Source organism: Massilia sp. IC2-278 (assembly GCF_020708045.1).
Taxonomy (GTDB): domain Bacteria; phylum Pseudomonadota; class Gammaproteobacteria; order Burkholderiales; family Burkholderiaceae_D; genus Telluria.
Window position 1 is genome coordinate 170,632 of the sequence record NZ_JAJFES010000002.1, and the last position, 57,671, is coordinate 228,302.

Here is a 57,671-nt window from a genome sequence, read left to right on the forward strand (position 1 = left end):
GATCAGCACCGCGATGATCAGGTAGCGCAGGTCGGTCAGCGGAATGCGCGCCGCCATGTTGTGCAGCGCCTCGCCCATCGGCACGCCGTAGTTGATCTCTTCGCGCGCGATGCGGAACTCGCCGCTGAGCGGTTCGGGCAGCTCGTTGCCGACGATTTGCAGCACGTTAGTAAACGAGTGGCCGGCGCGCAGCGCGCGCGCGATGAAGTCGGCGGCATCCGGCAGCTGTTGCTCGATGCGGCGCAAGCGCCGCGTGCGGGCGCGCCGCAGCAGCATCCAGGGCAGGCCGAACGCCAGCAGCGCCAGCACGAAACGCGCCGGCAGCGGCGCCGGCAAGCGCGCGCTCAAGAGCAGGGCCGCCAGCATCGCCGCCAGCGAGCAACCGAGGAAGCGGTCGACTGTCAGCTTGCTGCCGGCCTGCACCAGCAGCGTGTCGAGGCGCTTCAGCAGCGGTATGCCGTGCAGCAGGCGGTCCAGGGCGTCGTTGCCGCTGAAGCGGCGCTGCTTCAGGATCGAGATCCGCTCGCCCGAGCGTCCGGCGCCGCCCGACATCACCTGCAGGCGGCGCGCCACACGCTGCGCCGCCTTGCCGTGGTTACTCGACCACCACAGCCAGACGCCTTCGATCAGCAGGATGACGGCGGCGAACAGGAACACGGTGAAACTGTAGAAAAGGACATCCATCGTGCGGCTCCACTGCAGGCGCGGCCTGCCGGTTCATTGGAAGATGCGGTCGGGGTCGAAGGTGTCGTCGGGGATCGCGGCGCCATACATCTTGAGGCGGTCGGCAAAGCGCGGCCGCACGCCGGTGGCGCTGAACTGGCCCTGCACCTTGCCGTCGCGGTCGACCCCGGTCTGCTCGAAGCGGAAGATCTCCTGCATCGAGATGATGTCGCCTTCCATGCCGGTGATTTCCTGGATGCTGACCAGCTTGCGGCAGCCGTCGATCAGGCGCGAGGCCTGTACCACCACGGTCACGGCCGAGCAGATCTGCTGGCGGATCGCGCGCGGCGTCAGGTTCACGCCGGCCATGCCGACCATGTTCTCGAGCCGCGCCAGGGCGTCGCGCGGGGTGTTCGAGTGGATCGTGGCGAGCGAGCCTTCGTGGCCGGTGTTCATCGCCTGCAGCATGTCGAGCGCCTCCGGGCCGCGCACCTCGCCCAGGATGATGCGGTCGGGGCGCATGCGCAGCGAATTCTTCACCAGCGCGCGCTGGGTGACTTCGCCCTTGCCTTCGATATTCGGCGGCCGCGTTTCCAGGCGCACCACGTGCGGCTGGCGCAGCTGCAGCTCGGCGGCATCCTCGATGGTGACGATGCGCTCGCTGGCCGGGATGAAGCCGGACAGCAGGTTCAGCAAGGTGGTCTTGCCGCTGCCGGTGCCGCCCGAGATCAGGATGTTGATCTTGGCGATGCCCAGGCCCTGCAGCACCTGGATCATCGGCGGCGTCACGCTTTTGTAGTCGAGCAGGTTCTGCACCGTCAGCGGCGCGGCGCCGAAGCGGCGGATCGACAGCAGCGGGCCATCCACCGCCAGCGGCGGAATGATCGCATTCACGCGCGAACCGTCCGGCAGGCGCGCGTCGACCATCGGGCTCGACTCGTCGACGCGGCGGCCGACGCGCGAGACGATCTTCTCGATGATCTTCATCAGGTGCGCGTTGTCGTGGAAGGCAATGTCGGTGAGTTCCAGCTTGCCGCGCCGCTCTACGTAGACGCGGCTGGCGGTATTGACCAGGATGTCGGACACGGTCGGGTCGTTCAGCAGCGGCTCGAGCGGGCCGAAGCCGAGCATTTCATGCTGGATGTCGAGCACCAGGTTGTGGCGCTCGTGCTGGTTGAGGACGATGCGTTCTTCCTCGATGATGCGCTGGATCAGCAAGGCCAGTTCATGCTTGAACTGCTCGACCGTCAGGCGCTTCAGGCGCTCCAGGTCGATCCGGTCGAGGATCATCTGGTGCATCGACTTCTTCAGTTCCTGGTAGGCGCCGTTCGTGGCGTCGGCGGAATGGGCTCCGGGACGGCGTTCGTCATCGGATACGGACAGGCGTTCGCGCAGCGACATGGCTACTCCTTTCAGTAATCGTTTTCGCCGCGGCCGAACAGGCGGCCGAGCAGGCCGCGGCTTTCGGGCGCGCGGCGCGCGGTGACCAGTTCGACCAGGTCGGCCAGGCTGCGCGCCGCCGCGCTGGCGCGCGACAGTTCCAGCACCGGCACACCCTGGTTCACCGAGTCGGTGACGGCGATGTAATCGTTGGGGACGGTGTGCACGACTTCGCAGCCGAGCGCGGCGTGCAGGTCGGGCAGGCGCAGCCGCCCGCCCTTTTCGTAACGGTTGACGATCAGGCGGATACCTTCGATCGGGTAGCCGAGCGAGCGGAAGATGTCGAGCAGGCGGCGGGCATCGCGGATGTCGGGCAGCGCCAGTTGCAGCACCGGGTAGATGGTGTCGGTGCTGTCGAGCGCGCGCAGCGACACGGCGTCGATCTGGCGGCCGACGTCGAGCACGATGTAGTCGTAATGCTGGCGCGCCACGCGCAGGATGGCATCGATGTGTTCCGGCTTGGCTTCCTTGGTTTGCGCCGGATCGTCGGCTGCAGCCAGCACGCCGAAGCCGGGCGTCACGTGTACCAGGCAGGACTCCAGGAAAGGCCCGTCGATGCGCGCGATCTGTTCGCAGACGTCGGACAGGGTCATGGTCGGCTTCTGGTCCGACACGTAGAGCGCGGCATCGCCGAACTGGCCGTGCAGGTCGATCAACAGCACCTTTTTCTCGGCCAGCGTCGCCAGCGCATACCCGAAGTTGGTGGAGATGAAGGTGGCGCCGCTGCCGCCCTTGCAGGCGATGAAGGCCAGCACCTTGCCTTCGCGGAGCTGGGCGACGCCGGCGGCGGCGGCAATGCGGTCCATGGCTTCATGGAAGGCGCGGTGCGCCAGCGGCAGCTGCAGCACTTCGCGCACGCCGGCGCGCATGGCGCGGATCAGGAGCTGGGTATGGTGTTCGCCGGTGAGCAGCATGAACTGCGCTTCCGGATACTGGCGCGCCAGGCGTTCGAGCAGGTCGGCGTCGTCGGGCGCCCCGGCGCCGGCATCGACGATCACCAGTCCGGGCGCTTCGGCCAGGGGGCGGTCGAGCGCTTCGCGCATCGAGACGCGGCTGTTGGCGACGTTCAGCGGCGGCACGCGCGCCGCACCCTGCGAGGCGATGTCGGCATACAGCAGGCTGTCGCGGCTGATCAATAGGGCTTTCATGACGATCCTCGTTGAGGCTCAAATGGCAAGTGGAAATCGGGAGGCGAACGCGCCAGCCGGCGCCCGGCACGCCGCCATGGCGTCTCGGGCGCCGGCCTGCGCGTCCGCAGCGCACAAGCGCGCATGACCATACTCACTGCCCGCTGCCCATGATCCTGATGACCGGCGCCGGCTCTGGCTCCGGCTGGGCGAACGAACGCTGGTAGCGGGCCTGCGCGGCGCGCGCCGCCGGCCCGTCGATGCCGTGTGCCGGATTGGCATTGGCGGCGTTTTGCGGCGCGATGGTCTGCGCCGCCAGATTGGCGCGTACCGAGGCGCCAAAGTTCTTGGTGAAGCGCGGAGCGGTCGAGCAGCCCTGGGTCAGCAGCAGCAACGCCACGCACGCGATGGTCTTGCAGGTAGCCATGGCTGCCTCCTATTTGAGTTCGAAACCGTCGACGCTCTGGGCCGGACGGGCGATGGCATTGCTCGGCGCCGGCGGGCCCTCGAGCCTGCCCCCGAGCATTAGCGCGGCGCGCGAAGGGGCATCCACGCGGTCGGTCGGCAGCGCGTAAGCCGTTTCCGTCAGGGGCTTGACCAGGCGCGCCGTGATCACGAACACGAGTTCGGTGCGGTCCTGCTGGAAGTCGGTGCTGCGAAACAGCGCGCCCAGCACCGGTACCTGGCCGAGCAGCGGCAGGCCTTTCAGGTTGGTCACCAGGTTGTTCTTGATCAGGCCGCCGATGGCGAAGCTCTGGCCGTCGTACAGCTGGACGGTGGTGCTGGCGCGCCGGGTCGTCACCACCGGCAGGATGGCGCCGCCGGACAGGCCGACGGCGCTGATGCCGATGCCCTCGCGCGACAGTTCCGAGACCTCGGGCGTCACGCGCAGGTTGATGCGGCCGCCGCTGAGCACCGTTGGCGTGAAGCGCAGGCCGACGCCGAATTCCTTTTCCTCGAGCGTGACCCTGTCGCGGTCCTGGGACACCGGGATGTAGAACTTGCCGCCCGCGAGGAAGCTGCCTTCCTGGCCGCTGATCGCCATCACGTTCGGCTCGGCCAGCACGCGCACCAAGCTGTCCTTGGTTTCGGCATCGACGCCGAAGCCGTTGCCGTTGCCTTTGCCGAGGCGCAGGCCTCCATTAATATTACCGCTCAGGAAATTCGATGCCAGGGCGGCTGCCCAGCTGCCGGACGTCGTGCGCCAGTTGACGCCGGCCTCGAGACGTTCGAGCAGGGTCTTCGAGACCTCGGCCACCTTGACTTCGAGCTGCACCTGCTGCGGCGCGCTCACGCTCAGCAAATTCACCACGCGCAGGTTGGCGGCATTCGATCCGCCGTTGGCGGCGGCATTCTGCTGGTCCGGCGCCAGCTCCTTCGGCACCGCATTCATCGCACGCAGCGGCTTGCGCACATAGGCCAGCGCCAGCTCGGCGGCGCGCGCCACGGCGCCGGCGTCCGACACGGTTCCGCTCAGGACCAGGGAATCGGCGGCGGCCAGCACCCGGATGTCCTTTTCCTCGGGCATGACCGCGGCCAGCGTGGCCTGCAAGGCGCTCGGGTCCATTGCCACGGTGATGTCGAGCACGCTGCACAGGCCGCTCCTGCCCTGCACGATCATGTTGGTGGTGCCGACGTCGATGCCGGCGATGTACATGGTGTCGGGCGCCACCAGCATCGCCTGCACCACCGACGGGTTGCCGACGCTGCGGTTCTGCACCGGTTCCTGCAGGCGCATCAGGGTCGACTTGCCCATCTGGAGCGCAACCTGGGCCGGACGCGCGGCCTCGCCGCTGCAGCGCGGACCGAGTTCGCTGCGCGCGCCGGCGGCCGGCGCAGTATCGGCCTGGGCCGCGGGGCGCGCCGCCTGCGCCGTGCCGGCCAGCGCCAGCGCCAGGCCGCCGAGCAGCAGGCAGCGGGCATGGCGGGTTTTCGTGGGACTCGTGTTCATGGTTTCACCTGGCACACGTTAGGGTTCAGAAGCACTCTTGCAAGGAATGCAGGCCATTGATGACAGCAACGCAGTTGCGGCGCGCAGGAGGCGTGGCGACGCGGTGCACGGCCGGTTTTTGCGGACGCGGCGCGGCGGCGGGCTTCGCCGGCACGGGTTTCGGCGGCGTGGCGCCCGGCAGCAGCGTCAGCTTGGTGGCGCCGCCGGTCTGGGCCGACTGCGGATCGACCTGGTTGCGCAGCGCCAGCGACAGGGTGCCGACGCTGCGCGCCAGGTCGAGCGTCTCGGCCTGCTCGGGCGACACTTCGAGCGTGACGGCGTTCACCACGCGCGGCTTGGTTTCGTCGCGGTTGACTTCCTGGGCCACGGCCAGCACCAGAATCCGCTCGAGCACGATCTTCGAGATGTCCTGCTCGCGGTTCTCGCCGGGCTGCGGGTCCTTGCGGGTGCTGACGATGATGTCGACGTAGTTGCCCGGCAGGGTGAAGCCGGCCACGCCGATCACGTCGTTCACGCGCACCGTGATGGCGCGCTTGCCTTCGGTGATCAGGGCCGACAGGCCGCCCAGGGTGCCGGCCGGGGCCAGCTTGGCTTCGCTGACCGGTTCGCCCGCCAGCACGCTGCTCCTGAGCACCCGGCCGGCCAGCTTTTGCGGATCGGCATAGGCGCCTTTCGGCACGCTGTCGGACGGCCAGTCGGCCAGCTTCAGCATCTCGGGCGTGAGGCGCTGGCCGAGGCTGATGTCGGTGGCGGCCACCACGATATGGCCGGAATTGGACCCCGGCTGCATCAGCAGCCAGCGCGAGGCCAGGATCACGGCCGTCAGGCCGAACAGGATGGCAACCGCCATCACGGCAAGGGCACGCTTGTTTTTCATGATGCGATTCCTGCGGCAGGGGTCGGGACGCTGGCGCAGACGCTGTTCCACGCCTGCTCCAGGGCGGCAATGCTCAGGCACGGCTCAGCGCCGGCCAGGCTGGCGAAATCGGACAGGCGGCCGAGCAGTTCCTGCGGGTAGCAGGCCAGCAGCGGCGTGCCGCTCTGGCGGTGCAGGCGCGTCACCAGGTGCTCGAGCACGTTCTCGGGGCAGTCCAGGCCGCGCAGGCGGCACTGGCGCCGTACCAGCGCGCGGTAGCCGGCGTCCGGCAACGCGCCCAGTCCGATGCGGTAGCCGACCCGGCGCAGCATGGCCGGATCGAACACGCTCGACGGCGCCAGGTTGGTGACGAATACCAGCAGCGCATCGAAAGGCAGGGACTCGGCCTGTCCGCCCAGGCGCAGCGGGCCGCCGTCGAGCGGTCCCAGCCAGCGGTTCAGCAACTCGGAAGCGGGCAGGCGCTGGCGCCCGAGGTCGTCGATGACGAGGATGCCGTTGTTCGCCTGCAGCTGGGGCGGCGCCTGCAGCACGCCATGTTCGCTATCGAAACGCAGTTCGAAGTCGGCGGCGTCGAAGTCGGCGCCGACGTGCACCAGCGGACGCTGGCAAATCACCCAGCGCGCGTCGCAGCTGCGCCGCTCTTCCAGCTGGCGCGCCAGCGGCAGCGGCGCCGGGTGGCAGGCCGGATCGTACAGGCGCACGATGCGTCCGCCGATCAGCACCGCGTGCGGCACCGCGACCGCCCCGGGCAGCAGGCGCGCCAGCTTGCGCGCCAGGGTCGTCTTGCCGCTGCCGCTGGGTCCGTGCAGCAGCAGTGCGCGCTGCGACTGCAGGGCAGCGCCGAGCAGGTCGCGCTGGGCCGCATCGAGGGCGTCGCCGGCCAGCAGCGCGGCCAGGTCGGCGGCGCGCGGACGGCTGGCGCCGGGCTGGCGCAGCGACTGGCGCTCGATTAGCGCGCGCCAGGCCGCCAGCGTCACCGGCGCCGGGCCGACATAGCGGCACTCGGCCAGGGCCGCGAGCGCGGCGCGCTGGCCGATCGGGGTCAGCTGGTACTGGACATCGATGTCCGATTCACCGCACCAGGCCACTTCGGCCTGCTGTTCGGTCATCAGCCCGGCCAGCACTTCGCGCAGTACGCTGACAGACAGGCGCAGCCTGCCGGCAAGCAGCGGCAGCGGCGCGCGTCCGGTTGCGTGCAGGGTCTTCAGCGCCAGCGCCGCCACGAGGCGTGCATCGAGCCCGGTGTCGCTGACCGACTTGGCCTGGCGCGGCAGGATTGCCGCCACCTCCAGCTCGCCCGGCGGCGCGGCCGGCGCCATGCGCTCGGCGGCGGTCCCTGGGCTCCACGACAAGGTTTCGATCATCGCTTTCTCCTCGTACAGCAGCAAAATATTTCCTGACGTCATCAATTCTAGCGAGCCGGTCCCTGGCGCCCTTGAGATGTAGCAAGCTATGGCGCTCAGCCGTGGTAACGCTGTGCCAGCAGCCAGAGCGCGCTCAGCGCGATTGCCAATCCATAGGGCATGGAGCCGGCGCTCTGGGCAGGCGCGCCGTCCGCAGCAGAACCAGGCCCGGGGCCAGGATCGACGCGCAGCCAGGCCAGCAGCGGCAAGGGCAGCAGCGCCAGCACCAGCTTGCGCAGCGCGCTCCAGGCCAGCTGCCAGCGTCCGGTGGCAAGAATGATCAGGAGCGCCATGACCCCGCCCGCACACCAGGCCAGGATGCAGGCATGGAGGGTCTGGCCCGGACCGAAGAACAGGCCGACGGTGGCCATCAGCTTGACGTCGCCGGCAGCCATGCCGCGCAACATATAAAGGGGGATGAACAGGGCGAAGCCGACTGCGGCGCCGCCCAGCGCGGCGGCGGCGGACCCGGCGGGGGTGGCGCCGGAAAGGTGCAGGCCGAAGACGCCGCACCAGGCGGCGAGCAACAGGAGATTCGGGATCTTGCGGATCGCCAGGTCGGTCACCGCGGCGCCGACGGCAAGGACAAGCAGCATCAGGTCAAGCCAGGTTTGCACGGGCATGATTGCGCTCCTCAAAAAAAAAAGCCCTCCGGACCGGAGTCCGGAGGGCAAGACCTAGTGAATTACGGAGCCAGTGCAGCGACCAGCTTGTCTTTCACGGTGGTAAAGGTCGTTTCGATCTGCTCACCCAGCAGCGTAGCCGCACCGGCCATCGCGACGCCGATCAGGGCAGCGATCAGGCCATACTCGATGGCAGTCACACCGTCTTCATCAGCAACGAAAGCTTGGATAGCGGTAAAGATCGTTTTCATGACAAACTCCATATGGTGGTTTATAAGAACAACCCTGAAACGGAGTACTTCCCTGACTCGGCTGACACTGCGTTGTCGTTTCCGTTTCAGTGAGTTCATCATATGTTTTAGTGCCGTACGGCAACTTGAGTGTGCTCAAATTTTCCCATGGGAATCATTTACTTGAGGAAATGTTTGAGCTGTCGCAAACGAGAAATGGTGTGCAGCCATTTCGCCAAAAGAATAGGCGAAATTATTGCTGTAAATGCAAAAAACGTTTATGCTGTTCCACTTGCTCTTTGGAAATTTAACCTTCTGTAGAGAAGTGGCAGGGCGCCGTGTTGCGGCGAGTGGGTAGATTACATTTCTGAGAATGACATGGATTCCCTTCTGAAACACATGGTGGACATGACTGGCCACCGCGACCACACGATGCTCGATATCTCGGTGATCGCGGCAGTCCAGGAACTGGCCGCCGCCGCGCAGACGCGGGTGTTATCCCTCTATAACGTTGCCGGCCAGCTCCATGTGCGGGTCCGTGCCAGCATCGAAGCCGGCGCCGGCGCCCGGGTCCACGATGCGCTCGACAGCGCCGTGCCGGGAGCGCCGCTGGCCAGCTATCCCGAACTCGCGGCCTGCCTGGCTGCTCGCGAAACCAGCGCCGAAGCCGTGGCGCCCGATGGCACCCGCACCCTGTGGCTGCCGATCTGGTTCGGCGACAAGGCCGATACCTGCCTCGAGATCGTGCGCGCGGCGCCCTTCCCGGCCCAGACCATCCATACGGTGGCCGGCATCGTCGGCGTCTACCGGAATTTCCAGAACCTGCTCGACTACAGCGAACGCGATTCGCTCACCGGCCTCCTGAACCGCAAGACCTTCGAGGACCAGCTGGCGCGCATGCTGCAATGCCCCTGCGAACCCGAGCCGCCACAGCCCGGCCAGCCCGAGCGGCGCCAGCATCGCGAAGAGGAAAAGCAGTGGCTGGCCGTGGTCGACGTCGACCATTTCAAGCTCGTCAACGACACCTTCGGCCACCTGTATGGCGACGAGGTGCTGATCCTGATCGCGAACCAGCTGCAGGCTTCGTTCCGTGCGCAGGACCGGGTATTCCGTTTCGGCGGCGAGGAATTCGTGGTGCTGCTGCGCGCCACCACGCTGGAGAATGCGCGCCGCATCATCGACCGCTTCCGCGCGAATGTCGAAGCCTACGACTTCCCGCAGGTGGGGCGGGTCACGGTGAGCGTCGGTTTCGTCAGCATCAGCCCCTTCGATTCGCCGGTGGTCACGCTCGGCCATGCCGACCAGGCCCTGTATTTCGCCAAGACCCACGGCCGCAACCAGGCCTGCCACTACAACGAGCTGGTCGAGCAAGGCCTGCTGCAGACCGTGGCCTCGAACGATACGGCCGAATTCTTCTAAGCGACCAGCAGGAAGCGGTTCGGATCGACCTGCCACTTGTCCGGCGACTCGTGGCGCAGGATCTTGTCGCCGCCGCCGAAGCCGAACGGGCGCGACAAGTCCAGCAGCTCGGGCCGGATATAGGTCTGGCTTTTCGTGTTGAAGAACACGTTCACCTTCGGCGTGAGCAGGTTGCTTTCGTGCGGCTCGACCACCACGCCCAGGCGTCCCGACTCCAGCATGACCATGGTGCCGACCGGGTAGATGCCCACGCAGCGCATGAATTCCTGGGTCAGCGCCGGGTTGAAGTGGAACTTGCTCCACTCGTAGATCTTGCGCAGCGCATCCGCCGCCGGCATGCCCTTGTGGTAGCTGCGGTCCGAGGTGATCGCATCGTAGACGTCGACGATCGCCGCCATCTGCGCCAGTTCGCTGATCTCGCCCTCTTTCTGCAGGTCGGGGTAGCCGCTGCCGTCGCGCCGCTCGTGGTGGTGCAGCGTGATGTCGAGCGGGATCGCACCGATTTCCGGGTTCCGGCACAGGATGTCGTAGCCGTCGCGCGGATGCCGCTTGATGATCGCGAATTCCTCGTCGGTGAGGCGGCCCGGCTTGTTCAGGATCGCGTCCGGCACCAGCGCCTTGCCGGTATCGTGCAGCAGGCCGCCGATGCCGGCCTGGTAAATCGTTTCCTCGTCCATGCCGCGTGAACGGCAGAACGCCACCAGCAGCGTGCACACGCTGACCGAATGCAGGAAGGTGTAGTCGTCCTTGGTCTTGATGCGCAGGAGACCGAGCAGCGCGCCGGAATTGCGCAGGATCGATTCGGTGATGTTCTGCACCACCGGACTCACGTTGTCGAGTTCCACCGCCTTGCCCAGGCGCGCGTCCTGCATCACGGTGCGCACCAGGCCCACCGCCTGGCGCCGGATGTTCACCGCGCGCTGCATCTCGTCGGCCAGGGAAGCGCGCGCCGGTTTGACGGGCCGGGCCGCGATCTCGACCACTTCCTGTTCGGTCCGGTCCCGGACTTCGGCCAGGGTCGGGGCGTCCGCCACGTCCAGCCCTTTGGCGCAATCGATCACCAGGCTGCGGATGCCGGCCTTGATGATCTTGCGGATCTCGTCTTCGCTAGTGAGCACGAAACGGGCGCGCACGAAGGGGTGCTCCATCCAGCCGCAATCCAGGTCGTGGATGGCCATACCGATGCGCAGCTGGGAGGAATCGATTTTCTTGAGCATTGCTGGACAGGCGATGTGTTAATCTCCGCCACCGCGGCGGACCGCAAAGTATAGCGCCCCGCCTTCCCCGATCGCCTTCCTGTCGATAAAGTAAAGCAACTAGTGTTGCAAACAGGCACAAATAGTTTTCATGGAATTACGGCAACTTCGCTATTTTGTGGCCATCGTCGACCATGGCTCGCTCTCGCGCGCCGCACTGGTGCTGCACGTGGCGCAGCCGGCGCTGACCCAGCAGCTGCGCCAGCTGGAAGAAGAGCTCGGCGCCCAGCTGCTGCACCGCTCGGCGCACGGCGTGCTCAGCACCGATGCCGGCAAGATCTTCTATGAACATGCCCAGGCGATCCTGAAACAGGTGGCCGACGCCCGCTCCGCCGTTACCCAGTCGGCCACGCGTCCCTCGGGCAGCGTCACGCTCGGCCTGCCGCACAGCATTTCCGGCGCCCTCGCCCTGCCCCTGCTCACCGCCGCGCGCGCCACCTATCCCGAGATCACCCTGCAGCTGACCGAGGAAATCACCGGCAACCTGATCGAGCAGCTGAAATCCGGACGCCTGAACCTGGCCGTGCTGTTCGACGACGGTCAGCTTGGCAGCTTCGAAGCGACGCCGCTGGTCGAGGAAGACCTGGTCTACATCTGCCGCGCCGGCTCCGCCTGGGTGCCGCCAGGCCCCGCGATCACGCTCGGCGCGGCGCTGGCCAGCACTCTGATCCTGCCGGCGCGCCAGCACGGCGTGCGCCCGCTGATCGAGCAGACGGCCGCCGGCGCCGGGCTGGCCCTGGCCAACATCATCGAGATCAATTCGATCGCGATCCTGAAATCCGCCCTGCTGGCCGACATGGGCGCGACCCTGCTGCCGCTGGCGCCGCTGCGCGCCGAGATCGACAGCGGCGCCCTGGTGGCCGTGCCGGTGCACAGCCCGCCGATCCGGCGCGGCGTGACCCTTTGCGCCTCGCGCAACATCCCGCTGACGAATGCCGCGGCGGCCATCGGCCGCCTGGTGCGCGAGGTCACAGCGACCCTATGCGCGAACGGGCAATGGCCGGGCGCCCGGCTGCGCGCCTGAATATCCAGGCCATCAGTTTTTCTTATACCCCCATCCCGATTCCGTATTTCCCCCTTCGCTGACGCAGGCCCTACACTCCACGCCGACCGATAAGTCGCTTACCGCGATAACGACCTGCCGCAATGCCCGCCTACCCGGCGCGCTCCAACGGCAGGCACACACCACGACAAGCTGGAGACACACATGCCCGACACCGCCGCGCCGCGCGAGCCTGCGCACGACTATTCCTCGCGCCTCACCACCGTTACCCTCGACACGGTCAGTCTCGACGACAAGTACACCGCCAAGACCGGCAACATCTTCCTGTCCGGTATCCAGGCCCTGGTGCGCCTGCCGATGATGCAGCGCGAGCGCGATGCCGCCGCCGGCCTGGACACGGCCGGTTTCGTCTCCGGCTACCGCGGCTCGCCCCTGGGCGGCCTCGACGAAACCCTGTGGAAGGCGAAGCCGCACCTGGAAGCCAACCACGTGCAGTTCGTGCCGGGCGTGAACGAAGACCTGGCCGCGACCGCCGTCTGGGGCACGCAAACCGTCGACCTGATCGGCCCGAGCAAGTACGACGGCGTGTTCGCCATGTGGTACGGCAAGGGCCCGGGCGTCGACCGCTGCGGCGACGTCTTCAAGCACATGAACCACGCCGGCACATCGAAACATGGCGGCGTGCTGCTGGTGGCCGGCGACGACCACGGCGCCTACTCCTCGACCCTGCCGCACCAGTCGGACCACATCTTCTCGGCCTGCATGATCCCGGTGCTCTACCCTTGCAACGTGCAGGAATACCTGGACCTGGGCGTGCACGGCTGGGCGATGTCGCGCTTCTCGGGCTGCGCGGTGGCCTTCAAGGCCCTGGCCGACACGGTCGAATCGAGCGCCTCGGTCGACGCCAACCCGCACCGCGTGCAGGTGAAGCTGCCACAGGACTTCGTGATGCCCGAAGGCGGCCTGAATACGAAGTTGTCGTCGGTCCCGCTGGGCCAGCAGGCGCGCAACCAGGAAGCGCTGATGCAGGACTACAAGATCTATGCAGCCCTGGCCTACGCCCGCGAAAACAAGCTGAATCACACCACCATCGACAGCCCGAACGCCAAGCTCGGCATCATCGCCTCGGGTAAATCCTACCTGGACGTGCTGGAAGCGCTGGAAGAACTCGGCATCGACGAAGTCATGGCCGCGAAAGTCGGCCTGCGCCTGTTCAAGGTCGCGATGATCTGGCCGCTGGAGCCGGAAGGCGTGCGCGAATTCGCGCAGGGGCTGGAAGAAATCCTGGTGGTGGAAGAGAAGCGCCAGGTGGTCGAGTACCAGTTGAAGGAACAGCTGTACAACTGGCGCGACGACGTCCGCCCGCACATCATCGGCAAGTTCGACGACAAGGGCGAATGGGTTGCGCCGCGCGGCGACTGGCTGCTGCCGCCGAAAGCCGACTTCTCGGTGGCCCAGGTGGCGCGCGTGATCGCCGGCCGCATCGCGCGCCTGGTGCAGGACGACACCACGCGCGATTTGATCCGCGCGCGCCTGGCCTTCCTTGATGCGAAAGACGCCGTGCTGCAAAAGGCGATCACCACGCCCTTCCGCCCGGCCTTCTACTGCTCCGGCTGCCCGCACAACACCTCGACCAAGGTGCCCGACGGTTCCTTCGCGCTGGCCGGCATCGGCTGCCACGTGATGGCCACCTCGATCTACCCCGAGATGAACAAGCTGACCACCCACATGGGCGGCGAAGGCGCGCCCTGGATCGGCCAGGCCGCGTTCTCGAAAGTGCCGCACGTGTTCCAGAACCTGGGCGACGGCACCTACTTCCACTCGGGCTACCTGGCGGTGCGCGCCGCGGTGTCGGCCAAGGTGAACATCACCTACAAGATCCTGTACAACGATGCGGTGGCGATGACCGGCGGCCAGCCGGTCGACGGCCAGACCTCGGTGCCGATGATCGCCCAGCAGATGGCGGCCGAAGGCGTGAAGCGCATCGCCCTGGTCACCGAAGACTTGTCGCGCTACGCCGACCGCTCCACGCTGCCGGGCATCGTCACCCTGCACGACCGCAAGGAGATGGACGACATCCAGCGAGAATTGCGCGACTTGCCGGGCGTGTCGGTCATCATCTACGACCAGACCTGCGCCGCCGAGAAGCGCCGCCGCAGGAAGAAAGGCGAGTTCCCCGACCTGCCCAAGCGCATGGTCATCAACGAAGCCGTTTGCGAAGGCTGCGGCGACTGCGGCATCCAGTCGAACTGCGTCTCGATCCTGCCGAAGGAAACGGACTTTGGCCGCAAGCGCCAGATCGACCAGTCGTCCTGCAACAAGGATTATTCCTGTGCCAAGGGCTTCTGCCCGAGCTTCGTCACCGTCGAAGGCGGCACGCTGAAGAAGAACAAGGCTGGTGTCAGCAAGGGCGATGACGATGGCTGGGGCGCGCTGCCCGAGCCTGTGCTGCCGAGCGTCGAGCACCCGTACAACATCCTGATCAACGGCATCGGCGGCACCGGCGTGATCACCGTCGGCGCCCTGATGGGCATGGCCGCGCACCTGGAAGCGAAAGGCGCCTCGGTGCTGGACATGACCGGCATGAGCCAGAAGAACGGTTCGGTCACCTCGCACGTGAAGATCGCCGCTACCCCGGAACGCCTGCGCGCCCAGCGCATCGCCACCGGTGAAGCCGACCTGGTGCTGGGCTGCGACATGCTCACCACCGGCGCCGCCGATGCGATCTCGAAGATGCGCCCCGGTCGCACGCTGGCCATCGTCAATCTGCACGAGCAGCCGACCGGCACCTTTGCCCAGAACGCCGACTGGCAGTTCCCGGCCGAGGACGTGCGCGGCCTGATCGTGGAAGCGGTCGGGGGCGCATCCGGCGCCGATTTCGTCGATGCGACCAAACTGGCGACCGCGCTGATGGGCGACTCGATCGCCACCAACCTGTTCCTGATGGGTTACGCCTGGCAAAAGGGCCGCATTCCGCTGACCGAAGCATCCCTGATGCGCGCGATCGAGCTGAATGGCGTGGCGGTGGCCTCGAACAAGAAGAGCTTCCTGTGGGGCCGCCGCGCCGCGGTCGACTTCAAGCGCGTCGAGCGCACCGCGACGCCGACCCAGGCGGTGCTGGTGCAGATGCCGCAGAGCCTGGACAACGTCATCAAGAAGCGCGTCGACTTCCTGACCGCTTACCAGGATGCGGCCTACGCTGGCGTGTACCTGGACCTGGTCGAGCGCGTGCGCGCGGCCGAAACGGCGGTCAGCATGGGCAACCGGCTGTCGATGGCCGTGGCCAAGTACTATTTCAAACTGATGGCTTACAAGGACGAGTATGAAGTGGCGCGCCTGTACACCGATGGCCGCTTCCTGGAAAGCGTGAAGTCGCAGTTCGAAGGCGACGTGAAGCTGAAGTTCAACCTGGCGCCGCCGATGTTCGCGAAGAAGAACGCCAAGGGCGAGCTGGTGAAGCAGGAGTTCGGGTCGTGGATGTTCGGCGCGTTCAAGCTGCTGGCCAAGCTGAAAGGCCTGCGTGGCGGTGCGTTCGACGTGTTCGGCTACACGGCCGAGCGCAAGATGGAGCGTGCCCTCATCGCGGAATACCGCCAGATGATCGAAGCGCTGCTGGCTTCCTTGACTGCCGCCTCGCATGCCGATGCGGTGGAACTGGCCAGCCTGCCGGAACAGATCCGCGGCTTCGGTCATGTGAAGGAAGAGGCGGTCGAGACTTTCCGTTTGCGCAAGGCTGAGCTGCTCAGCGGCAACGTCAAAAAACGCGCCGCGTAAATATTGATGTCGTACCGCGTGGACACAGGTGCCTTGCGTGGCCCGGTCCACCCTACGGAACCCCGCTTTTCGTAGGGTGGACTCCCGAGTCCACGCGGTATGGCACTGTTGATCATTCGCGCCATCTCCCATATCGCCGAACGCATCAAATCCCCACACCCCGAACTTGACGTTAACGTTAACGTCATATACCGTACAAATCGACCCTGTCCGCTTCCGATTCCAGAAGGAACACCATGAACGACATCACCCCCGCCGCCAAGCTCGACCTGCCTGAACAGCCAAAACTGGCCAACAAGGTGCGCTTCGTTACCGCCGCTTCCCTGTTCGACGGCCATGACGCCTCGATCAACATCATGCGCCGCATCCTGCAGTCGAACGGCGTCGAAGTCATCCACCTCGGCCATAACCGCTCGGTCGACGACGTCGTCACCGCGGCCCTGGCCGAGGACGTGCAAGGCATCGCCATCTCCAGCTACCAGGGCGGCCACGTCGAGTACTTCAAGTACATGATCGACCTGCTGAAACAACGCGGCGGCGCCCACATCAAGGTCTTCGGCGGCGGCGGCGGCGTGATCGTCCCGTCCGAGATCGCCGAACTGCACGCCTATGGCGTGACGCGCATCTTCAGCCCGGAAGACGGCCAGCGCATGGGCCTGGTCGGCATGATCCGCTCGATGATCGAAGCCTGCGACATCGACCTTTCGCCCTACGCGCCGACCAGCATCGACGCGCTCCAGCAGGGCGACATCGCCGCACGCCACCGCCCGCTGGCCCAGCTGATCACCGCGCTGGAAAACGGCAAGGCCGACCCGGAACTGCGCAAGCAGATCGTCGAAGCCGCCGACAACATGAAAGTGCCGGCGCTGGGCATCACCGGCACCGGCGGCGCCGGCAAGTCCTCGCTGACCGATGAACTGATCCGCCGCATCCGCCTCGACCAGAACGACCGCCTGAACATCGCGGTGATCTCGATCGATCCGTCGCGCCGCAAGTCCGGCGGCGCCCTGCTCGGCGACCGCATCCGCATGAACGCCATCAATCCGTGGAACGGGCAAGCGCGCGTCTTCATGCGCTCGCTGGCCACGCGCGAAGCGGGTTCGGAAATCTCGCACGCGCTGCCGGACGTGATCGCGGCCTGCAAGGTCGCCGGCTTCGATTTGGTGATCGTCGAAACGTCGGGCATTGGACAGGGCGACGCCGCCATCGTGCCGCACGTCGACGCCTCAATGTACGTGATGACCCCGGAATTCGGCGCCGCCTCGCAGCTGGAGAAAATCGACATGCTCGATTTCGCCGACTTCATCGCCATCAACAAGTTCGACCGCAAGGGCGCCCAGGACGCGCTGCGCGACGTGGCGAAGCAATACCAGCGCAACCGCGAACTGTGGATGCAAAGCCCGGACCAGATGCCGGTGTTCGGCACCCAGGCGTCGCGCTTCAATGACGACGGCGTGACCGCCCTGTATCACGGCCTGCTGCCGAAGCTGGCGGAACTCGGCCTGAAGATCGAAGCCTCGAAACTGGCGGCGCCCGAGCAGAAGCATTCGAGCGGCAAGAACGTGATCGTGCCGCCGGCCCGCGCACGCTACCTGGCCGAGATCGCGGACACCGTGCGCGGCTACCATAAGAATACGGCCAAACAGGTGAAGCTGGCACGCGAGCGCCAGCAACTGCGCGAAACCAAGCGCATGCTGGCCGCCGCGAATCGCGAAGTGGTCCTGGACGACCTGATCACCGAGCGTGAGAACGCGATGGACGGCAACGCGAAAAAGCTGCTGGACATGTGGCCCGACATGCAGGCCGCCTATGCCGGCGACGACTACGTGGTCAAAATCCGCGACAAGGAAATCCGCACCAAACTGGTGCAGAAAACCCTGTCTGGCACCACCATCCGCAAGGTCGCGCTGCCGCGTTTCGAAGACCACGGCGAAGTGCTGCGCTTCCTGATGCTGGAAAACGTGCCAGGCTCCTTCCCCTTCACGGCCGGCGTGTTCGCCTTCAAGCGCGAGGGCGAAGACCCGACCCGCATGTTCGCCGGTGAAGGCGATGCCTTCCGCACCAACAAGCGCTTCAAGCTGGTCTCGACCGGCATGGACGCGAAGCGCCTGTCGACCGCCTTCGATTCGGTGACGCTGTACGGCGCCGACCCGGCGCTGCGCCCCGACATCTACGGTAAGGTCGGCAACTCGGGCGTCTCGATCGCCACCCTGGACGACATGAAGGTGCTGTACGACGGCTTCGACCTGTGCAGCCCGAGCACCTCAGTCTCGATGACCATCAACGGCCCGGCCCCGACCATCCTGGCGATGTTCATGAACACCGCCATCGACCAGCAGATCGACAAGTTCGTGCTTGACAACGGCCGCCAGCCGACTCAGGACGAAGCCGCGAAGATCAAGGAATGGGTGCTGGCGAATGTACGCGGCACCGTGCAGGCCGACATCCTGAAGGAAGACCAGGGCCAGAACACCTGCATCTTCAGTACCGAGTTCTCGCTGAAAGTGATGGGCGACATCCAGGAATATTTCGTGCACCACCAGGTGCGCAACTTCTACTCGGTGTCGATCTCGGGCTACCACATCGCCGAAGCCGGCGCGAACCCGATCTCGCAGCTGGCGTTCACGCTGTCGAACGGCTTCACCTTTGTCGAAGCCTACCTGGCGCGCGGCATGCACATCGACGACTTCGCCCCGAACCTGTCCTTCTTCTTCTCGAACGGCATGGACCCGGAATACACGGTGCTGGGCCGCGTGGCGCGCCGCATCTGGGCCGTATCGATGCGCGACAAGTACGGCGCCAACGACCGCTCGCAAAAGCTGAAGTACCACATCCAGACCTCGGGCCGCTCGCTGCACGCGCAGGAGATCGACTTCAACGACATCCGCACCACGCTGCAGGCGCTGATCGCGATCTACGACAACTGCAACTCGCTGCACACCAACGCCTACGACGAAGCGATCACCACACCGACCGACGAATCCGTGCGGCGCGCACTGGCGATCCAACTGATCATCAACCGCGAATGGGGCCTGGCGAAGAACGAGAACCCGAACCAGGGTTCCTTCATCATGGACGAACTGACCGACCTGGTCGAAGAAGCCGTGCTGCAGGAATTCGAGCGCATCGCCGAACGCGGCGGCGTGCTGGGTGCGATGGAAACCGGCTACCAGCGCGGCAAGATCCAGGAAGAGTCGATGCTGTACGAGCACAAGAAGCACGACGGCTCGCTGCCGATCATCGGCGTGAATACCTTCCGCAATCCGAAGGGCGCGGAAGCCCCGGCGACGATCGAGCTGGCGCGTTCCACCGACGACGAGAAGCAGTCGCAGCTCACGCGCCTGGACGCCTTCCACGCCCGCAATGCGAACGCGGCGCCGGCCGCCCTGGCCGCCCTGCAGCAGGCCGCGATCGACAACCAGAACGTGTTCGAGAAACTGATGGACGCCGTACGCGTCTGCTCGCTGGGCCAGATCACCACCGCGCTGTTCGAGGTGGGTGGGCAGTACCGCCGCAACATGTAAGCCGCGGCGTTGGCGCTCAGTCCCCGTGCAAGGTCCCTGCGACCGGCACGGGGATTTTTTTCGCCTGCCGGGGCGGCGCGGCGATGCTGCGCACCATCAGCTGCGGGATGCCGGGCAGCTTCAGGCCCAGCCCGAACAGCAGGTCGCGCCACAGGCCGTTGCCCTCGGCCTGGAAACAGGGTGTCAGCGCCTTGCTGAACAGCTGGTAGTTACGCACCGCGCACAGGCGCTCGTCCGAATACAGCGCGCCGCCGTCGATCGCGCCCTGCGCGCCGACCGCGGTGGCCAGCGCCAGCGCATCCTGCACCGCCAGCGTACTCCCGAGGCCCAGCTGTGGACTCATGGCGTGCGCCGCATCGCCGACCACGCACACCGGCCCGCTGGCCAGGCGTTTGGCGCGCGCGTGGCGGTAGGTGGCGAGCGCAAACTGGTCGTGACCCACGATCTGCTCGACCACCGGGCTGGACTCGGGCCACAGGTCCAGCAGTTCAGCCTTCCAGTCCTCGATGGACTGCGCCTGCCAGGCCGCATAGCCGGCGCAGGGCAGGCTCCAGAACAGCGACAGGCGCAGCTTGTCCTTGATGCGCGCAGTCGGCATCAGCCCATACATCCTGCGCGTGCCGCCGTAGCGCTGCTCCAGCAGTGCCTGGCCGGCCCAATCGGCGACGTCGAACATGGCCCACAATGCGCCCCATTCATAGACCGTGGACGCCACCGCCAGCCCGACCTGGACCGGCAGCGTGGACGCCGCGCCGTCGGCGATCACCACCAGGTCGAAGCGCCGGTCTTCATGCGGCGTGACGAGCGCCGCCTGCGCGCCGTGCATCACTACCCGCTCGACCGGGCTGGCATAGCGCAGCTGCACACCAAGGCCCAGCGCCGCATCGAGCAGCAGCTGGGCCAGGGCCGTGCGGCTCACACCGCGCGCCTCGCCCTGTCCGTAGTCGATATCGACGATGCGCCAGTTGCGCTGGCAGGTGCCGATCAGGCGCGTGACCGGCACGCTGGCCGCATGGAAGGCGGCGCCGACGCCGAGTGCGTCCAGCGCCGCGATGCCCTGGGGCTGGATCAGGATGCCCGCGCCCAGCGGCGCCAGCGCGCGGTGCTTCTCGAACACCGTCACCGCATGGCCGGCACGTGCCAGGGCAATGGCCGTAGCCAGCCCCGCGGTTCCGGCGCCGATGACTCCCACCTCCAGCGAGTTTCCATTTGGCATCATCAGGCCATTCTAGTAGATGTTCTAGAATGGCTCTACCGTTAATGGAGGGAGATTCGCATGCCGATCAAACCCGAACAACTCGCCGCACTGATGCGCGAAGTCGAGCAGGAAGACCCGATCGATTTCGCCGACCTGCCTTTTGCCGAGGAAGACCTGCGCGAGCTGGTGGCCGCTCACCTGTGCGAAATGGCCGCGTCGATGGAAAACTTCAGCACCGAAGACCGCCTGATGACCCTGTTAGCGGTGTCGGCCAAGCTGGTGCTGGAAAACATGGTCCTGCACATACAGCTGCTGCGCCGCCATGGCTTGCCGGTGGGAGAAAACGTCGAAGCCCTGCTCGGCCGCCTGCGCAAGGGCAACGCCGGCTAGGGTTATGCAGCCCTCAAATGCTTCCGCCCTGCAAATAAATATTCCTCCAATTATTCCTCTAGGAAATAACGTTCTCAGAAGAAATCGCGTGCATGCAACAGCAATAAAAATGTGGGCAGGATTGTGCGGGATACATCCCATTCCTTGAGGTATTATTGTTAGTGAGGAAACTCGTCGCCCGCCTTTCGGACGGCACCTGCACAACCCCTGAGGAACCCATGTCCCGTAAAGTCTCCAAGATCACCCTGACCACCGCCGCCCTGACGAGCGCCCTTCTGCTCGGCGCCCTGGGTGGCTGCAGCCGCGACGAATCCACCGCAACCCTGCTGGCCGAGGCCAAGCAGTACCAGCAGAAAGGCGACAACAAGGCCGCCCTGATCCAGTTGAAGAATGCGGTGTCGAAGAGTCCCGAAGATGCCGAAGCGCGCCTGCAGCTGGGCACCCTGTATGTCGAGACTGCCGATCCGGTCTCGGCCGAGAAGGAATTGCGCAAGGCGGCCAGCCTGGGCGCTCCGGCCGAGCGCGTACTGCCGCAGCTGGCGCGCGCCCTGCAGTCGCAGGGCAAGTTCAAGGAAACGCTGGACGAACTGAAGCCGGAACTGGTGGCCAAGTCGGCCCCGCTGCTGGCCCTGCGCGGCGACGCCCTGCTGGCCCAGAACCAGCAGGACGAGGCGAAGAAATCGTACGAAGCGGCGCTGGCCCTGCAGGCGAACAATGGCGCGGCGCTGACCGGCATGGCGCGCCATGCCCTGGTCAACCGCGACGCTGAAGCGGCCGAGCGCTATGCGACCGAAGCGATCACCAAGGACGCGAACAATGCCGACGTCTGGATGTTCCGCGGCGGCATGCTGCGCGCCACCGGCAAGGGCGACGAAGCCGTCAAGGCCTTCGACAAGGTACTGGCCCTGCGCCCGAACGACCGCAACGCGAACGTCGAAAAAGCCTATATCCGCATCGAGCAGGGCAAATACGCCGAAGCGCGCGCCGAGATCGAAGCCGGCCGCAAGGCCGCGCCGAACAGCCTGGCCGTGGTCCATGCCCAGGCCCTGGTCGACTACACCGAAGGCAAGTACCCGGCCGCGCGCGAATCGCTGCAAAAGATCATGAAGAGCGCGCCGGAACACCTGCCGAGCATCCTGCTGGCCGGCGCCGTCGAACTCAACCTGGGCGCCAACGGGGCGGCCGAAAGCCACCTGCGCAAATACCTGGCGGCCGACCCGAACAACCTGTATGCGCGCAAGCTGCTGGCCCAGGCCCTGCTCAAGGGCGCGCAGCCGGGCGACGCCGTCGCCGCGCTGGCCCCGGCCATCGACAGCACCAACGACCCGCAATTGCTGGCCCTGGCCGGCGAGTCCTACATGCAGGCGCGCGACTTCGGCAAGGCCACCGCCCTGTTCGAAAAGGCCGCCAAGCTGGCGCCCGACGCCGCCGTGGTCCACACCTCGCTCGGCCTGTCGCGCCTGAACCAGGGCGACAGCGCCCAGGCCATCAACGAGCTGCAGCGCGCCGCCGAACTCGATCCGAAGTCGCCGCGCGCCCTGACCGCCCTGGTCCAGGCCGAACTCAACCTGAAGCACTACGACAAGGCCCTGGCCGCGGCCGAGAAGCTGGAGCAGGCCCAGCCCGACAATCCGCAGACCCAGAACCTGAAGGCCTCGGTGCAGCTGGCCAAGGGCGACGTGGCCGCCGCGCGCGCCGCCTTTGAAAAGGCGCTGCAGCTGCAGCCGACCTTCTTCCCGGCCGCCGCCAACCTGGCCCAGCTCGACCTGCGCGAGAACAAGCCCGACGCCGCCCGCAAGCGCTTCGAAACCATCCTCGAAAAGGACAAGAAGAACTTCGGCGCGATGGCCGCACTGGCCGACCTGGCCATGCTGCAGCAAAAGCCGGACGAAGCCACCACCTGGCTGGAAAAGGCGCAAGCCGAGAACCCGGATGCGATTCCCGCCGTGCTGAAGCTGGGCGCGCACTACCTGGGTACCAAGCAGGAGAAAAAGGCCCTGACCCTGGCGCGCAAGTTCCAGGCCTCGAACCCGTCCAGCGCCGACATGCTCGACCTGCTCGGCCAGGCCCAGCTGGCCAACGACGACGCCCAGGGCGCACTCGACAGCTACAGCAAGCTGGCCGGCATGATGCCGAAGTCGGCCCTCGCGCAGATGCGCCTGGCCGGCGCCCAGGCGCGCCTGAAGAACGACGCCGCGGCCGCCGACGCGCTGAAAAAAGCCGTCGCACTGCAGCCCGATCTGCTGCAGGCGCGCGTGGCCCAGGTGGAACTGGCCATGCGCCGCGGCCGCCAGGACGAAGCGCTGGCGATGACGCGCGAACTGCAGCAGAAGACCCCGGGTTCGCCGGTCGGCTTCCTGCTCGAAGGCGACCTGCAGCAGACCCTGAAGAAGCCGGAACTGGCCGTGGCCGCCTACGACAAGGCGCTGGCGATCACCAAGTCGGGCGCGATCATGCTGCGCAGCGCGGAGACCCTGCGCCGGGCCGGCAAGACCAAGGAAGCGCAGGCGCGCATCGCGGCCTGGGCCAAGCAGAATCCGAACGACGCCTCGGTGCAGATGTACCTGGCCGAGTCGCACATGGCCGAGAAGCAGTTCAAGCCGGCCATCGCCATCCTCGAGGCCCTGGTCAAGCGTGAGCCGGACAACGGCGCGGCCCTGAACAACCTGGCCTGGGCCTACCAGCAGGACAAGGACCCGCGCGCCCTGGCCACGGCCGAGCAGGCCTACAAGGCGGCGTCGAACAACGCCGCCGTGATGGATACGCTGGGCTGGATGCTCGTGGAACAGGGCAATGTCGAACGCGGCCTGCCGCTGCTGCAAAAGGCGGTGGCGGGTGCGCCGGGCGCGCCGGAACTGCGTTATCACCTGGCGGTCGGCCTGCATAAATCGGGCGACAAGAAATCCGCGCGCAAGGAACTGGAAACCCTGCTGGCCCTGAATCGCCCCTTCCCGCAGCTCGAAGACGCGCGCGCGTTGCTGAAAACGCTATAACGTTCTACTATCTGACCATACTAAAAAAGCCACACAGGCAATTCGATAAATGGATGGATAGGGGTGCGTCGCGCCAGGTGTTCCGGACCACGGAAAGCCTGGCGCGTACGTCGAAAACGGGGTGCCGCCGCATGCTGGCGGCGCCGCAAAACGAGGTGTCCGGCGATGACGAATAACCAAGATGTGAAGGAAAACGGAGATATATCCGTGGAAATTCTATCGAACGCTCATGTTTTTGAGGATCGCGATAATATAGCGAGCTCGGAATTAGAGGATGTTATCGTGAACCAAGATTCATATGGAATCCGGCTTACCGATACGGCGAAAGGACGCAATTCGGCCAGCATGCTGGTCAACAAGATGTATGCCTGGCGTGGCTATGCGGGAACGCACCAGTTTTCGGACGACCCCAACCGCATCACCCTCACCGCCACCGACAAGGGCGACGTGGTGGGGACCCTGACGCTGGGGATCGATTCGCCGATCGGCCTCATGGCGGACCAGATTTTCAAGGAAGAACTCGACGCCTACCGCGCGAATGGCGCCAAGCTGTGTGAATTCACCAAGCTCGCATTCGACCCCACGGTACGCTCGAAAACCTCGCTGGCCAACCTGTTTCACCTGGCGGTGATCTACGCCCGCGATATCCACGATTGCACGGATATCGTCATCGAAGTCAATCCGCGGCATCGCCGCTTTTATGAGCACATGCTCGGTTTTCAACGCGTGGGCGACGTCAAGACCAATCCGCGCGTGAATGCGCCGGCTTACCTCCTGCGTATCAGCCTCGATTATGTGACGGAGCAGATCAAGAGTCTCGGCGGCACCTGGTCGACCACCACCAACGAGCGTTCCTTCTATCCGTATTTCTTTTCGCCGCGCGAAGAACAGGGCATTATCAACCGCCTGCGCCGCATCGACGAACAGCAGGTCGCGTAATTCCATCGGCGGGCGCCCGGCGCCCTCCTTTCTGCTTCATTTCCGCTCCATTCCCCGCCTTTCCTTTTCCGCAGATGACGACTCCTTTCCCCTACGAGCAGGCTTTTTCCCGAAACATTGGCTGGGTAACGAAGGAGGAGCAGGCAAGCTTGCGGCAAAAGCGGGTCGCCATTGCCGGCGGCGGCGGGGTCGGCGGCGTGCATGCCATGACCCTGGCGCGCCTGGGCGTCACCAAATTCCACATTGCCGACTTCGACAGTTTCGACGTGCCGAACTTCAACCGCCAGGTCGGCGCCATGGTCTCGACCCTGGGCCACCCGAAAGCCGACGTGATCCGCCGCATGCTGCTCGACGTCAATCCCGACTGCGAAGTCACGGTCTTCGGCGAAGGCATCAATGCCGGCAACCTGGAAGCCTTCCTGCAGGGCGTCGACATGTACGTCGACGCCCTGGATTTCTTCGCCTTCGAGATCCGCCAGCAGACCTTCGCCCTGTGCGCCCGGCTCGGCATCCCGGCCAGCACGGTGGCGCCGCTGGGCATGGGCGCGGCCCTGCTGAACTTCCTGCCGGGCCAGATGACCTTCGAGGAATACTTCCAGTGGGGCGATTTGCCGGAAACCGACAAGGCCGTGCACTTCGTGGTCGGCCTGGCGCCGGCCGGCCTGCACCGCCCCTACTTGGTGGTGCCGGAAGCGGTGAACTTCGTCGAGCGGCGCGGCCCCTCGACCATCATGGCCTGCCAATTGTGCGCCGGCGTGATGGGCACCGAAGCGTTGAAGATTCTGCTCGGCCGCGGCAAGGTCCTGGCCGCGCCCTGGGGCGTGCAGTTCGACGCCTACCGCAACAAGCTGGTGCGCACCTGGCGCCCGGGCGGCAACAAGAATCCGCTGCACCGCCTGATGATCGCGGTGGGCAAGAAGCAGCTGGCCAAGGACCTGGCCGCCGCAGGAGTAACGCGATGAACATGCAGGCGATCGAACAGATCCTCGACCTGGCGCGCTGGGCGCCCAGCGGCGACAACATGCAGACCTGGCGCTTCGAGATCGCCGCGCCGGACCACCTGGTGGTGCACGCCTACGACACGCGCGACCACTGCGTCTACGACCTCGACGGCCACCCGAGCCAGATCGCCTTCGGCACCTTGCTGGAGACGATCGCCATCGCCGCCAGCGGCCACGGCCTGCGCGCCGACATCGCGCGCCGCCCGGCCGGGCGCGAGACCCATCCGGTGTTCGACGTGCGCCTGGTGGCCGATGCGGCCGTCGCGCCCAGCCCCCTGATCGGCGCGATCCGGGAACGCACGGTGCAGCGCCGCCCGATGAAGACCACGCCGCTCACGGCCGAGCACAAGCGCCAGCTGGAAGCAGTGGTGGCGCCCCACTACACCCTGGGCTGGCTGGAAAGCCGCGACCAGAAGTGGAAGGCGGCCAAGCTCATGTACAACAACGCCCGGCTGCGCCTGACGATGCCGGAGGCGTTCGAAACCCACCGCAGCATCATCGACTGGGAAAACCGCATCGAAAGCCCGGACAAGGTGCCGGCGAATGCCCTGGGCGTGGATGCCATGACCCTGCACCTGATGAAATGGGCGATGGTCAGCTGGCGCCGCATGAAGTCGGTGAACACCCTGATGGGCACCTGGGCGCCGCGCCTGCAGATGGACCTGGCGCCGGGCATGGCCTGCGCCGGCCACTTCGTGCTGCGCGCCGCCGGCAAGCCGGCCTCGATCGACGACTACGTGGCGGCCGGCCGCGCGCTGCAGCGCTTCTGGCTGACCATGACCACGCTCGGCCTGTACATGCAGCCGGAAATGACGCCGCTGATCTTTTCCAAGTATGCGCGCGAGAATACCCGCTTTACCCAGGAGGCGCGCCTGGAAAACGCCGCGCGCGCGCTGCAGCGCCAGACCGAGGCGCTGATTTTTACGGGTGCCGGGCATCCGGTCTACATGGGGCGTCTCGGCTACGGGCCGCGTCCGGCGGCGCGTTCGGTGCGCAAGCCGGTGGCGGAGCTGATGAAACCCGTGTAGATAAACAATGCATAAAAAACGGCAACCATCAGGTTGCCGTTTTTTATACACCCGCTGCGGAAGCCGCGCTGGGACAAGCACAACAAAAAGAGCGGGACCAGCCCGCTCTTTTCGCAGTTTCAGGAAATTCCCGAAGACTTAGGCCTTCTTGGCGCGCTTGCGAGCAGCGACGCCGGCGCCCAGCATGGCGATGCCGAACAGGGCCAGCGAACCTGGCTCTGGCACTTCAGCCAGTTTGAACTGACCGTTGTTGCCGACGAAGAAGTACTGGCCAGGAGCATTGGCGTAGCTACCGCCGCCGCAGCCGGCGCCGCTGAAGCCGGCGAATTGGCAAGCGACTTCGCTGACCAGGGTGCCGTCAGGATTCGAGACGGTGTTGGCGTTGGTGAACGCGAACGACATGATCGATTCCATGGCCAGGTCGTCGCCGTTGCCGCGGAAGAAGTAACCTTCGGCCAGCGAGCCTGCCGCTGCGCGTGCCAGCACGGTCACTTGACCGTTGTTGGTTGGGTCGCCGCTTGCATCGACCAGGCCGCCGCCGCCAGCCAGCACATTGAATTCGGCAATCAGGTTGCCCAGGTTGGCGCCGTACACGCCTTCGGTGCCGGCGTATTGGCCGTTGACTTCGTTCTGGTACATGCGGATGGTGCCGCCGGTGAACGAGAACGCGCCGCTGAAGTTACCGGTACCGGTCGCTTCGAAGGTCGCGGTGATGTTGCCGCCCTGGTAGCCGACTGGGAACAGCTTGCCTTTACCGTCAGCCTGCACGATGTTGAACACGGCGTGTTCGGTGAACGAGAAGCTATTGCCGCCGGTTGGGTTGATCTGGATGAAGGCATTGCCGTTCACATCCAGGTATTCGTTAACGCGTTGGCCAGCTTCGTAGCCGCCGCCGTTCGGGTTGAACACCCAGTTGTTCAGGACAGGACCAGCGTGGGCGGCCGAGGCCATGGACATTGCAACAGCTGCAGCGCAGGTCAGTTTCTTCAGAAATTTCATGATCGGTAATCCTCGATGTGGTTGATCGGTTTTGGCAAACACACTCAACTATTAGCAAGGCCCGTGCCAGGAATTCACATTCTTTTTAAATCAATAACTTAGCAGTATTCGTTAAAGTTTCGCCAACTCATCTGTAAAGTATATCGACATACATTTCTTATTGGAAAATGTCAAGAAGAATGTTTAATGTCTTTTATGCAATCTGTTGTTGAGCTGGTCGATGATCTCGCTGGTGGCGCCCACGATCTGCGGGGCTTCGAAGCCGGCGCGCGTCAGCTCTTTATAGAATGAACGGGCCAGGATGCGCGCCACCTGTTCCGGGTTGCGGTAAGCCGTCAGTGCCGGCCCTTCGGCCTCCTGCGCCAGGGCTTCGCGGGCGAAACGCGAAGCCAGCAAGTGTTGCAATTGCGCTACCTGGATCGACTTGCCGATGAACAGGCAGACCACCTCGAACAGAACCAGGTCCGTTTCCGTGAAGCCCTTGCCGGCCACGTTGGCCACGCCGACCGTGCGGCCGTCGATGCGGATCGGCGCCGACATCATGCTGCGCCCCGGGTCGCCGGGGCGGCGCGCCAGCAGCGCATAGGCCGACTTGCCGATATCCTCGACCAGCAAGGCCTGGCCGCTGGCCAGCACCTGGCCGCAGATCGCCTCGCCGCGTCCGATGCTCGCTTCCAGCGCGGCGGCCGGCAGGCGGTCGCCGGGTGCGCCGGCATGGGCATGCACGCGCAGGCGCCCGTCTTCTTCCGTGGAGCCGCCACTGAGCAGCATGATCGAGCAGCTGTCGGCGTCCAGCAGGCGTGCGCATTCGCGCGCCTGTCCTTGCAGGCTGTCTTCCAGGCTGCCCTCGAATACGAACTCGCGCAGCGCGTGCAGGCGCGCCAGACCCTGGCTTCCTTCCATTGCCACCTCTCCTCGACTGGGCATTGCCCGTCCATTGTTGTCCCGGCGGCCCTGCCTGCGCTTCCTTACTGCGCCGGCTCGGCCTTCGGAGACAGGAATGCCTTGTGAAACAAATGCCGCGACAGCATCAGCGGCGGCATGCGCAGCCAGTTGCCGCGGATGTACAGCGCGGCGCGGGCGGCGGCGTCGAACGCGTCGGCGCAGCTCGGGTGCGGCGGCTGCAGGGCGCGCAGGAACAGCGCGTCCATCAGCGCCAGCAGCGCCGGGTTCGGCGCGGCGCCGCGCATCTCCTCCAGCACGCCGGCCGGCACCGGGGTACCCAGCAGGCGCGTGCAGTAACGCAGGGCATAGCATAGCGGACGCGCCAGTTCCAGCTCGCGCGCACGGGCCGGCAATGCCGCCCAGAAACCCGGGTCGGCGCCGAAATGGCAGAGCAGGCGGTGCAGGTCGAACAGATCGCGCAGGCCGTGGTGGTATTCGCCCTCGGAAAACAGGTGCACCGCGCTGTGCAGCACCATGTCGCAGGGCGCGAGAGTGTAGTAGCCGTCGCGGCCGGGAATCGCCCGGGCGCCGGCGCGCAGGCGGGCCGGGTCCGGGCGCACTGCCGCCGTCTCGGGCAGGATCGCGTGGTGCACGTCGATCACGCTGGCGCGGCGCATGTGCTGCAGCGGCGGCAGCTCGTGCATCCATTCGCGGTAGTAGCGCTGGTCGTATGCGTCATGGTGGCTGCCGGCCCAGCCGTGCAGCATCAGCGCGCTCTCGACCTCGGGCAGGCGCTCCTTCGGCACCAGCAGGTCGATGTCGGAAAACAGGCGGCCGGCACTGGCCGGCAGGCCGGCGGCGGCGTAGGCCGTGCCCTTGAGCAGGATCAGCGGCAAGCCGGTCTCGCCCAGCGCAAGCCGGATCTTGGCCAGTTCGAGGTCGACCGCCTGCAGGTGGCGCCGCCAGACCGTGCGCGCCCAGCCCAGGCGGCGCTGCACACGCGCCGGCAGGGCCGCCAGCACGCCGTGCTCTTCGGCCAGCAGGCCCAGGGTGGCTGCCAGGTTCGAAGCCAGGGCCTGGCGCAGCAGCAGGTCCCAGTCGCGCTCGCCGAAGCGGTCCATGGCGCCCGGCTCGCGCAGGGCGCGCAGCAGCAAGGGCAAATGCGTCGGCTGCATCATGCACGCTCCGCGAGCAGGCGCTCGAACACGGCGATGGCGTCGTCCAGCACGCCGTAGCGGAAGTCGAAGGTGCTCGCCTCGCCGACCAGGCGCGCCACGGTGTGGAAACCGGCCTCGCTCAGCAGGCTGTAGTTGAAGGCATTCTCGGCCAGGCGCATGTGCGCGCGCGCCTGCGGCACCGGCGTCAGCTCGGCGGCGGCGCCGGCCTGCCATTTGGGGAACACGATCCAGGCCGGCGCCGCCGTCTCGCCGGCGCGCGCCACGCTGTCGCTGGAGGCGCGCATATGGGCCACGGTGCCCTTCACGGTGTCGGCCACCGGGCGCGTGAAAGCGGCGTCCGGCGCATAGGTGCGGACGATGCCGATCGAGGCGTTCTTCAGGCTCACCGGGCGCGGCAGCGGGTCGATTTTGCCGTCGTCCAGGCGCACCAGGGTCAGTTCGTCGGACAGCAGGCGCCAGCCGCGGTTGACCAGGGCCGCGCACAGGGTGCTCTTGCCGGAACCGGGCGGCGCCGGCAGGATCGCCGCCAGGCCACCCTTTTCGATCACGGCGGCGTGGATCACCAGCCAGGAATTGGCCTGGCTCGACACGCACCAGTTCATGGCCCATTCGAACATCGGAAAAGCCTGGGCCAGCGGCAGCGGCTGGAAAGGCGCCATGCCGTCGTAATGGAAGTGCACCTGCGGGCGCACGAAGCGGCGCAGGCCCTGCGAGCCGCTCAGGCGCACGTGGAAATCGGCCAGCGTGCCCTCTTCCAGCACCGGATAATCGGCGTACATCGCGCCCAGGCTGTCGGCCAGCGGCGCCAGCGCGCTGTGCACGCAGGTGACGAAGGGTCCGGTCTGCAGGCGCAGGCCCGGGCCACGCAGGCGCGCGCGCAGTTCGCGCCCGCCGAGGCCGGCCACGGTCAGCACGGCTGCGTCCCTGGCAGAGGAGCTACCAGATCGAGCGCGGCCAGGTCGGCCAGCAGTTCGTCGAGCTCGGCGAGCCATTCGGGGTCGGGATCGATGCCGGCGCCGGCGTCCTGCGCCAGGCCGGCAGCGCTGCGCGGCGTGTCGCGTAGCGCGCCCAGCAGATCGAGGACGTCCTGGCCGAGCAGGTGGGTGTCGCCGGTCAGGTCGTTGAAGAGCACGCATTCGCCGTCGTGGCAGCGGTGCACCAGGCGCTGCCCGGGGGCCAGGCGCCAGATCGGCGGACTACTCATGCGTAACGAAGCGGATCGGACTAGCGGAAAGTGGTTTGCAAATAGGCGGCCAGCTGCAGGCCGCTCCACGGCCTGGCGCTGCCGCTCGGCTTGTACGATCCCTTCAGGCTGTACTCGTCCCAGATGGCCACGACCTGGTCTTCCGGCAGCACGCTCGGAATCCCGGCCCGTTCCGAGGCGCGGGCGTTGAGCAGGGCGGTGACGATCTGCAGCGCGACGAAGGAGCGGTCGATGGCGCGCACTTCCTTGGTCTGCTGGACGATTTGCAGCAGGGTGAAATTCTTCAGGTGGACGTAGGCGCCGCGCGGTTGCAGCACTTCGACGAAGCGGGTGTCCGGGCGGGTGCCGCAACGCGACTTCCAGGATTTTGAATTGTCGCGCCAGTAGGTGAACGAGCGGTTGTAGCTACAGGAATTCTGCGGATTATGGCTGGCCGTCTTGATCGACATGAAGCCCGACGGCGACGCGCAGACCCCGCCATAGTTGCCGTAGGTGGCCATGCCGGGCTGGCTGTGCAAGGTCAGGATGACGCCGGCTGCACCGGCGCCGGCACGCGTGAAGCGGCGCCGCGATGCGCCGCGCGCATCGAGTTGCGGCACCTGGGGCGCTGCTTGTGCTTCCTGCGCCGCGTTTGCCGGGGCGCTACGGCCTTCTTGATCTTCCATATCGACTTTCCCTGAGCGACTTTCCTGAGCGACGTTTTTTATAAGCGACGTTTTCCGGATGAATAGCAGTATGCCACTACCCTGCCGGGCCTTTGCTTTTTATTACTAAAGCAAACCCCGTACCAGCCCGAATAAATTGACTAATTGCAACAACGAATCAAGCACTTAGCGGGGCTGGCGGGGTACAGGTCCATATTGCAACGACGCCCAGGAGGCGTCGTTGTAAGAAAACCCGACAGTCAGCAGGGTTCAGGCAGGATCAGAAGAAGCTTTCCGGGACCACCAGGATGTCGCCCGGACGCATCGGCATATTGGCCGAAATGTCGCCTTCCTTGATCAGGTCGTCCAGACGCACGTTCAGCTTTTCCTGCTTGCCGTCGATCGTGCGGATGATGATGGCCTTGTTGCCAGATGCGAATTCGGTGACGCCGCCGACGGCGATCAGCACATCCATCAGCGACATGTCGCGGCGGTAGGCCAGGGCTTGCGGCTTGGCCGCCTGGCCGATCACGCGGATCTGTTCGCCGTAGTTGCCGACGAAGCCGGTCACGACCACGGTTACGACCGGCTGCTGGATGAATTTGGCCAGCGCGGTCTCGATGTCGCGCGCCAGCGCGGTCGAGGTCTTGCCGGCGGCCGGCAGGTCTTCGACCAGCGGGGTGGTGATCTTGCCGTCCGGACGGACCGGCACCGACATCGACACTTCCGGATTGCGCCAGACGATGATGTTGACGGAGTCGCCTGGTCCGATCAGGTAGTCGGCCGGCGCGGCCTGGGCCATTGCGGCGGCCGACGGCGCGGCCGGTTTGGTGGCGCAACCCGCCAGGGCCAGGCCGCAGGCGACCGCCAGGGTCAGTTTCGTCAGGTTCGTCATGATCTTGTTCACGTCAATTCCTTTCCCGGCATGCAGCGACCGGCAACGCCCCGCTGTGTCGAATGCCACAAAAATTGTTATTTAGCCATCAAACCGGCGTATTGTATCGTAATCGTGTTTCCTCAAAGGCATGCACGATTGAAATACTTCTCTTTTTTCACACTTGTTGCATCATGGCCTGGCCAGGAGTTCGGCGACGTACTGGGACGGTATCGCATAGCTGATGCCGCTGGGCGTCGTGATCGCCGTTTCCTTCAAGCCTTTCACGAACACCATATTGATCACCCCCAGCACGGCGCCGCTGTCCGGATCGTAGACCGGGCTGCCGCTGTTGCCCGGGTAGGCGGTGCCGTCGAGCTGGAAGATCTTCAGCCCGCCGCGCTGCAGCTGGGTGATGGCGCGCGCATCCAGGCGCTTCGAACTCATCGACGGCATGACGATCGGCGTCAGGGCCGACAGGTTGGCGCGGTGGGTCACGTGGTTCAGGCCCAGCACCATGCCGAGCGGGAAGCCGGTGAACGCCAGCGCTTGGCCTTCGAGCGCGGTGCGCGAGTCGCCCAGCGCCAGCGCCGGTAGCGGCGCCCCGCCCTCCAGGCGCAGATGCGCCAGGTCGTGCTCGCGGTCGAGCGCCACCAGGCGCGCCGGGCGGAAAGCGATGTCCTGGCCGCTGCCGACGACCACGCCGAGCTGCTCCATCTTGGCGCCGTCGAGCTTGTCGGGCACGACGTGGGCATTCGTGACGATACTCAGGCCGTCGCCGACCGCGAAGCCGGTGCCGGTAAACATCACCGACGGGCTGCGGGTTTTGAGGAAGGTGCCGACTCCGACCACGGATGGCTTGACCTGTGGAATTGTACGGACCAGGCCATCGGCCTGTGCCGCAGGCATCGGCAGCGCCAGCAGGCTGGCCACGCCCAGCAAGGCAGCGCCCAGCCAGGCACGGCGCGACTGCTGCGGCGTTGATGCCCGCAGTTTTTTATTATTTCGATTAGGAATCAATCGTGCAGACCTTTTTGCATTTTAGACATTACAATACATCAGCTTGATGTTGAGCAAAGCGATCCCGTGCCCTTCCCGCAGTACTTCTCACGGTTGACCTAGTGCAACATTTTAGACCCAGCAAAGTTTGCTTGACGACAATAATACCCTGTCAAGCCGGCCTGGGCTCGGGTTTTATGCGTTGCAGCTGAGAATTTGTGTTGTAAGCGGTGCCATCCGGCGCGTTTATTAGCACAATTTTCCGGCACGCAATTGCAATTGCACAAACTACAAGCGATGATGCGGGTTCTTTGTTGATTGTTGTAGCCGGCGCAGCAGCGTCGGCATTCATGGCGAGACTGACGAGATGGCAGAAATAACAGCCCTTATCCTGAATTTCCTCAAGGCCATCGGTAAATACCGCTGGCATGCAGTGACCATTGCCTGGGTGGTGGCGCTGATCGGCTGGGCCATCGTGCTGCGGCTTCCCAACCAGTACGAGACCACGGCCCGGGTCTATGTGGATACCCAGAGCATCCTCAAGCCCCTGCTGTCGGGCATGACCTCGCTCCCGAATATCAACCAGCAGGTCACCTTCATGCGCCAGACCCTGATCAGCCGTCCGAACGTGGAACGGGTGATGCGCATGACCGACCTCGACGTGAAAGCGCGCGACGCCGACGAGAAGGAAAAGATGATCGACAACCTGATGTCGAAGATCACCATCGCCGGCACCGAACGCGACGACATCTATACGATCAGCTACCGCGCTCCCGACCCGAAGCTGGGCAAGGACGTGGTGCAGTCGCTGCTGACCATCTTCATGGAAGGCAGCTACGGCGGCAAGAAGCAGGAATCCGACAAGGCTGTCCAGTTCATCGACGACCAGATCCGCAGCTATGAAGAAAAGCTCGCATCCGCCGAGAACACGCTGAAGGAATTCAAGATCAGGAACATGGGCCTGCTGCCGCGCGAAGGCGCCGATTTCGGCAGCAAGGTGGCCTCGGCCAGCGACGCCCTGAGCCAGGCCAAGCTGGAACTGGCCGAAGCCGAGCAGTCGCGCAACGCGATCCGCCGCCGCATGACGGGCGGCGGCAAGGACGGCGCCGGCCCGGTCGATCCGGAACTGGCCGAGCGCATCGCCACCACCCAGAAGAACCTCGACTCGCTGCGCCTGCAGTACACCGAGCAGCACCCCGACATCATCGCCACCAAGCGCCTGCTCGACCAGCTGCAGGAACGCAAGAAGGAAGAGGCGAAGAAAGGCGGCGTGAACCCGAACCTGGCCGCCAGCCCGATGATGCAGCAGCTGAACGTGACCCTGTCCGACGCCGAGTCGCGCGTGGCCGCCCTGCGCGCCCGCGTCAACGAGTACCAGAACCGCGTGAATACCCTGCGCACCCAGAGCACCACGGCGCCTGAAGTCGAAGCCCAGCTGGCCCAGCTGAACCGCGACTACCAGGTCAACCGCGAAAACCACCAGCGCCTGATCGAGCGCCGCGAACAGGCCCGCCTCTCGGGCGATTTGTCCTCGGCCACCGACATCATGTCGTTCCGCGTGATCGAGCCGCCGCTGGCGCCGGCCGTGCCGACCGGCCCGAACCGTCCGGTGCTGTTCACCGCCGCCTTCCTGGTGGCGCTGGCGGCCGGCCTGGCCGGCGCTTTCCTGATGAGCCAGTTCCGCCCGACCTTCCTGAGCCAGGCGGCGCTGCGCGAAGTGACCGGCATGCCGATCCTCGGCACCATCAACATGCACTGGACCGATGGCCAGAAGGTGCGCCGCAAGAAGCGCCTGTACGGCCTGGGCGCCACCGTGCTGCTGCTGATCGGCCTGTATGGCGCGGGCATTGCGACCATGATGGCCCGCCCGGGCCTGTAAGGAAGAATCTTAGGAGCGAATGTGAGCATTATCGAAAAAGCGGCCAGCCGCATTGACCACACCCGCAACACCCCTGCCCCGGCGCCCGTCGAGACCGACGAACAGGTGCTGGCGCTGAATCCACACACGGCGCCGCACGCCGCGCCGCAGCCGGCCGTGAGCGCAGCAGCGCCGGCGGCTCCGGCCCCCGCGGCCATCCACGCCGTGCCGCTCGAGACCTTTGCGCCGACCCCGGCCGAAAGCGCCGCCGCCGCCCTGGCCTCGGCCACGGCGGCCGCGCCGTCCGCCCATGCGCACGTCCATGCGGCGCCGTTCCCGCAGCAGCCGCAGAACACCGGCCGCGCCTCGGGCAAGCACAGCGCGCGCAAGGTCGATCTCGACCTGGCGCGCATGCGCGACGCCGGCATGGTGACCGCCGCCAGCGGCCGCACCAGCCTGCTGGAAGACTTCCGCGTCATCAAGCGCCCGCTGCTGAAGCGCGCCTTCGGCGAAGCCTCGATGCCGGGCCGCCCGAACAACCTGATCATGGTCACCAGCTCGCTGCCGGGCGAAGGCAAGACCTATTGCGCGATCAACCTGGCGATGAGCATCGCCATGGAACTCGACCACACCGTGCTGCTGGTGGATGCCGACGTGGCCCGTCCTTCGGTGCTGCGCACGCTCGGCCTGCCGGCCCAGCGCGGCCTGATGGACATCCTGATCGACGACAAGCTCGATTTGTCCGACGTCATGCTGCGCACGAACGTCGACACCCTGAGCATCCTGCCGGCCGGCACCAGCACCCCGCGCGCCACCGAACTGCTGGCCAGCTCGACGATGAGCAACATGGTCAACGAGATCGCCAACCGCTATCCGGACCGCGTCGTCATCTTCGATTCGCCGCCGCTGCTGCTGACCAGCGAATCGCGCGTACTGGCCAGCCACATGGGCCAGATCGTGATGGTGGTCGAGGCCCAGACCACGACCCAGCATGCGGTCAAGGAATCGCTGCGCCAGCTCGAAGGCTGCAGCAACGTGAACCTCATCTACAACAAGGCCCGGGATATCCCCGGCATCGAAGAAACGTATGACTATCACTACGGCTAAGCGTTCGCGTATGCAGCGTTCGCTTCGTCTGGCACCGCTTCGACTGGCTCCGCTGGCAGCACTGCTGGCTGCGCTGCCAGCTCACGCCGAATGGAAGGTCACCCCTTCCATCAGCCTGACCGAAAGCTATTCCGACAACGTCAACCAGCGCAGCGACGCCACCAAGCGCTCGTCCTGGATCACCGAGGCCACGCCGGCGATCGCCGTGCAGGCGAACAGCTCGCGCGTGCAGCTGAACGCGAATGCGCGCGCCTACTGGTACGACTACAGCGAAGAAGACGTGCCCGGCGTGCGCAACAGCCAGTACCAGTACGACGCCGACAGCCGCTTCAACGTGGTCGACCAGCTGTTCTACGTCGACGCCGGCGCCGGCGCCAGCTCGCGCAGCATTTCCGCCTTCGGCCCGCTGGCCGAAGACCCGAACGGCAACCGCTATACCAGCGAAAACCAGACCGACGTCAAGACCTGGCGCATCAGCCCCTACCTGACCCACCGCTTCGGTACCTTTGCCAGCGGCATCCTGCGCTACAGCCACGACAGCGTGAAGTCGGATGCGAGCAGCGTCTTCGGCAACAGCACGGCCGACGGCGTGGTCCTCGACATCGCCAGCGGCACCGGTTTTCGCAACGTCGGCTGGAACGTCCACGTCGCGCGCCAGAACGTCGACAACGAGAACTTCGGCGACACCTCCTCGCAGAACGCGACGCTGGGCCTGAGCTACCGCGTCGGCACCAGCCTGAACCTGACCGCCACCGGCGGCTACGACAAGTACGACTACCAGGCCCTGGGCGGCGAAACCCAGGGCGCCAGCTGGTCGGTGGGCTTCGGCTGGGCGCCGTCGCCGCGCACCAACATCCAGATGTCGGTCGGCCGCCACTACCTCGGCAACACCGGCTCGCTGATGGCCCTGCACCGCAGCCGCCACAGCACCTGGAAACTGGGCTACTCCGACGCCGTCACCACCACCCGCTCGCAGTTCTCGCTGCCGGCCGCGATCGATACCGCCTCGATGCTCGACTCGCTGTTCATGGCGACCATCCCGGACCCGGTGCTGCGCCGCCAAGCCGTCGATGCGTATATCCTGGCCGCCGGCCTGCCGTCTTCGCTGGCCGACAACATCAACTACCTGACCAACCGCTACATGCGCCAGAAGCTGCTGCAGGCATCGAGCGCCTTCAACTGGCGCCACAGCAGCGCGGTGCTGTCGGCGTATGCCAGCGAGCGCACCGCCCTGTCGTCGTCGGAAAGCGACAGCGGCCTGCTCGGCAGCCAGCTGCGCGCCCTGAACGACAGCGTGCGCCAGACCGGCCTGACCGGCTCCTACAGCTACCGCCTGAGCGCCCGCTCGACCGCGCTGGCCTCGCTGTCGGCCAGCCATTCGCGCTCGCTCGACACCGACTTGAGCGGCAAACAGAACTCGCTGCGCCTGGGGCTGACCCACCGCTTCGGCCGTTCCGTGCGCGGCAGCCTGGAACTGCGCCGCACCACCGGCGACAGCGACATCACGCGCCGCGACTACACCGAAAACGCCGTCTCGGCCACCGTGACGGTGCAGCTCTAAAACATGGAGTGACACGATGTACGAAAGTTATTACGGACTCTCGGCCAAGCCTTTCCAGCTGCGTCCCGATCCCCATTTCTTCTTCGGCAGCAAAGGCCACAAGCGGGCCATGGCCTACCTGGAATATGGCCTGTCGCAGGGTGAAGGCTTCATCGTCATCACCGGCGAAGTCGGCGCCGGCAAGACCACGCTGGTGCGCAACCTGTTCAACAAGCTGCCCTCGGACCAGATCGTCGCCGCGCACATCGTCAACACCCACCTCGATCCGGACGACACCCTGCGCATGGTGGTCTCGGGCTTCGGCCTGCCGTACGAGGGCGCGAGCAAGACCGACCTGCTGACGCGCCTGGAGCAGTTCCTGCGCGCCGTCGACCGCCAGGGCAAGCGCGCCCTGCTGGTGATCGACGAAGCCCAGAACCTCAAGCCGCAGACGGTCGAGGAACTGCGCATGCTGTCGAACTTCCAGACCGACGACAAGTCGCTGCTGCAGACCTTCCTCCTCGGCCAGCCCGAGTTCCGCGCCACCCTGCACAGCCCGACCATGCAGCAATTGCGCCAGCGCGTGATCGCCAGCTACCACCTGGGCCCGATGGACGCGCAGGAAAGCGTTGCCTACATCGAGCACCGCCTGCACACCGTGGGCTGGAACGGGGACCCGGCCTTCGACGAAGGCGCGCATGCCGCCATCTTCGGCTACACCGGCGGCATCCCGCGCAAAACCAACACCCTGCTCGACCGCGTGCTGCTGATGGGCTACCTGGAAGAGCTGCACGAGTTCAACGCGGACCACATCAATACCGTGATCGGCGACATCGCCGAGGAATTCCAGCTGCCGACGGCCGTTGGCACGCCGGCGCCGGAAGCCATGGGCATGCCCCTGGGCGACGATACGCTCGGCCACCTGCCGGAACGCCGCGCCAGCGCCGAAGTGCTGGACGAGCGCATGATGCGCCTCGAAAAATCGATCGTCTCGGTACTGTCGATCCTGAAGAAAATCGTCGCCAACCCGCAAAACGGGGTGCAGGCGAACCAACACGTGGATACCCCCGAATGAGAATGCAGACTCCCGCAGCCCGGCCGCAGCGCCAGCCGGGCGAGCGCATCCGCAACGCCATGACCTGCGACGTCGAGGATTACTTCCAGGTCTCGGCATTCGCCCCCTACATCAGCCGCGACAGCTGGCCGACGCGCGAATGCCGCGTCGAAGCCAACATCGAGCGCATCCTGGCGCTGTTCGAGCGTCACGACGTGAAAGGCACCTTCTTTACCCTGGGCTGGATCGCCGAGCGCTATCCCGCCATGGTGCGCCGCATCGTCGACGCCGGCCACGAACTGGCCAGCCACGGCTACGGCCACCTGCGCGCCTCGGACCAGAGCCGCGCCGAATTCGACAACGACATCCGCTCGAGCAAGGCCATGCTGGAAGACATCGGCGGCCAGGAAGTGATCGGCTACCGCGCACCGAGCTTCTCGATCGGCGAAGGCAACCTGTGGGCGCTCGACGCCCTGACCGAAGCCGGCTACCGCTACAGTTCCAGCATCTATCCGATCCGCCACGACCACTACGGCATGCCGGATGCGCCGCGCTTCGCCTTCTATCCGAACGGCCCGGATGGCCTGCTGGAAGTGCCGATCACCACGGTGCAGCTGGGCGGCAAAAAGCTGCCGGCCGGCGGCGGCGGCTACTTCCGCCTGCTGCCGTATGCGCTGTCGCGCTGGATGGTCAAGCGCGTCAACGAAATGGACAACGAGCCGGCCCTGTTCTACTTCCACCCGTGGGAAGTCGACCCTGGCCAGCCGCGTCCCGAGGGCCTGGGCGCCAAGGCGCGCTTCCGCCACTACATCAACATCGAGCGCATGGAAAGGCGCATCGCGGCACTGGCCCAGGACTTCGCCTGGGACCGCATGGACCGCATCTTCCTGGAACGGCCATGAATTCGATCATCGAGGGCGTGCTGGAAAAGCGCGCGGCCAAGGCTGCCGAAGCAGCCAGGCCCGACCTGCTGCTGCTGGTGCACCGCATCCCCTTCCCGCCGAACAAGGGCGACAAGATCCGCTCGTATCACCTGCTGAAGCATTTGGCGTCGAAATACCGCGTGCACCTGGCCACCTTTGTCGACGACGAGGACGACTGGCAGTACGTGCCGAAGGTCGAGGCCCTGTGCGCCTCCAGCCACTTCGCGCGCCTGAAGCCGATGGGTGGCAAGCTGCGCAGCGCCGTCGCCCTGGCCACCGGCAAGTCGCTCTCGCTGGGCTACTACCGCGACGCCGGCATGAAAAGCTGGATCGCGAAGACCATGCGCGAGCGCGGCATCGCCCGCATCATGATGTTCTCGTCGGTGATGGCGCAGTACGCCGAAGAATATCCGGCGGCGCGCCGCGTGATCGACTTCTGCGACGTCGACTCCGACAAATGGCGCCAGTACGCCGAAAAGAAATCCTGGCCGATGAGCTGGGTCTACCGCCATGAAGCGCGCAGCCTGCTCGACTACGAGCGCCGCGTGGCAGACCAGTTCGACGCTTCGCTGTTCGTGTCCGACCCGGAAGCGGAACTGTTCCGCACCCTGGCGCCGGAAAGCCGCGCCAAGATCGGCTTCTTCAACAACGGCGTCGACACCGATTACTTCAGCCCGGACCGCAGCTACGACAATCCCTTCGAGGAAGGCGAACAAGCCCTGGTGTTCACCGGCGCCATGGATTACTGGCCGAACGTGGATGCCGTGAAGTGGTTCGCAAGCGAGGTGCTGCCGCGCGTGCTGGAAGCGGTGCCGCAGGCGCGCTTCTACATCGTCGGCGCCCGTCCTTCGGCCGAAGTGCAGGCCCTGGCCGGCGATTCGATCGTCGTCACCGGCACCGTGCCCGACGTGCGGCCATATCTCGCCCACTGCAAGGCCGCGGTGGCGCCGCTGCGCATCGCGCGCGGCATCCAGAACAAGGTGCTGGAAGCGATGGCCATGGCGCGTCCGGTGGTCGCTTCGCCCCAGGCCTATGAAGGCATCGAGGCCGTCGAAGGCCGCGAACTGCTGGTCGCCGATGCGCCGCAAGACTATGCCGACGCCGTGGTCGGCCTGCTGCGTTCGCCCCACCCGGCCATGGGCCGCGCCGCGCGCGCCAGCGTCGAGCGCCGCTACAGCTGGCCGGCCCACCTGTCCACCATCGAAACGAGGTTCGAATGCTGATGAACGATAACCCGGCATTGTCCGGAGCAGCGGGTGGCCGCATGGCCGTGCCGACCGTGGCCATCATCGTTGCCGCCCTGCTGGCGCCGCTGCTGCTGTACTGGAGCACGGCCGCCTCGATCGTCTCGGTCTGGAACAGTTCCGAAACCTTTGCCCACGGCTATGCCATCGCCCCGATCAGCCTGTGGCTGATCTGGCGCCGGCGCGAAGTCTTCCAGCACATCCCGGTCGCGCCCTGGTGGCCGGCGATCGGCCTGCTGGCCCTGTGCGGCGCCGGCTGGCTGGTGGCGCGTGCCGGCGAAGTCGGCGTGGTGATGCAGTACGCATTCGTCGCCATGTTCCCGGCCATGGCCCTGGCCGTGATGGGCCGCCGCCTGGCCGGGGCGCTGACCTTCCCGCTGCTGTTCCTGCTGTTCGCCGTGCCCTTCGGCGAGGTGTTCGTCCAGCCCCTGATCAACTTCACCGCCGACTTCACCGTGGCTGCGGTGCGCGCCACCGGCATCCCGGTCCTGCGCAATGGCACCATGTTCGAACTGCCGACCGGGAACTGGTCGGTGGTCGAAGCCTGCAGCGGCGTGCGCTACCTGATTTCCTCGATCACCCTGGGCTGCCTGTACGCCTACCTGAGCTACCGCTCGGCCTGGCGCCGCGCCCTGTTCATCGGCCTCTCGATCGTGGTGCCGATCGTCGCCAATGGCTTGCGCGCCTACATGATCGTGATGATCGGCCACACCAGCGACATGGCCCTGGCCACCGGCGTCGACCACCTGATCTACGGCTGGCTGTTCTTCGGCCTGGTGATGTTCATCATGTTCTGGATCGGCAGCTACTGGCGCGAAGATGAAGCGCCGGTGGCGCCGGTCACCGCGGCCGGCTCGGCGGCCGTGGCCGCGGCCTCGCGCCCGGTGCTCGGCGCGGCAATCGTCGCGGTGCTGGTCTGCGCCCTATGGCCGGCCCTGGCCTATGTCAGCGACAAGGCAGCCCACAACCCGGCCCCGGTGGAACTGGACGGCAAGCGCCTGGCGTCGAACCCGCAAGGCATGCCGACCTGGAGCCCGAGCTACCAGGCGGCCGACGCCACCCTGCGCGGCAGCTACAGCGCCGGCGGCGCCCCGGTCGAACTGAACGTGCTGTACTACCGCAACCAGGGTCCGGACAAGCGCCTGATCAGCTCCGTGAACCGCGTCGACAGCCGCAAGGAAGGCTTCCAGCAGGTCGCCTCCAGCGGCCGCGTCGAAGACATCGGCGGCCAGCCGCTGGCGCTGCGCGAAACCCGCGTGCGTGGTCCGCACGGGAACTACCTGGTCTGGCACTGGAACTGGGTCGACGGCAGCTTCACCGCCAACGACTACGTCGGCAAGCTGCGCCAGGCCAAGGCCAAGCTCCTGATGCACGGCGACGACGGCGCGGCGCTGATGGTGGCGACCCCGGTCGGCGAGAACCCGGAAACGGCGCGCGCGGCACTGCGCAGCTTCCTCGGCGCCAACCTGGCGCCGCTGGAAGCCACGCTCGAGGCGGCACGGGGACGGTAAGATGGCGGTAAAGAACAACCGGCCGGCGGACATTCCGCTGGTCGTGCACCTGATCTACCGGCTCGACTTCGGCGGGCTGGAAACCCTGCTGGTCGACTGCATCAACCACATGCCGCCGGAGCGCTACCGCCACGCGGTGGTCTGCCTGACCGGCTACACGGCGTTCGCGGACAAGATCACGCGGCCTGGCGTGGAACTCTACGCACTGGACAAGCAGCCGGGCCTGGGCCTGGGCATCCACGTGAAGCTGTTCAAGCTGCTGCGCCAGTTGCGTCCTTCCGTGCTGCACACCTATAACTTCGCCTGCGCCGAATACGCAGCGCCGGCCTGGCTGGCGGGCGTGCCGGTGCGGGTACACGCCGAGCATGGGCGCGACGCCAGCGACCCGCAGGGCCTGAACCGCAAGCACAATTTCTTGCGCCGCGCGCTGGTGCCTTTCATTCACCGCTATGTGCCGGTGTCGCATGACCTGGCGCGCTGGCTGACCGGCGTGGTCGGGATTCCGGCGGCGAAGTCGGAACTGATCATGAACGGGGTCGACACGGTGCGCTTCGCGCCCGGTCTCGCGGCAGCCGTCACGCCCTGGGCCGGGCAGGACGTGTTCGTCATCGGCACCGTCGGCCGCCTGCAGGACGTGAAGGACCAGGCCAGCCTGATCGAAGCGTTTGCCCTGCTGGTGGCGAGCAAACCAGAGCATCGCGCACGCCTGCGCCTGGCCGTGGTCGGCGACGGCCCGCTGCGCGACAAGCTGGCACGGCAAGCGCAGTCGCTTGGGGTAGCGGACCTGGTCTGGTTCCCCGGCGCGCGCAACGATATCCCGGAACTGATGCGCAGCTTCGACCTGTTCGCCCTGTCCTCGATTGCCGAGGGCACGCCGGTGACCCTGCTCGAAGCCATGGCTTGCGGCCTGCCGGTCGTCGCGACCAAAGTCGGCGGCATTCCGGAAGTGGTGCAGGACGGCGTGAACGGCGCCCTGGTCCCGGCCACCAATCCACAGGCCTTGGCCGCTGCGCTCGGCCTGTATGCCGCTGACGCCTCCCGCGTGGCCGCCCACGGTGCGGCAGCCCGCACGAACATCGAACGCCATTACAGCGTTGCCGCGATGGTCGGCGCCTACACGGCGCTGTACGACCGCCTCGGCAAGCGCACGAACAACCTCAACGAGATCACTCAACCATGTGCGGAATAGTTGGCATTTTTGACCCGCGCGGCGGGCGCAATTTCGAGCGCGCCGCCCTCGAACGCATGAACCAGACCCAGTTCCACCGCGGTCCGGTCGAGGGCGACGTCTACCTGGAACCCGGCGTGGGCTTCGGCCACCGCCGCCTGTCGATCATCGACCTGGCCGCCGGCCAGCAGCCGCTGTTCAACGCGGACCGCTCGGTCGTTACCGTGTTCAATGGCGAGATCTACAACTTCCGCGAACTGACGAAGGAGTTGACGGCGCTTGGCTACACCTTCGCCACGAAATCCGACACCGAGACCATCGTCCACGCCTGGGAAGAATGGGGCGAGGATTGCGTCAAGCACCTGCGCGGCATGTTCGCATTCGCCATCTGGGACCGCAACAAGCAGACCTTCTTTGTCGCGCGCGACCATCTCGGCATCAAACCGCTGCACTACGCCTTCCTGCCGGATGGGACGTTTGTCTTCGGCTCGGAACTGAAGTCGCTGCTGTCGTTCCCGGAACTGCCGCGCGTGATCGAACCGCGCGCCGTCGAGGAATACTTCGCCTACGGCTACGTGCCGGAACCGCGCACCATCTTCAAGGACGCCTTCAAGCTCGAACCGGGCCACTCGCTGACCCTGAAGGTCGGCGCGAATGCGCAGAACATCAAGCCGAAACGCTGGTGGGACGTGCCCTTCACGCCGCACGGCGCCATGTCCGAAAAGGAGATGGAAGAAGAGCTGATCGTGCGCCTGCGCGAAGCGGTCGAGAGCCAGCTGGAGGCCGAAGTGCCGCTGGGCGCCTTCCTCTCCGGCGGCGTCGATTCCAGCGCCATCGTCGCCATGATGGCCGGCCTGAACAAGGGCCCGGTGAACACCTGCTCGATCGCCTTCAATGACCCGGCTTTCGACGAATCGACCTACGCGCGCCAGGTGGCCGAGCAGTACAAGACCAACCACCAGTGCGACACCGTCGACAAGGACGACTACGGCCTGGTCGATCTGCTGGCCGGCCTGTACGACGAGCCGTATGCCGACAGCTCGGCGATCCCGACCTACCGCGTCTGCGAACTGGCGCGTAAGCGCGTGACCGTGGCCCTGTCCGGCGACGGCGGCGACGAGAACTTCGCCGGCTACCGCCGCTACCGCATGGCCATGGGCGAACAGCAGGTGCGCTCGATGCTGCCGCTGGCCCTGCGCAAACCTGTATTCGGCTTCCTCGGCAAGGCTTACCCGAAGGCCGACTGGGCGCCGCGCATCTTCCGCGCCAAGACCACCTTCGAAGCGCTGGCGCGCGACCTGGTCGACGGGTACTTCCACGGCGTGTCGATCCTGGTCGACCGCGTGCGGGACCAGCTGTTCTCGGAAGGCTTCCGCCGCCAGCTGCAAGGCTACCGCGCGGTCGAGGTGATGCGCGGCCACGCGGCGAATGCGCCGACCGACGACCCGCTGTCGATCACCCAGTACGTCGACATGAAGACCTACCTGCCGGGCGACATCCTGACCAAGGTCGACCGTGCCAGCATGGCGCATGCGCTCGAAGTACGCGTGCCGCTGCTGGACCACAAGTTCGTGGAATGGGTGTCGGGCCTGCCGTCCGCGTGCAAGCTGCGCAACGGCGAAGGCAAGCACGTGTTCAAGAAGGCATTGCAGCCCTACCTGTCCGACGACATCTTGTACCGCAAGAAGATGGGCTTCTCGATCCCGCTGGCGTCCTGGCTGCGCGGCCCGCTGCGCGAAGCGATGAAGGCGGCGGTGCTGAACCCGATGCTGGTCGATACCGGCATCTTCAACCCGAATTACCTGCAGCGCATGGTCGACGAACACCTGGCCGGCACCAAGGACCACAGCACGGCGCTGTGGGCGGTGCTGATGTTCGAAGCCTTCCTGCGCAAGAACGGCGCCGACGGCGCAAGCAGCATCCACGGCGGCGGCGCCCAACAACTGATCGCCACCGCGGCATAACGGCATTCCGGAGCTTTACATGCGTGTCCTTCACGTCCTCGACCATTCGATCCCGCTGCACAGCGGCTACACCTTCCGCACCGCCTCGATCCTGCGCGAGCAGCGCGCGCTCGGCTGGGAAACCTTCCACGTCACCGGTGCCAAGCACCAGGGCGGCAACGACCTGGCGGAAGAAACGGCCGATGGCCTGCACTTCTACCGCACCCCGCGTTCCACCAGTGCGCTGGCGAAGATGCCGGTGCTGAACCAGCTCGAAGTGATCCGCGGCCTGGAAAAGCGCCTGATCGAGATCATCCCGACGGTGAAACCCGACGTGCTGCACGCCCACTCTCCCTGCCTGAACGCGATCGCCGCCCTGCGCGCCGGCCGCAAGTTCGGCATCCCGGTGGTGTACGAGGTGCGCGCCTTCTGGGAAGACGCCGCCGTCGACCACGGCACCAGCACCGAAAACGGCCTGCGTTATAAACTCACGCGCGGCCTGGAAACCTATGCCCTGAAACGCGCCGATGCCGTGACCACGATTTGCGAAGGCCTGCGCGGCGACATCGTCGCGCGCGGCATCCCGGCAGCCAAAGTCACGGTGATCCCGAACGCGGTCGACATCGACAAGTTCGCCGTTGGCGGCGAAGCCGACCTGGAACTCAAGCGTAAACTCGGTTTCGAAGGCAACCGCCTGATCGGCTTCATCGGTTCCTTCTACGCCTACGAAGGCCTGGACGTGCTGCTGCGCGCACTGCCGGCGCTCGCAAGCCGCCACCCCGACCTGCGCGTGCTGCTGGTCGGCGGCGGCCCGCAGGATGCCAACCTGCGCCAGCAGGCGAAAGACCTGGGCATCGCCGACAAGGTGGTGTTCACCGGCCGCGTGCCGCACGACCAGGTGCAGAAGTATTACGACCTGCTCGACGTGCTGGTCTACCCGCGCCTGTCGATGCGCCTGACCGACCTCGTCACGCCATTGAAGCCACTGGAAGCCATGGCCCAGGGCCGCATTTTGGCCGCATCCAGCGTGGGCGGCCACCGCGAGCTGATCGTCGACGGCAAGACCGGCGTGCTGTTCGCACCGGACGACCCGGCTTCGCTGGCCGCCAAGGTCGGCGACCTGCTCGACGCGAAGATGCTGTGGCCCGCATTGCGCTCGGCCGGACGCGCCTATGTGGAGACCGAGCGTAACTGGCCGGTCAGCGTGTCGCGCTACAAGAACATCTATGGCCGCCTGACCGGCTTGAAGGCTGCATGAAGATCCTGACTTTCAGCACCCTGTTCCCGAACGCGGAAAAGCCGGGGCACGGGATTTTCGTGGAAACCCGCTTGCGCCACCTGGTGGCCAGCAAGCGGGTCGAATCGCGCGTGGTGGCGCCGATTCCCTGGTTCCCCTCGACCAACCCGCGTTACGGCCAGTACGCGCGCTTTGCGAAAGCGCCGCGCCAGGAAGTGCGCCACGGGATCGACGTGCGCCATCCGCGCTATCCAGTGCTGCCGAAAGTCGGCATGAGCGTGGCGCCGCTGCTGCTGGCGCAGGCGGTGAAGCCGGCGATCGGCCGCATGATCGACGAAGGCTTCGACTTCGACCTGATCGACGCCCATTATTTTTATCCGGACGGCGTCGCCGCCGCCATGCTGGCGCGCACCTTCAACAAGCCGCTGGTGATCACCGCGCGCGGCTCGGACATCACCCTGTTCCCGCAATACGCGCTGCCGCGCCGCCAGATCCTGTGGGCGGCAAAGCGCGCCGACGCCATCATCACGGTGTGCAATGCCCTGCGCGACGAAGTGGTCGGCATGGGCATCGAAGCCGACCGCGTGGTCTCGCTGAGGAACGGCGTCGACTTGGAACTGTTCCGCCCGATCGAGCGTACCCCGAACGACATGTTCACGCTGCTGGCGGTCGGCCACCTGGTGCCGGTGAAAGCCCAGGACCTGATCATCGGCGCCCTGCCCCTGCTGCCGGGCGTGCGCCTGGTGCTGGCCGGCGACGGCCCGGACCGCGCCAAACTCGAAGCGCTGGCCAGCCAGCTGGGCGTGACCGACCGCGTGACTTTCCTCGGCGCCGTGCCGCAAGCCCAGCTGCGCGGCCACTACGGCAGCGCCGACGCCCTGGTGCTGTCGTCCAGCCGCGAAGGCTGGGCCAACGTGCTGCTCGAAGCCATGGCCTGCGGCACCCCGGTGGTGGCCAGCCGCGTGTACGGCACGCCGGAAGTGGTGGCCGCGCCCGAAGCGGGCGTGCTGATGGCCGAGCGCAGCTACCAGGGCGTGGCCGACGCCGTGAACGTCCTGCGCGCCAACTACCCCGACCGCGCGGCCACGCGCCGCTATGCCGAGCGCTTCAGCTGGGACGACACCACCGAAGGCCAGCTGCGCCTGTTCGGCGAGGTCCTGGCGCGGCGCGCCGGCACGCCGGCCCTGGCCCGGATTGAAGCCTGAATTGAAGCCTGAACTCGAGCACATTTGAGCCCGACCTTGAAACGGATGAACTGAACGATGGAATCTCTTCTGTGGGCGATCGACCTGTGCGCCGTGGTCTATCTCTGCCTGTGGGCGCTGCGCACCGACAAGGCGCGCGCCAAGGCGGCCGAACTGGCCGAGGCGGACAAGCGCCGCCAGGCCCAGGACGTGCAAACCCGGGCGGCGCAAACCGCAGCCCTGAACAAGGAGCGCGGCCATGCGTGACCTCTTCCTGCTGGCGCTGCTGCCGATCATGCTGTATGCGATGGTGCAGCGTCCCTTCATCGCGGTCGGCATGTGGGTCTGGACCGCGCTGTTCTTCCCGAACGGCTGGGTCTACGGCATGGCCGGGCACATCCGCTACAACCTGCTGTTCACGGCGGTGGCCATCCTCGGCTACCTGGCCTACAAGCACAAGCCCAAGGTCCAGCTGGGCATGATCGGCAGCTTCGTGCTGCTGTTCTTCCTCTGGACCTGCATCAGTACGATGACCACCATCGCGCCGCCCGAGGTCTCGTTCGAATACCTGACCCGCTTCTTCAAGGTGGTGATGCTGTTCGTGTTCGTGGCCCTGACCATCAAGGACAAGCTGCACGTCGACTTCGTGCTGTGGTGCCTGGTGCTGTCGGTCGGCTTCTACGCCGACCTGGAAGCCCTGAAATTCCTCGCCAGCGGCGGCGGCCACAACATCGCCGGCATGCCGGGCCACGTGCTGGGCGACCGCAACGAGCTGTCGCTGGCATTCGTCATGACGCTGCCGGTCTGCTACTACCTGCTGGGCGAGTACGGCAAGCAGTCGAAAGCGCTGCGCCTGGGCCTGCTGGGCACCATGGCCCTGCTGGTGTTCGGCGTGATCGGCACCCAGTCGCGCGGCGGCTTCGTGGCCCTGGCGGCACTGGGCGCCTACCTGTATATCAAGAGCGACCGCAAGGTGCTGCTGACCTTCCTGATCATCGGCCTGGTGGCGGCCCTGATCCCCTTCATCAGCGCCGATTACACCAGCCGTATCGACACCATCGGCGCGGCCGACGAGGATGCCTCCTTCATGGGCCGCGTGGTGGCCTGGAAGCTGTCGTTCATCATGGCGATGAAGCACCCCTTCTTCGGCGGCGGCTTCAAGTCGCTCGAATACTTCCCGGTCTGGACCGAGCTGTCGCGCGACTTCTTCTCCTACCCCTGGTTCTACACCGGCCACGCGGTGCCGAACACCACGGTCGGGCGCGCCGCGCACAGCGTGTACTTCCAGGTAATGGGCGAACAGGGCTTCGGCGGCCTGTTCCTGTATCTGTGCTGCCTGGCGAGCGCCTTCTTCAAGGCCGGCGCCATCGCACGCCGCGCGAAACGCGCCGGCGCGCCGTCCTGGCTGCCGACCATGGCCACCATGATCCAGCTGAGCATCTTCGCCTTTGCCCTGGGCGGCGCCGCGCTCAGTTTCGCCTACGTCGACCTGATCTTCTGCCTGTTCGGCCTGGTGCTGGTGATCGAGAAGCGCCTGCTGCCGGCTACGCTGGCGGAAATGGCGCAGCAACAGGGGGCGCCGGCCGCGCCTCCTGCTGCGCCCGCTTCTATTCCTCCTTCCGCGCCCCTGCAGCCTGCGCACGCGCGCACCGTATCCGCATCCACAATTGCCTCCCAACATGTATAGTGGTTGGCAAACGAATAATAATTGCGGATTCTTCCCTACCGATGAATGACCAACTGATCCGATCCGCCGGCAATGCCATCGCCCGCTTCACGCGCGGCAATGGCCGTGTGGCGATCGTCAACTACCACCGGGTACTGGCCGCGCCCAGTCCCTTCCTGGCGTCCGAGCCGGACATCGACACCTTCACCTGGCAGATGGAACTGCTGGCGCGCTGCTTCAACGTGCTGTCGCTGCGCGACGCCCTGGCCGCCATCGAATCGGGCCGGGTGCCGCCGCGCGCGGTCTGCATCACCTTCGACGACGGCTACCGCTCGGTGCACGAGTTGGCGCTGCCGGTGCTGCGCCGCCTGAAGCTGCCGGCCACGGTATTCGTCAGCAGCGGCTTCGTGAACGGCCACACCATGTGGAACGACCGCATCGTCGAAGCCGTCGAGACCCTGCCGGCCGAGGAACTCGACCTGGCCGAATTCGGCCTCGGCGTGTACTCGCTGCGCAGCATGCCGGACCGCGCAACCACGCTGGGCAAGCTGACCGAAGCCTCGAAATACCTGCCGCCGCAGGAACGCAGCCGCCTGGTGCTGCGCCTCGAGACCCTGGTCGGCGACAGCGCCGCCGAGGGCCTGATGCTGACCCCCGAAATGGTGGTCAACCTCGACCGCCACGGCATCGAGATCGGCGCCCACACGGTGACCCACCCGATCCTGACCAGCCTCGACGACGCCAGCGCGATGCAGGAAATCGCCGGCAGCAAGCGCGACCTGGAAGCCATCATCGGCAAACCGGTGCCGATGTTCGCCTACCCGAACGGCAAGGTCGGCAAGGACTACGACGCGCGCCACGTGGCGATGGTGCGCGAAGCCGGCTTCCTGGCCGCCTTCACCACCGCGGTGGGGGCCATGACGCGCCACCACGACCGCTTCCAGCTGCCGCGCAGCCGGCCCTGGGACCGCACCCCGAACCGCTTCGCCATGCGCCTGCTGCAATGGCTGGCGCGCGGCTGAACGGCATAACAAGAAAAACACGGGCCGCAAGGCCAGGCGAAACACCCATGAACAAACGCGCATTACTCATCGCATTCCACTTCCCGCCGCAGGCGGGCAGCAGCGGCATCCAGCGCACGCTGAGCTTTTCCCGCCTCCTCGGCCGCCACGGCTGGGAACCGATGGTGCTGTCGGCCCACCCGCGCGCCTATGGCGTGAAGAATTCTTCGCAGCTGGCCGCGATCCCGCCGGAACTGGTCGTCAAGCGCCCGTTCGCGCTCGACACCAAGGTCCATCTCGGCTGGAAGGGCCGCTACGTGGAAGCGATGGCCATGCCCGACCGCTACGTGTCGTGGTGGTTCGGCGCCATGCCGACCGGTTTGTCCATGATCCGCCGCTACAAGCCGCAGGTGCTGTGGTCGACCTTCCCGGTGGCCACCGCCCACCTGATCGCCCTCGGCCTGCACCGCCTCACCGGCCTGCCGTGGATCGCCGACTTCCGCGACCCCATGCTGCAGCCTTCGCACCCGACCTCGAAGCGCCTGCGCGCCATCTATAGCTGGATCGAGCGCCAGACGATTACCCGCTGCCGCTTCGCGGTATTCACCACGCATAGCGCACTGCGCTCCTACCGCGAACGCTTTCCGGAAGTCGATCCGGCCAAGTTCCTGGTGATCGAGAACGGCTACGACGAGGAAGAATTCGGGCGCCTGCTGGAAGCGGCGGCCGCGAATCCCGTGCCTCGTTCGCCGCGCACCACCCTGCTGCACAGCGGCGTGCTGTACGACGCCGGGCGCAACCCGGAATCCTTCCTGGCCGCGCTGGCGGCGCTGAAGGCCGCCGGCAAGATCGACGCCGCCACCCTGCGCGTGGTGCTGCGCGCGCCGGGCAACATCCCGGCCACCCAGGCGAAGGTCGACCGCCATGGCGTGGGCGACATCGTCGAGGTGCTGCCGCCGGTGCCCTACCGCGACGCGCTGGGCGAGATGCTGGCCGCCGACGGCCTGCTGCTGTTCCAGGGCACGCCCTTCAACAACCAGATCCCGGCCAAGGTCTACGAATACTTCCGCACCCGCAAACCCATCCTCGGCCTGGTCGACCCGGCTGGCGAAACCGCGCAGGTGCTGCGCGGCGCCGGCTTCACGCTCACCGCGCAGGTCGACAACCCAGGTGAAATCGGCGCGGCACTGGAACGCTTCATCCCGGGCCTGCGCGACGGCAGCGCCTACATCGCCCCGGACGAAGTGATCGCCCAGGCCGCGCGCGCGCACAAGGCGGCCGAACTGGCGCGCCTGTTCGACGAGGCGGTGCGATGAGCCTGAAGCCCGTTTCCGAGATCGACACCAAGATCGCCAAGGGCGCGGTGTGGATGGTCGCCTTTAAATTCCTGGACCGCGGCATCGGCCTGATCAGCACCCTGATCCTGGCGCGCATGCTGGTGCCGGCCGACTTCGGCCTGGTGGCGATGGCGATGATCATCAACTCGGCCCTCTCGCTGCTGGTGTCGTTCAGCTTCGACATCCAGCTGATCCAGAACCCGAAGGCCGGGCCCGACCATTTCAACACGGCCTGGACCTTCAACGTCATCTTCGCCGCCGTCTGCGGCATCTGCATGGCGGCGATTGCGATTCCGGCAGCGGCCTATTACAACCAGCCGGACCTGGCGAACATCCTGTACATCCTGGGCCTGGGCTTCGTGATCCAAGGCTTCTCGAACATCGGCACCGTCAAGTTCCAGCGCGAGATGCGCTTCGACAAGGAGTTCCGCTTCCTGCTGAGTAAACGCCTGGCGACGCTGGTGGTGACCATTCCCCTGGCCTTCATCATGCGCAACTACTGGGCGCTGGTGCTGGGCCAGTTGGCCGGGACCATCCTGTCGGTGATCCAGTCCTACGTGATCTCGACCTACCGTCCGCGCCTGTCGCTGGCGGCGCGCGGCGAGATGTTCCATGCCTCGAAATGGCTGGTGGTGAACAACATCATCCAGTTCGTAAACAACCGCGCGGCCCAGTTCATCCTGGCCCACTACACGAGCCCGGCCCTGCTGGGCACGCACTCGATCGCCACCGAGATCGCCACCCTGCCGACCACCGAGCTGGTGGCGCCGATCAACCGCGCCGCCTTCCCCGGCTATTCCAAGGCCGCGCACGACCTCGAGCTGCTGCGCGACAGCTTCCTGAAGGTGATCTCGTCGATCGCCCTGTTCTCGATCCCGGCCGGGATCGGCATCTGCGTGATCGCCGACGTGCTGGTGCCGGCGGCGCTGGGCTGGCAGTGGCTGGCGGCGATTCCGCTGATCCAGATCCTGGCCGTGCACGGCGTGATCAAGGCGGTGCAGACCAACATCACCTACGTCTACCTGGCGCTGGGCCGGCCGCGCCTGATCACCATCGTGTGGGCTGTGCAGGCGGTGGTGATGTGCGCGCTGCTGGTACCGGCGGTGAAGTACTTCGGCGTGATCGGCGCCTCCATGGCTTACCTGACGACCGGCATTGCCATGATCCCGGTGAACCAGGGCATGGTGGCGCGCTGCCTGAACCTGGGCTGGACCACCTTCTGCCGCCAGCTGGTGCGGCCGTTCGTGGCCTCGCTGGTCATGGGCGGCGCCGTGCTGGCCGTGAAGAGCCAGCTGCAGCTGCGCCACGGCGTGACGCTCGACTACATCATCGCGCTGCTGATGTGCGTGGCGGTGGGGGCGCTGACCTATGCCGTCACGCTGTATGTGCTGTGGCGCCTGGCCAGGTCGCCGCAGGGGCTGGAACGCTATGGCTTCGGGCGGGTGGAGACGGCGCTGGGCAAGATGGGGATCCGCGTCAAATTGGTGGGGTGATGCGGTATCCGAAGCCGGTAGCGATGACGTAGGGTGGGCCGGGTCGCGCTAGGCACTCCGTGCCCACGCGGTACGGACGTCTCCATGCACCTGGTGCCGCGAGGTGTCGCTCGCGCAATCGCCATGGATACAAGAAGCTGATCAGGCGTTTGGGACTACCGGTCGGGCCTTGGAGCGACAAGTGGCGGTTGTCGGTGCAAGGCGGCGCACGTACCGCGTGGGCACAGAGTGCCCACCCTACGTACGCTGCCGTTCCTGACTGCGGAATCGCCGAAACAAAAAACGCGCCCTCGGGCGCGTTTTTTGTTTCGGTGGCGTTTCAGCGCCCGGTCAATTTGCGCAGCAGTTCCAGCACGCCGCTCATCTCGGCCTCGAACTCGATCATCGACACGTCGCCGCCATCGAGAAAACGCGGCAGCAGGTAGCGCGTGTCGTCATCCTTGATGCGCACCAGGCCGGGCAGGCAGGTGGTGGCGGTAGCCACGCCGGCGGCGCGCATCACATCCGGCGCCTGGGCGTCGAAGGCGCCGCTCGGGTAGCAGTAATGGGTCGGATGCGGCAGGCCGGCGGCGACGATCTTCTCGCGGCACAGTTCGATATTCGCGCGGTTGCGCTCGGGCTGGCCGGGCAGGTATTCGTGCAGGTGGCCGTGCAGCTCGATCGAGCAGCCGCCGGCGGCCGCCTGCTGCAATTCCCCGCGCGTCATGTAGCTGAAGCGGCGCGAGGCCAGGTCGAGATCGGCCTTTGCCACGCCCAGTGCGGCGGCAAAGCGCTCCAGGGCGGGCGCCACGTCCTGCGGGGCCTGCGCCAGCAGCCAGGCCTCGGCGGCGGCGCACAGGCGGTGGCGCGCTTCCCGGTCCGCTAGCGTCCACTGCCCGTCCATGCCGGCGCCGAAGCCCGCCAGCGTGGCCGACACCGGCCCCGCCTTCCACAGGATGTAGCGCACGCTCACCGGAATGATCGGCGCGCCGGCCTCATATGCTTCGGTGTGCAGGTAGAGCGCCGGGCGGTAGCCGTATTCGGCCATCGATGGCAGCAGGTCGTGCCAGGACGAGTACCAGCCGTCGTCGAGCGTGATCGCCACCGCGATGCCTTTGGCCGGCGCAAAGCCGGGGGTGGCGACTTCGTCGAGCGTGGCCGGCACGAAGCCGGTGCGGCGCAGCCACTCCAGGCGTTCGCGCAACTGTTCGCGGGTGCAGAACAGTTTCGGGTTGTAGCGGCGCTCGTCGCCCAGGTTGCCGCCGTGGTAGCACAGGATGCGCGGCTGGCGGCGGGTGGCGGCGCGCACCAGGGCGAAGACCCCGGCGGCTTTCGCGGCGCGCAGTACGGCTTGTTTGATGGTCATGTCAGTCGTTCTTGTCCTTGTGGCGGCGCGCCCATGCCATCTGCGCGCGGCGCGGCCATACCAGCGCCCACGCGGCCGGACGATATTGTCCGGCAGCCTGCAGGGCGCGCCGCTTTTCCGAGGTGGCGGTGGCGTTCTTGACGGCCTGCTCGTCGTGCGAGACGAACAGCGCACGCGCGCCGCCTTCTTCCGGCACCGTGCGCAGGTAGGCCAGGTGCGGGCTGATGATCTCGACCACCGGGTCGTAGAACCAGCTGCCGGCGATCATACCCAGGGCTTGCGGATGCAGCTCATACAGGTCGACGCAGCAGCGGTAGCACTCGTTGCGGCCTTCCTCGTTGAACTCGTCCTGGTACAGGCGGTTCACGTGGATTTCGAAATAAGGCTTGAAGCCGCCGGCGCGCGCGAACAGCCAGGCGCGGCCCGGCAGTTGCAGCAGGCCGCCCTTCCACAGCATCGAGCGTCCCATGCCGGAACGCGGATCGATCACACTCGAGGCGCCCGCGTACAAACGCAGCGTGGCCAGGCCGAACTCTTTTAAAAAGACGTCGCTGTACAGGCGGCAGAACGGCAAAAAGGCTTCGTCGTGGTTCGCGATGCGCGCGAACTGGCGCAACTGGTGGGTGCGTACGCGCGGCGGCAGGCGCGCCATCAGCTCGCTCTTCAGCGCGTCGCGCACGCCCATCAGCACCGCGGCCAGCAGGAAGCAGGCGCCGGCCTGTTCGCCGCGCTCGGCCACCACCGCATCGTGCATGGCGCGCGCCGCCGGCGGAATGGCCTTGAAACCGGCGTAGGGATCGGGATCGGCAAAGTGCGCGAGAAAGGCACGCACGCGCACGGCCGCATCGGGCAGGTGGACCGCGCACAGCGCGAGGGCGCGCTGCAACTGGTCGGACAAACGGGATTCGAAGCTGTAGGTCTGGTGCGCTAGCATGTCGTGGGTCCTGGGTGGCCGCAGCCGTTCCGGAGCGGCGTCCAACGACGCCGGGAGCCGCCGGAAGTGAACGCAGGTAGTATGGTTCGTTGTTTATTTTCCTGCAACAATGAATTTATCGCAAATTCAACAGAACCTTCCACACGATTGGACGCCTGATCAAACGCTCCCGTCGCTTTACACCAGCACCTCGGGCGCATCCGGATGGCTGAGGAAACCCTGCGGGCTGGCCGAGCGGCCATAGGCGCCCGACTGGAACACGACCACCAGGTCGCCCACCTCGGCCTGCGGCAGCTCCATGCGCTCGCCCAGCAGATCGAGCGGCGTACACAGCGGGCCGACCACGGACGCCGTTTCCAGCGCCGCGCCGGCGCCCATGCGGTTGCCGATGGCGACCGGGTAGTTCTTGCGGATCACCTGGCCGAAGTTGCCCGATGCCGCCAGGTGGTGGTGCAAGCCGCCATCGGTGACCAGGAAGACCTGGCCGCGCGAGACCTTGCGGTCGACCACGCGCGCCACGTACACGCCGGCTTCGCCGACCAGGTAGCGCCCCAGTTCGATCGAGAGCTGGGCATCGGGCAGGCTGGCCTTCACGCGCGGCAGGGCGGCTTCCAGCGCCGCACCGATCGGCGCCAGGTCGAGCGCCGCTTCGCCCGGAAAATAGGGAATGCCGAAGCCGCCGCCGATGTTCAGGATGCGCAGCGGATCGCGCGCATGCGCCGCCAGGCGTTCCGCCAGCAGCAAAGTTTGGGCCTGGGCCTCGACGATGGCCTCGGCCTTCAGGCTTTGCGAGCCGCTGAAGATGTGGAAGCCCAGCACGCTCAAGCCAAGCTCGAAGGCCAGCGCCAGCATGCGCGGCGCTTCCTCGGCGTCGATGCCGAACTGCTTGGCGCCGCCGCCCATGCGCATGCCCGAGCCCTTCAGCTCGAAGTCCGGGTTGATGCGCAGGACCAGCAGCGGTGCGATCCCGAGTGCGTTACCGATGCGCGCCAGGGCGCGGATCTCGCGCTCGGATTCGGCATGCACCACGATGCCGGCGGCCACCGCGCGCGTGAGTTCCGCATCCGACTTGCCCGGGCCGGCAAAGCTAATGCGGGCGGGTTCCATGCCGGTGTCCAGCGCCACTTTCAGTTCGCCGCCGGAGGCGACGTCGATGCCGTCGACCAGGCCCGCCATGTGCTGCACCAGGGCCGGCATCGGGTTCGCCTTCATCGAGAAGTGCAGTTCGACGGCTGGCGGGATGTGGGCGCGCACATGGGCGACGCGTTCGCTCAACAGACGGCGGTCATAGGCATAGAAGGGCGTGCTGCCGACGCGCTGGGCCAGGCGGGTGAGCGGGATGCCGCCGACCTGCAGGCAATCGTCGACCACGGGGAACAGGGTCTGGGCGGCGTGGACGGGCTTGGCGTTCATGGGGTGTCTTCAAACATCGTCAGGTAATTCATACGCAAGTTCTTGCGGTCGATCTTGCCGTTCGGGTTGCGCGGGAAGGCTTCCATCACGA

At 66.2% G+C, this 57,671-nt stretch carries 48 protein-coding genes (2 of these 48 only partly in view); 25 read left to right on the forward strand and 23 right to left on the reverse strand.

Translation table 11 applies throughout. The annotated features are described in order from the left end of the window. From LK540_RS05645 to LK540_RS05685, 9 genes are all read right to left on the reverse strand, one after another. On the reverse strand, positions 1 to 684 hold the 5' portion of the coding sequence (locus LK540_RS05645) for a type II secretion system F family protein (RefSeq protein WP_229436066.1). 294 nt of this gene lie to the left of the window's left edge; 684 of the gene's 978 nt are visible here — the first part of the coding sequence; the start codon lies at positions 682 to 684; its stop codon lies off the left edge, out of view. A 33-nt stretch (positions 685 to 717) separates the two neighbouring features. Further along, entirely contained in the window at positions 718 to 2,064 is a 1,347-nt protein-coding gene (locus LK540_RS05650; RefSeq protein WP_229436067.1) for a CpaF family protein, read from the reverse strand. Positions 2,065 to 2,075: 11 nt separating this feature from the next. Beyond that, entirely contained in the window at positions 2,076 to 3,251 is a 1,176-nt protein-coding gene (locus tag LK540_RS05655; protein WP_229436068.1) for an AAA family ATPase, read from the reverse strand. 133 nt (positions 3,252 to 3,384) lie between these two features. Further along, entirely contained in the window at positions 3,385 to 3,657 is a 273-nt protein-coding gene (locus tag LK540_RS05660) for a hypothetical protein (RefSeq protein ID WP_229436069.1), read from the reverse strand. A gap of 9 nt (positions 3,658 to 3,666) precedes the next feature. Further along, positions 3,667 to 5,181, reverse strand: coding sequence for a type II and III secretion system protein family protein (locus LK540_RS05665; RefSeq protein ID WP_229436070.1), 1,515 nt, complete (start codon positions 5,179 to 5,181; stop codon positions 3,667 to 3,669). Between the two features lie 25 nt (positions 5,182 to 5,206). Further along, positions 5,207 to 6,058: a Flp pilus assembly protein CpaB gene (gene cpaB / locus LK540_RS05670; protein ID WP_229436071.1), complete on the reverse strand. Its 852-nt coding sequence runs from the start codon at positions 6,056 to 6,058 to the stop codon at positions 5,207 to 5,209. Beyond that, a complete protein-coding gene (locus LK540_RS05675) occupies positions 6,055 to 7,422 on the reverse strand; it encodes an ATP-binding protein (protein ID WP_229436072.1) in 1,368 nt (455 codons plus the stop codon). Before LK540_RS05675 ends, cpaB begins: the two co-directional genes overlap by 4 nt. 95 nt (positions 7,423 to 7,517) lie before the next feature. After that, positions 7,518 to 8,084: a prepilin peptidase gene (locus tag LK540_RS05680; RefSeq protein WP_229436073.1), complete on the reverse strand. Its 567-nt coding sequence runs from the start codon at positions 8,082 to 8,084 to the stop codon at positions 7,518 to 7,520. Positions 8,085 to 8,146: 62 nt separating this feature from the next. Next, positions 8,147 to 8,335: a Flp family type IVb pilin gene (locus LK540_RS05685; RefSeq protein WP_229436074.1), complete on the reverse strand. Its 189-nt coding sequence runs from the start codon at positions 8,333 to 8,335 to the stop codon at positions 8,147 to 8,149. A 357-nt stretch (positions 8,336 to 8,692) separates the two neighbouring features. Here LK540_RS05685 and LK540_RS05690 point away from each other — a divergent pair, with 357 nt between their 5' ends. Beyond that, positions 8,693 to 9,733: a GGDEF domain-containing protein gene (locus LK540_RS05690; RefSeq protein ID WP_229436075.1), complete on the forward strand. Its 1,041-nt coding sequence runs from the start codon at positions 8,693 to 8,695 to the stop codon at positions 9,731 to 9,733. On the opposite strand, the gene LK540_RS05695 is transcribed toward LK540_RS05690, so the two are convergent. Then, positions 9,730 to 10,950 carry an HD-GYP domain-containing protein gene (locus LK540_RS05695; RefSeq protein ID WP_229436076.1) on the reverse strand — a complete coding sequence of 407 codons (1,221 nt, stop codon included), beginning with the start codon at positions 10,948 to 10,950 and terminating at the stop codon, positions 9,730 to 9,732. The genes LK540_RS05690 and LK540_RS05695 overlap by 4 nt on opposite strands. A 130-nt stretch (positions 10,951 to 11,080) precedes the next feature. On the opposite strand from LK540_RS05695, the gene LK540_RS05700 reads away from it, so the two are divergent. The 3 genes from LK540_RS05700 to icmF all read left to right on the forward strand — a co-directional run bounded on the left by LK540_RS05700 (position 11,081) and on the right by icmF (position 19,290). Next, the gene (locus tag LK540_RS05700; protein WP_229436077.1) at positions 11,081 to 12,013 is read left to right on the forward strand and encodes a LysR substrate-binding domain-containing protein; all 933 of its coding nucleotides are present in this window, start codon (positions 11,081 to 11,083) and stop codon (positions 12,011 to 12,013) included. A gap of 183 nt (positions 12,014 to 12,196) precedes the next feature. Beyond that, positions 12,197 to 15,766, forward strand: a complete 3,570-nt coding sequence (locus tag LK540_RS05705; RefSeq protein WP_229436078.1) for an indolepyruvate ferredoxin oxidoreductase family protein — start codon at positions 12,197 to 12,199, stop codon at positions 15,764 to 15,766. Positions 15,767 to 16,002: 236 nt separating this feature from the next. Then, a complete protein-coding gene (gene icmF / locus LK540_RS05710; protein WP_229436079.1) occupies positions 16,003 to 19,290 on the forward strand; it encodes a fused isobutyryl-CoA mutase/GTPase IcmF in 3,288 nt (1,095 codons plus the stop codon). A 16-nt stretch (positions 19,291 to 19,306) separates the two neighbouring features. Here the strand turns inward: icmF and LK540_RS05715 are convergent, their stop codons facing one another. Further along, on the reverse strand, positions 19,307 to 20,509 hold the full coding sequence (locus LK540_RS05715) for an NAD(P)/FAD-dependent oxidoreductase (RefSeq protein WP_229436080.1): 1,203 nt from the start codon (positions 20,507 to 20,509) through the stop codon (positions 19,307 to 19,309). Positions 20,510 to 20,566: 57 nt separating this feature from the next. On the opposite strand from LK540_RS05715, the gene LK540_RS05720 reads away from it, so the two are divergent. From LK540_RS05720 to LK540_RS05740, 5 genes are all read left to right on the forward strand, one after another. Then, on the forward strand, positions 20,567 to 20,878 hold the full coding sequence (locus tag LK540_RS05720; RefSeq protein ID WP_229436081.1) for a hypothetical protein: 312 nt from the start codon (positions 20,567 to 20,569) through the stop codon (positions 20,876 to 20,878). Between the two features lie 218 nt (positions 20,879 to 21,096). Beyond that, positions 21,097 to 23,871 (forward strand): XrtA/PEP-CTERM system TPR-repeat protein PrsT, encoded by a 2,775-nt coding sequence (gene prsT, locus LK540_RS05725; RefSeq protein WP_229436082.1) that lies wholly within the window; start codon positions 21,097 to 21,099, stop codon positions 23,869 to 23,871. Between the two features lie 282 nt (positions 23,872 to 24,153). Then, positions 24,154 to 24,810, forward strand: coding sequence for an N-acetyltransferase (locus LK540_RS05730; protein WP_229436083.1), 657 nt, complete (start codon positions 24,154 to 24,156; stop codon positions 24,808 to 24,810). A 74-nt stretch (positions 24,811 to 24,884) separates the two neighbouring features. Next, the gene (locus tag LK540_RS05735; protein WP_229436084.1) at positions 24,885 to 25,772 is read left to right on the forward strand and encodes a ThiF family adenylyltransferase; all 888 of its coding nucleotides are present in this window, start codon (positions 24,885 to 24,887) and stop codon (positions 25,770 to 25,772) included. Continuing rightward, positions 25,769 to 26,839, forward strand: coding sequence for a molybdopterin biosynthesis protein MoeY (locus LK540_RS05740; protein ID WP_229436085.1), 1,071 nt, complete (start codon positions 25,769 to 25,771; stop codon positions 26,837 to 26,839). The genes LK540_RS05735 and LK540_RS05740 overlap by 4 nt, the downstream gene beginning before the upstream one ends. Positions 26,840 to 26,977: 138 nt before the next feature. On the opposite strand, the gene pepA is transcribed toward LK540_RS05740, so the two are convergent. From pepA to LK540_RS05780, 8 genes are all read right to left on the reverse strand, one after another. Next, positions 26,978 to 27,838 carry a flocculation-associated PEP-CTERM protein PepA gene (gene pepA / locus LK540_RS05745; RefSeq protein ID WP_229436086.1) on the reverse strand — a complete coding sequence of 287 codons (861 nt, stop codon included), beginning with the start codon at positions 27,836 to 27,838 and terminating at the stop codon, positions 26,978 to 26,980. Between the two features lie 183 nt (positions 27,839 to 28,021). Further along, positions 28,022 to 28,741, reverse strand: coding sequence for a GAF domain-containing protein (locus LK540_RS05750; RefSeq protein ID WP_229436087.1), 720 nt, complete (start codon positions 28,739 to 28,741; stop codon positions 28,022 to 28,024). Positions 28,742 to 28,806: 65 nt separating this feature from the next. Then, positions 28,807 to 29,901 carry a nucleotidyltransferase family protein gene (locus LK540_RS05755; protein WP_229436088.1) on the reverse strand — a complete coding sequence of 365 codons (1,095 nt, stop codon included), beginning with the start codon at positions 29,899 to 29,901 and terminating at the stop codon, positions 28,807 to 28,809. Beyond that, a complete protein-coding gene (locus LK540_RS05760; RefSeq protein ID WP_229436089.1) occupies positions 29,898 to 30,815 on the reverse strand; it encodes an HprK-related kinase A in 918 nt (305 codons plus the stop codon). Before LK540_RS05760 ends, LK540_RS05755 begins: the two co-directional genes overlap by 4 nt. Beyond that, the gene (locus tag LK540_RS05765; RefSeq protein ID WP_229436090.1) at positions 30,809 to 31,105 is read right to left on the reverse strand and encodes an HPr-rel-A system PqqD family peptide chaperone; all 297 of its coding nucleotides are present in this window, start codon (positions 31,103 to 31,105) and stop codon (positions 30,809 to 30,811) included. Before LK540_RS05765 ends, LK540_RS05760 begins: the two co-directional genes overlap by 7 nt. 20 nt (positions 31,106 to 31,125) lie before the next feature. Continuing rightward, positions 31,126 to 31,770, reverse strand: a complete 645-nt coding sequence (locus tag LK540_RS05770) for a hypothetical protein (protein ID WP_229436091.1) — start codon at positions 31,768 to 31,770, stop codon at positions 31,126 to 31,128. A 259-nt stretch (positions 31,771 to 32,029) separates the two neighbouring features. Next, positions 32,030 to 32,644, reverse strand: a complete 615-nt coding sequence (locus tag LK540_RS05775; protein ID WP_229436570.1) for an XrtA/PEP-CTERM system exopolysaccharide export protein — start codon at positions 32,642 to 32,644, stop codon at positions 32,030 to 32,032. A gap of 171 nt (positions 32,645 to 32,815) precedes the next feature. Continuing rightward, positions 32,816 to 33,643 carry a serine protease gene (locus LK540_RS05780; RefSeq protein WP_229436092.1) on the reverse strand — a complete coding sequence of 276 codons (828 nt, stop codon included), beginning with the start codon at positions 33,641 to 33,643 and terminating at the stop codon, positions 32,816 to 32,818. A gap of 346 nt (positions 33,644 to 33,989) precedes the next feature. Here LK540_RS05780 and LK540_RS05785 point away from each other — a divergent pair, with 346 nt between their 5' ends. Genes LK540_RS05785 through LK540_RS05860 form a run of 16 tightly spaced genes read left to right on the forward strand, consistent with a single transcriptional unit; the run spans position 33,990 to position 53,888 of the window. Further along, positions 33,990 to 35,501: an XrtA system polysaccharide chain length determinant gene (locus LK540_RS05785; RefSeq protein ID WP_229436093.1), complete on the forward strand. Its 1,512-nt coding sequence runs from the start codon at positions 33,990 to 33,992 to the stop codon at positions 35,499 to 35,501. Positions 35,502 to 35,522: 21 nt separating this feature from the next. After that, positions 35,523 to 36,587, forward strand: coding sequence for an XrtA-associated tyrosine autokinase (locus LK540_RS05790; protein ID WP_229436094.1), 1,065 nt, complete (start codon positions 35,523 to 35,525; stop codon positions 36,585 to 36,587). Further along, positions 36,568 to 38,148 (forward strand): TIGR03016 family PEP-CTERM system-associated outer membrane protein, encoded by a 1,581-nt coding sequence (locus LK540_RS05795; RefSeq protein WP_229436095.1) that lies wholly within the window; start codon positions 36,568 to 36,570, stop codon positions 38,146 to 38,148. Before LK540_RS05790 ends, LK540_RS05795 begins: the two co-directional genes overlap by 20 nt. A gap of 16 nt (positions 38,149 to 38,164) precedes the next feature. Next, positions 38,165 to 39,202 (forward strand): XrtA/PEP-CTERM system-associated ATPase, encoded by a 1,038-nt coding sequence (locus tag LK540_RS05800; protein ID WP_229436096.1) that lies wholly within the window; start codon positions 38,165 to 38,167, stop codon positions 39,200 to 39,202. After that, positions 39,199 to 40,083 carry an XrtA system polysaccharide deacetylase gene (locus LK540_RS05805; protein WP_229436097.1) on the forward strand — a complete coding sequence of 295 codons (885 nt, stop codon included), beginning with the start codon at positions 39,199 to 39,201 and terminating at the stop codon, positions 40,081 to 40,083. Before LK540_RS05800 ends, LK540_RS05805 begins: the two co-directional genes overlap by 4 nt. Beyond that, positions 40,080 to 41,327 (forward strand): TIGR03087 family PEP-CTERM/XrtA system glycosyltransferase, encoded by a 1,248-nt coding sequence (locus tag LK540_RS05810; RefSeq protein WP_229436098.1) that lies wholly within the window; start codon positions 40,080 to 40,082, stop codon positions 41,325 to 41,327. Before LK540_RS05805 ends, LK540_RS05810 begins: the two co-directional genes overlap by 4 nt. Next, positions 41,321 to 42,859, forward strand: coding sequence for an exosortase A (gene xrtA / locus LK540_RS05815; RefSeq protein WP_229436099.1), 1,539 nt, complete (start codon positions 41,321 to 41,323; stop codon positions 42,857 to 42,859). The genes LK540_RS05810 and xrtA overlap by 7 nt, the downstream gene beginning before the upstream one ends. A gap of 1 nt (position 42,860) precedes the next feature. Then, complete coding sequence (locus LK540_RS05820) at positions 42,861 to 44,048, forward strand: TIGR03088 family PEP-CTERM/XrtA system glycosyltransferase (protein ID WP_229436100.1); 1,188 nt, start codon at positions 42,861 to 42,863, stop codon at positions 44,046 to 44,048. Further along, on the forward strand, positions 44,036 to 45,991 hold the full coding sequence (locus LK540_RS05825; protein ID WP_229436101.1) for an XrtA/PEP-CTERM system amidotransferase: 1,956 nt from the start codon (positions 44,036 to 44,038) through the stop codon (positions 45,989 to 45,991). Before LK540_RS05820 ends, LK540_RS05825 begins: the two co-directional genes overlap by 13 nt. Positions 45,992 to 46,010: 19 nt before the next feature. Further along, a complete protein-coding gene (locus LK540_RS05830) occupies positions 46,011 to 47,228 on the forward strand; it encodes a TIGR04063 family PEP-CTERM/XrtA system glycosyltransferase (RefSeq protein WP_229436102.1) in 1,218 nt (405 codons plus the stop codon). Further along, the gene (locus tag LK540_RS05835) at positions 47,225 to 48,412 is read left to right on the forward strand and encodes a glycosyltransferase family 4 protein (protein ID WP_229436103.1); all 1,188 of its coding nucleotides are present in this window, start codon (positions 47,225 to 47,227) and stop codon (positions 48,410 to 48,412) included. The genes LK540_RS05830 and LK540_RS05835 overlap by 4 nt, the downstream gene beginning before the upstream one ends. Before the next feature lie 57 nt (positions 48,413 to 48,469). Further along, positions 48,470 to 48,658, forward strand: coding sequence for a hypothetical protein (locus LK540_RS05840; protein ID WP_229436104.1), 189 nt, complete (start codon positions 48,470 to 48,472; stop codon positions 48,656 to 48,658). Beyond that, positions 48,651 to 50,078, forward strand: a complete 1,428-nt coding sequence (locus LK540_RS05845; RefSeq protein WP_229436105.1) for a putative O-glycosylation ligase, exosortase A system-associated — start codon at positions 48,651 to 48,653, stop codon at positions 50,076 to 50,078. The genes LK540_RS05840 and LK540_RS05845 overlap by 8 nt, the downstream gene beginning before the upstream one ends. Before the next feature lie 41 nt (positions 50,079 to 50,119). Next, positions 50,120 to 51,079: a polysaccharide deacetylase family protein gene (locus LK540_RS05850; RefSeq protein WP_229436106.1), complete on the forward strand. Its 960-nt coding sequence runs from the start codon at positions 50,120 to 50,122 to the stop codon at positions 51,077 to 51,079. A 47-nt stretch (positions 51,080 to 51,126) separates the two neighbouring features. Next, the gene (locus tag LK540_RS05855) at positions 51,127 to 52,374 is read left to right on the forward strand and encodes a glycosyltransferase (protein WP_229436107.1); all 1,248 of its coding nucleotides are present in this window, start codon (positions 51,127 to 51,129) and stop codon (positions 52,372 to 52,374) included. Further along, on the forward strand, positions 52,371 to 53,888 hold the full coding sequence (locus LK540_RS05860) for a lipopolysaccharide biosynthesis protein (RefSeq protein WP_229436108.1): 1,518 nt from the start codon (positions 52,371 to 52,373) through the stop codon (positions 53,886 to 53,888). The genes LK540_RS05855 and LK540_RS05860 overlap by 4 nt, the downstream gene beginning before the upstream one ends. A gap of 319 nt (positions 53,889 to 54,207) precedes the next feature. Here the strand turns inward: LK540_RS05860 and LK540_RS05865 are convergent, their stop codons facing one another. From LK540_RS05865 to LK540_RS05880, 4 genes are all read right to left on the reverse strand, one after another. Further along, complete coding sequence (locus tag LK540_RS05865) at positions 54,208 to 55,233, reverse strand: polysaccharide deacetylase family protein (protein WP_229436109.1); 1,026 nt, start codon at positions 55,231 to 55,233, stop codon at positions 54,208 to 54,210. A 1-nt stretch (position 55,234) separates the two neighbouring features. Then, positions 55,235 to 56,167, reverse strand: a complete 933-nt coding sequence (locus LK540_RS05870; RefSeq protein ID WP_229436110.1) for a hypothetical protein — start codon at positions 56,165 to 56,167, stop codon at positions 55,235 to 55,237. 177 nt (positions 56,168 to 56,344) lie between these two features. Then, positions 56,345 to 57,580 carry a pyridoxal-dependent decarboxylase, exosortase A system-associated gene (locus LK540_RS05875; RefSeq protein ID WP_229436111.1) on the reverse strand — a complete coding sequence of 412 codons (1,236 nt, stop codon included), beginning with the start codon at positions 57,578 to 57,580 and terminating at the stop codon, positions 56,345 to 56,347. Further along, positions 57,577 to 57,671, reverse strand: partial view of an acyl-CoA ligase (AMP-forming), exosortase A system-associated gene (locus LK540_RS05880; RefSeq protein WP_229436112.1) — the end only. The gene runs 1,480 nt beyond the window's last position; the window shows 95 of its 1,575 coding nt (coding positions 1,481-1,575); its start codon lies beyond the right edge, outside the window; the stop codon is at positions 57,577 to 57,579. The genes LK540_RS05875 and LK540_RS05880 overlap by 4 nt, the downstream gene beginning before the upstream one ends.

Excerpts from the sequence above, each read along its gene's own strand:
- LK540_RS05765 (WP_229436090.1), bottom strand. The coding sequence starts at position 31,105 with ATGAGTAGTCCGCCGATCTGGCGCCTGGCCCCCGGGCAGCGCCTGGTG.
- LK540_RS05695 (WP_229436076.1), bottom strand. The coding sequence starts at position 10,950 with ATGCTCAAGAAAATCGATTCCTCCCAGCTGCGCATCGGTATGGCCATC.
- LK540_RS05855 (WP_229436107.1), top strand. The coding sequence starts at position 51,127 with ATGAACAAACGCGCATTACTCATCGCATTCCACTTCCCGCCGCAGGCG.
- LK540_RS05810 (WP_229436098.1), top strand. The coding sequence starts at position 40,080 with ATGAATTCGATCATCGAGGGCGTGCTGGAAAAGCGCGCGGCCAAGGCT.
- LK540_RS05755 (WP_229436088.1), bottom strand. The coding sequence starts at position 29,901 with ATGATGCAGCCGACGCATTTGCCCTTGCTGCTGCGCGCCCTGCGCGAG.
- LK540_RS05720 (WP_229436081.1), top strand. The coding sequence starts at position 20,567 with ATGCCGATCAAACCCGAACAACTCGCCGCACTGATGCGCGAAGTCGAG.
- LK540_RS05660 (WP_229436069.1), bottom strand. The coding sequence starts at position 3,657 with ATGGCTACCTGCAAGACCATCGCGTGCGTGGCGTTGCTGCTGCTGACC.
- LK540_RS05690 (WP_229436075.1), top strand. The coding sequence starts at position 8,693 with ATGGATTCCCTTCTGAAACACATGGTGGACATGACTGGCCACCGCGAC.
- LK540_RS05820 (WP_229436100.1), top strand. The coding sequence starts at position 42,861 with ATGGCGGTAAAGAACAACCGGCCGGCGGACATTCCGCTGGTCGTGCAC.
- icmF (WP_229436079.1), top strand. The coding sequence starts at position 16,003 with ATGAACGACATCACCCCCGCCGCCAAGCTCGACCTGCCTGAACAGCCA.
- LK540_RS05675 (WP_229436072.1), bottom strand. The coding sequence starts at position 7,422 with ATGATCGAAACCTTGTCGTGGAGCCCAGGGACCGCCGCCGAGCGCATG.
- LK540_RS05795 (WP_229436095.1), top strand. The coding sequence starts at position 36,568 with ATGACTATCACTACGGCTAAGCGTTCGCGTATGCAGCGTTCGCTTCGT.
- LK540_RS05680 (WP_229436073.1), bottom strand. The coding sequence starts at position 8,084 with ATGCCCGTGCAAACCTGGCTTGACCTGATGCTGCTTGTCCTTGCCGTC.
- LK540_RS05830 (WP_229436102.1), top strand. The coding sequence starts at position 46,011 with ATGCGTGTCCTTCACGTCCTCGACCATTCGATCCCGCTGCACAGCGGC.
- LK540_RS05685 (WP_229436074.1), bottom strand. The coding sequence starts at position 8,335 with ATGAAAACGATCTTTACCGCTATCCAAGCTTTCGTTGCTGATGAAGAC.
- LK540_RS05665 (WP_229436070.1), bottom strand. The coding sequence starts at position 5,181 with ATGAACACGAGTCCCACGAAAACCCGCCATGCCCGCTGCCTGCTGCTC.
- prsT (WP_229436082.1), top strand. The coding sequence starts at position 21,097 with ATGTCCCGTAAAGTCTCCAAGATCACCCTGACCACCGCCGCCCTGACG.
- cpaB (WP_229436071.1), bottom strand. The coding sequence starts at position 6,058 with ATGAAAAACAAGCGTGCCCTTGCCGTGATGGCGGTTGCCATCCTGTTC.
- LK540_RS05700 (WP_229436077.1), top strand. The coding sequence starts at position 11,081 with ATGGAATTACGGCAACTTCGCTATTTTGTGGCCATCGTCGACCATGGC.
- LK540_RS05655 (WP_229436068.1), bottom strand. The coding sequence starts at position 3,251 with ATGAAAGCCCTATTGATCAGCCGCGACAGCCTGCTGTATGCCGACATC.
- LK540_RS05785 (WP_229436093.1), top strand. The coding sequence starts at position 33,990 with ATGGCAGAAATAACAGCCCTTATCCTGAATTTCCTCAAGGCCATCGGT.
- xrtA (WP_229436099.1), top strand. The coding sequence starts at position 41,321 with ATGCTGATGAACGATAACCCGGCATTGTCCGGAGCAGCGGGTGGCCGC.
- LK540_RS05800 (WP_229436096.1), top strand. The coding sequence starts at position 38,165 with ATGTACGAAAGTTATTACGGACTCTCGGCCAAGCCTTTCCAGCTGCGT.
- LK540_RS05715 (WP_229436080.1), bottom strand. The coding sequence starts at position 20,509 with ATGATGCCAAATGGAAACTCGCTGGAGGTGGGAGTCATCGGCGCCGGA.
- LK540_RS05805 (WP_229436097.1), top strand. The coding sequence starts at position 39,199 with ATGAGAATGCAGACTCCCGCAGCCCGGCCGCAGCGCCAGCCGGGCGAG.
- LK540_RS05750 (WP_229436087.1), bottom strand. The coding sequence starts at position 28,741 with ATGGAAGGAAGCCAGGGTCTGGCGCGCCTGCACGCGCTGCGCGAGTTC.
- LK540_RS05650 (WP_229436067.1), bottom strand. The coding sequence starts at position 2,064 with ATGTCGCTGCGCGAACGCCTGTCCGTATCCGATGACGAACGCCGTCCC.
- LK540_RS05850 (WP_229436106.1), top strand. The coding sequence starts at position 50,120 with ATGAATGACCAACTGATCCGATCCGCCGGCAATGCCATCGCCCGCTTC.
- LK540_RS05735 (WP_229436084.1), top strand. The coding sequence starts at position 24,885 with ATGACGACTCCTTTCCCCTACGAGCAGGCTTTTTCCCGAAACATTGGC.
- pepA (WP_229436086.1), bottom strand. The coding sequence starts at position 27,838 with ATGAAATTTCTGAAGAAACTGACCTGCGCTGCAGCTGTTGCAATGTCC.
- LK540_RS05840 (WP_229436104.1), top strand. The coding sequence starts at position 48,470 with ATGGAATCTCTTCTGTGGGCGATCGACCTGTGCGCCGTGGTCTATCTC.
- LK540_RS05845 (WP_229436105.1), top strand. The coding sequence starts at position 48,651 with ATGCGTGACCTCTTCCTGCTGGCGCTGCTGCCGATCATGCTGTATGCG.
- LK540_RS05860 (WP_229436108.1), top strand. The coding sequence starts at position 52,371 with ATGAGCCTGAAGCCCGTTTCCGAGATCGACACCAAGATCGCCAAGGGC.
- LK540_RS05705 (WP_229436078.1), top strand. The coding sequence starts at position 12,197 with ATGCCCGACACCGCCGCGCCGCGCGAGCCTGCGCACGACTATTCCTCG.
- LK540_RS05775 (WP_229436570.1), bottom strand. The coding sequence starts at position 32,644 with ATGACGAACCTGACGAAACTGACCCTGGCGGTCGCCTGCGGCCTGGCC.
- LK540_RS05835 (WP_229436103.1), top strand. The coding sequence starts at position 47,225 with ATGAAGATCCTGACTTTCAGCACCCTGTTCCCGAACGCGGAAAAGCCG.
- LK540_RS05825 (WP_229436101.1), top strand. The coding sequence starts at position 44,036 with ATGTGCGGAATAGTTGGCATTTTTGACCCGCGCGGCGGGCGCAATTTC.
- LK540_RS05870 (WP_229436110.1), bottom strand. The coding sequence starts at position 56,167 with ATGCTAGCGCACCAGACCTACAGCTTCGAATCCCGTTTGTCCGACCAG.
- LK540_RS05875 (WP_229436111.1), bottom strand. The coding sequence starts at position 57,580 with ATGAACGCCAAGCCCGTCCACGCCGCCCAGACCCTGTTCCCCGTGGTC.
- LK540_RS05865 (WP_229436109.1), bottom strand. The coding sequence starts at position 55,233 with ATGACCATCAAACAAGCCGTACTGCGCGCCGCGAAAGCCGCCGGGGTC.
- LK540_RS05770 (WP_229436091.1), bottom strand. The coding sequence starts at position 31,770 with ATGGAAGATCAAGAAGGCCGTAGCGCCCCGGCAAACGCGGCGCAGGAA.
- LK540_RS05740 (WP_229436085.1), top strand. The coding sequence starts at position 25,769 with ATGAACATGCAGGCGATCGAACAGATCCTCGACCTGGCGCGCTGGGCG.